The following is a 57,671-nucleotide window of genomic DNA, read 5'->3' as shown; positions in this document are numbered from 1 at the left end:
GTTGAGCGAGAACTCGGTCTGCTTGCCCTCTACGGGCGAGTTGCACACGATGCCCTCCTTGGCGTCGTAGCTCTGCTCGCTCACGTCGGCACCCTCTATCAGCGGGATGATGGGCAGCGAGAAGTGCTTGGCAAAGGCGTAGTCGCGAGAGTCGTGGGCGGGAACTGCCATGATGGCGCCGGTGCCATAGCCCGCCAGCACATACTCAGAAACCCAGATGGGCAGAGCGTCGCCTGTCAATGGGTTGATGGCATACGAACCGGTAAACACGCCAGTGACCTTGCGGTCTGACATACGCTCCAGTTCGGTGCGCTTCTTCACATAGGCGAGATACTCCTCGACCTCGGCCTGCTGCTCGGGGGTGGTCACTTGGGCCACATATTCGCTCTCGGGAGCAAGCACCATAAAGGTGACGCCAAACATGGTGTCGGCACGGGTGGTGAAGATGGTGAAGCGTACATTGCTGTCCTTGACGCTGAACTGGACTTCGGTTCCTTCCGAACGGCCTATCCAGTTGCGCTGCGTTTCCTTCATCGAGTCGGTCCAGTCTACAGTCTCCAGACCGTCGAGCAGACGCTGGGCGTAGGCCGACACGCGCAGACACCACTGGCGCATCTTCTTCTGTACCACGGGATAGCCGCCGCGCACGCTCACACCCTCTACCACCTCGTCGTTGGCCAGCACGGTGCCCAGTCCGGCACACCAGTTGACCATAGTCTCGCCCAGGTAGGCTATGCGGTAGTTCATGAGCGTCTTCTGCTGCTCGTGCTCGTTCATGCTCTTCCAGTCGCGGGCAGAGAAGACAAGCTCTTCAGAGCAGGCCACATCCATGCCCAGTGTGCCGTTGTCCTCGAAGTGCTCGATGAGCTTGCTGATGGGCTGGGCCTTCTGCAGGGTGTTGGAGTAGTAAGAGTTGAACATCTTCTCAAAGGCCCACTGGGTCCAGTGGTAATATCCGGGGTCGCAGGTGCGCACCTCGCGGTCCCAGTCGAAGCAGAAACCTATCTTGTCGAGCTGCTGGCGGTAGCGGGCAATATTGTTGACGGTCGTGATGGCAGGATGCTGACCCGTCTGGATGGCATACTGCTCGGCGGGCAGACCATAGGCGTCGTAGCCCATAGGGTTGAGCACGTTGAAGCCCTGCAGACGCTTGTAGCGGGCAAAAATGTCGGAGGCGATATAGCCCAAGGGATGACCCACGTGGAGTCCGGCGCCCGAGGGATAGGGGAACATGTTGAGTACATAGAACTTCTTGCGGTTCTCGTCCTCAGTTACCTTGTAGGTGTTCATCTCCACCCAGTTTTTCTGCCACTTCTGCTCTATTTCTCTGAAGTTATATTCCATGTCGTTATCCAGTTTGTGTTACTTGTTCAGTTTCCAGGTCACACCGTCTTTGGTGTCTTTGATTTCAAAACCGTCGGCGGCAAGCTCGTCGCGTATTTTGTCGCTCGTGGCCCAGTCCTTATCGGCCTTGGCCTTGGCGCGCAGCTCGAGCACCATGTCGACCACCTTGCCATAGGCTTCCTCGCGGGCATCGTTGTTCATACCCTTCTCGCTCTTCAGACCCAGCAGGTCGAAGGCAAACAGCTGCATCGTAGACGAGAGCTCGGCGAGGTCGTCGGCAGAGATGGTAGCCTTGTGGTCGATGAGGGTATTGATGACGTGGCAAGCCTCGAAGAGATAGCTTATCACGAGGGGAGTCATGAAGTCGTCGTTCATGGCGTCGTAGCACTTCTGGCGCAGCGCAGCCACAAACTTGTGGGTCTCGGCGTCGCTCTCCTTGCCAGCCTGGATGCGCTCCATATCGGTAATGCCGTTGATGAGTCGCTCCAGACCCTTCTCCGAAGCCTTCAGAGCCTCGTTGGAGAAGTCTACAGTGCCACGATAGTGGGCAGAGAGGATAAAGAAGCGGATGGTCATGGGCGAGTAGGCCTGGTCGAGCGAAGCGTGGTCGCCGGTGAAGAACTGCTCGAGGGTGATGAAGTTGCCCAGCGACTTGCCCATCTTCTGGCCATTGATGGTAATCATGTTGTTGTGCATCCAGTAGTGCACCATCTGGTCGCCCTGACTGGCCACAGCCTGGGCTATCTCACACTCGTGGTGGGGGAAGATGAGGTCCATGCCGCCACCGTGGATGTCGAAGTGGTCGCCCAGATACTTGCGGCCCATGGCGGTACACTCGCAGTGCCAGCCGGGGAAACCGTCGCTCCAGGGACTGGGCCAGCGCATGATATGCTCGGGCTGGGCCTTCTTCCACAGGGCAAAGTCCACCTGGTTGTGCTTCTCGTCGGTGCCGGCGAGGTCGCGCGAGTGGTTGATGACATCCTCCAGATTGCGGCCCGAGAGGATGCCGTATTTATGGTCTTTGTTGTATTTCTCTACATCGAAGTACACAGAGCCGTTGCTCACGTAGGCATAGCCGTTGTCAAGAATCTGCTGCACCAGCTGCTCCTGCTCGATGATATGGCCCGTGGCGTGGGGCTCGATCGAGGGGGGAAGCACGTTGAGCATATCCATAGCCTGGTGGTAGCGGTTGGTATAGTGCTGGGCTATCTCCATAGGCTCGAGCTGCTCCAGTCGGGCCTTCTTCTCTATCTTGTCGTCGCCCTCATCGGCGTCGTGCTCCAGATGGCCCACGTCGGTGATGTTGCGCACATAGCGCACCTTGTAGCCCAGATGCTTCAGGTATCTGAAGAGGATATCAAACGTGATGGCGGGGCGGGCGTGGCCCAGATGGGGGTCGCCATATACGGTGGGGCCGCACACATACATGCCCACGTTGGGGGCATGCAAAGGCTTGAAGGCCTCCTTCTTGCGCGTCAGCGTGTTATAAATCAATAATGTTTGTTCCATTTTAGCTAAAATATTGTTGACTGCAAAGTTACTGATAAATGCCGATAAATACGAATAAACTCCCCTATAATTTAATAAGGTGTACCGCATAAGCGCAATTCCCCTACCCCACAGCCGCCCTCATAGCCATCCCGCTGCGCACCACATCCCTCACGCCTGCCGTGCCCACCACTCCGCTGCGCACCACATATCTCCCGCTGCGCACCACATATCCCTCGCTGCGCATCCCCATCGTGCCCCTGTCGTGCCCATCCGCTCTGCTTGCCATGCTCTTCATTCAACTTACTGTGCCAATCATCCAGCTGCGCGCACCGACCCTGCCACTATCCATTCCATTCCCTCCACTATGCGCACTGACCGTACCTCCATCCATCCCATCCGTACCGCTGCTCGCACCGAACTTGTCCGTCGTTATGATATCAGTACCACTGCACATACCAACCATCCCCGTAGGTGTGCCCACCACTCCGCAGCGCACCCCATCCCTCACGCCTGCAGTGCCCACCACCCCGCTGCGCACCTCTTTAATCTTGTTTCCGCGCTTTATTTTCACTAATTAAGGGCATGATATCATCATAGCGAACACAGATATCCATATTTCGCGCCCCGATTTCCCCACCAAGCAGCTCTCCACCTCTCCCGAAACAAGGGAAAAAACGAAAAAAGTGGCGATAACGTGCGAAAAGGGTACTTTTTAGCTGCCTTTTCGCACACTATCGCCACTTTTTAGACCATTTCAGTCGTTGTCAAACATATCGTTCATATCCAGTTTCACCGTCATTTGGTCGCTGTAAGCTCCTTGCGTCATGCCAAACGTGGTTATCATAGTGGGTATAATCGACTTGTGGGTTTCGGTCTCTGCACGGAAAGTGTCGCGGCGGTGCATGATTCGCAGATATTCGTCCTTGTCCAGAGTGTATAGTGCCTCACTGTATTTGACTTCACACAGATTAATCATGCTGTCGGCCCTGTCGATGATGATATCTATCTGTGCTGCATCTTTACTCTTTCTGCTGCGCCATGAGTAGTATTCGGTGGCTACGCTTGCGATGCCCAGTGCCCTCTTTATCTGTGGTATATGGGCTTTGCATATACGCTCATAGGCGAGCCCGTACCATGTATTCACTTCGGGCGTGCCCACATGCTGGCTCCAGTAGTGCTGGTTGGTGTGGCCTTTGGTCACAAAAGTATTGTAGAAGATGGTGTAGAAGTCTGTGAGCTGATAGAGGGCCGAGTTGGTGTTGATCTTCTTCTCTCTGACATTGTTTTTGGAAATGAAGTCACAGTACACCAGGTCGTTGAGCATATCCCCTAACCTTCCGTTGTTGCTTTGCTTCAGTTCTTTGGCCATCTGAGCGCGCGTCATGCCCTGCGGATGCTTGGCGAGGATATTGATGATTTCCACATAGGGTGTGCTGTTGCGAAACAACGAGGCAAAGAGGCGTCTGTATTCTTTGGCCAGCTCTGCATTCTCCCCGAAGAAGAGTCTGTCGATGCCTATTGCCGGACTCTCGTTCTTCTCAAAGAGGCTCATGTAGTAAGGCACACCGCCCACAGCCATGTAAGCCTGCATGATGCTCAGTCGCTGCCATGGAAATCCATTGGTATGGAAGTATTCTTCGGTTTCGGCAAGGGTGAAGGGATGCAAGGGCATCTCATGGGTAATCCGGTCGTGCAGGCCGCCATGATTGTCTATCACATTGCGCACCATCCACGATGTGGCGCTGCCACATATAATCAGCATAATCTCTGATTGCCAGTTGGCCCAACTGTTCCAGAAATGCCCAAGGGCGTTTACAAAACCGGCTTTGGGCGTGTCGAGACACGGGAGTTCGTCGATAAATATCAGGCAGCGCCTTCCGGGCGTTATCTTCTCGGCAAGCAGCTGGCGCAGAGCCACAAAGGCATCCATCCAGTTGGTGTTCTTCCTTCCTTTATATCCATTCAACTTCATTGCAGCATGAAAAGCGGTCATCTGTTCGGCCTTGCTGCCTTCCAGCACGCCCGTCATGTCAAAGTCAAACTGTCCATTGAAGCGCTGACGGATAAGAAAAGTCTTTCCCACACGTCTTCTGCCATAGAGAGCCACAAACTCGGCTTTGCCCGAATGGTAGTATCTATCCAGCAGGGCAAGCTCCTTTTTTCTACCGATAATCTTGACTGTCGCCATATTACTCGTTTTAGGTTAAAACTATGTTTCTGACGGTGCTAAGTTACGTAAAAAAAACGAAAAAAGTGGCGATAGTGTGCGAAAAGGGTACTTTTTTGATGTCTTTTCGCACACTATCGCCACTTTTTTGCCATTTCCATCCTATTTTGGGCATATTCCCCACCCCCCTCCTTTAGCTTTGCGTTGAGCCGGGAAGCAGAGGGCTTGCGCCAGAGAAAGGTCGGGATAATTCGGGCTGACCATATCAACTCCGGGGGTGACAAAAGAGAAAAGGTGTATCTGCCTGATGGTTGCAGATACACCTCCAGTATCGATGAGAGATGACTCTTACTTCACAGTGACAAGATAGTAGTTTTTCTTGCCGCGCTGTACGAGGAGGTACTTGCCGTTGATGACCTAATGAGGGCAAATCAATAATATCCAGCATCAAATCATAGCTGTCTTTCATACCATGATAATTAATGTAATTGCACATATTTCTCCTAAAAAAACCTCCAAAAATGTTATGTTTCTATCTAAAAGACAAGAAATCGTTATTGGAAAGTTTTTTTCTCGACTTAATGCTTGCACAATTCATATTATCTTTCTATATTTGCAGTGCTAGAACCCGCCAAGCCTCTCAACGATGCTCAAATGTGCGGGTCGTTTTTTTATTAACCATATGTCAAATACTATACCGTTCACCAAGGGCTATTCATCGCCACATGACCTCGTCTCGTTGCTGCAATCAAGAGGTCTTTCCATTTCCGACACATCGAAGGCGGAACATTACTTGGAGCATATCGGCTATTACCGACTCTCTGCTTATATGCATCCATTGCTCAAGATGCCGAAAGAGCGTCATATATATAAACCCGATGCGACATTCAGCAAGGTAATGATGTTGTATCGATTTGATAAAAAGCTGCGTCTATTATTGTTTAATGATCTTGAGAAGATTGAAATTGCTGTGCGTAGTGCGATAGTCAACATCGGTAGTTCAATGACAGGTGCCCCCTTCTGGATAACAGATTCCGCTAACTTTGTCAGCTCCCCAAAGTTTCAAAAGACAATAGATTTGATAGACCATGAGCTTCGCAAATCAAAAGAGGAATTCATTATCCATTTCAAGGAGACATATTCTGACCCATATCCACCAGCATGGATTGTTTCAGAAATACTTCCTTTCGGTATCATCACAAACATATACAGCAACATCAAGGATAAAAAGATAAAGAAAAGAATCTCTCAATCATTTGGGCTGCAAATAGCGCCATTTGAATCTTGGCTGACTATTGTGACACTGACAAGGAATGCATGTTGCCATCACTCGAGAGTTTGGAACAAGCACAATACTATCCGTCCAATGGTACCTAATAGGATGGTCTATCCTTGGATTACGCTTCAGACGGATTCGCTTCGCATCTACTATAATATATGTATCATTAAGTATTTCTTGGATGTCATATCTCCAAACAATGATATGCTTCAGAAGATGAAGACGTTATTTGCAGATTATCCAGAGGTAGATTTGAATGCACTTGGTTTCCCTCAAGGATGGGAAAATGAGCCACTCTGGAGATAACAATATTAGGATAAAGCCTGCTGTCTGTGATGTCTTCACCGTCAGTAGGCTTTATTTTTCATAGATTCGGCATTTACTCATCAAAAAAGCGTGGCTCGGAGACTCCGGACCACGCTTTGGGCTATCTATATTTATATTCTTACTTCACAGTGACAAGATAGTAGTTTTTCTTACCGCGCTGTACGAGGAGGTACTTGCCGTCGATGAGGTCGTCGGTGGTGATGACCTGGTCAAAGGCTGTGAGTTTCTCCTTGTTGAGCGATACGCCGCCACCCTGTACGAGCTTGCGCATCTCGCCCTTGCTGGCGAAAATCTTGACATCGTCGCGGGTGAAGAGCTCTACGGCGGGCTGACCCAGCTGGTCCTTGGCGAGGGTGAAGTGGGGCACTCCGGCGAAGACATCGAGCAGTGTGGCCTCGTCGAGCTTCTGCAGGTTCTCCTTGGTGGCTTTGCCGAAGAGGATGTTGCTGGCCTCGATAGCCATCTGCAGGTCTTCCTCTGAGTGTACCATTACGGTAACCTCTTCTGCCAGACGACGCTGCAGCACGCGGCGGCCTGGGTCCTGACGGTGCTCGTCGATGAGCGCCTCAATGGTCTCGCGGTCGAGCGAGGTGAATATCTTGATGTACTTCTCGGCTTCCTCGTCGCCCACGTTGAGCCAGAACTGGTAGAAGGCGTAAGGCGTGGTGCGGTTGCGGTCGAGCCAGATGTTGCCGCTCTCGGTCTTGCCAAACTTCTTGCCGTCGGCCTTGGTGATGAGCGGACAGGTGAGGCAGTAGGCTTCGGCTTCTGAGCCGAGGGTGCGACGTATGAGCTCGGTGCCTGTGGTCATGTTGCCCCACTGGTCGTTACCGCCGAGCTGGAGCTGCACTCCGTGTCTCTGGTAGAGGTAGAGGAAGTCGTAGCCTTGGAGCAGCTGGTAGGTGAACTCGGTGAATGAGAGTCCGTCGCGAGCCTCTCCGTTGAGTCGCTTCTGCACGCTGTCCTTGGCCATCATATAGTTTACGGTGATGTGCTTGCCCACTTCGCGTGCGAAGTCGAGGAAGGTGAAGTCCTTCATCCAGTCGTAGTTGTTGACCATCTCTGCCTTGTTGGGCTCGTTGCCGTCGAAGTCGAGGAATTTGGATACCTGCTTCTTGATGCACTCCTGGTTGTGGTAGAGGGTGTCGGCGTCGAGCAGATTGCGCTCCTGGCTCTTGCCCGATGGGTCTCCAATCATACCCGTGGCACCTCCCACGAGCAGGTAGGGCTTGTGGCCGCAGCGCTGCAAGTGTCGCAGCATCATGATGCCACAGAGGTGGCCTATATGGAGTGAGTCGGCGGTGGGGTCGGTGCCCAGGTATGCCGATACCATCTGCTTCTGCAGAAACTCTTCGGTACCTGGCATTATCTGCGCCAGCATACCGCGCCATTTCAGTTCTTCTACAAAGTTTTTCATTCTGTTTATGTTTTTGTTCGTTGTTTCTGTCTTGGTCTCTAAGGCACGGGGTCGTAGCCCGAACCGCCCCAGGGATGGCATCTCAGTATGCGACGCACGGCGAGCCAGAGTCCGCGTATGGGCCCGTGCTTGACGATGGCTTGTCGCGCATATTCAGAGCATGTGGGGGTAAATCGGCATGATGCCGGAGTGAATGGGGTGATACATTTCTGGTAGAAAAGTATGGGTAAAAGCAGGAGCCATGTCAGCGCCTTTACCATCCAGCAGCCTATAGACTTGAGGGTGTTCATAGACATTCGCTGATACGGGTCAGGAGTCTGACCATACGGTTTTCTACCTCAGAGGAAGGGAATTTCTCGTCGGTGAGCCACACGAAGGCCATGGCTACGGCGTCGTGGTCGTCGGTGAGGTTCTGGGTAATAATCGACTTGTTGCGTCGGAAAGCCTCGCGCACCTGTCTCTTCACCCTGTTGCGGTCTACGGCATGCTTGAAGTAGCGCTTTGGAACGCTCACGAGCATCGCGGCACGGGGCTGGTCGTCGACGATGGTGCGCTTCATAAACACAACTCTCAGCGGAAACGCCGTCATCGAACGTCCGTTTCCTGTAAAGAGCTCGTTTATCAGCTTCTTGCTGCATATACGCTCTTCCTTGGATAGCGTGAATCTTTCAGCAGCCGACATGGGTATGGTTGTGCTTATTTGCTGTTGCTGAGATATGCCTTGAGGGCGCTGGTCATTGACGGATGTTCCTTGCTGGGGGCTGCCAGATCGAGGCGCAGACCCTCATCGGTGATGGTCTTGGCGGTGGCAGGACCGAAGGCGGCTATCTTGATGTCGCCCTGCTCGAAGTCGGGGAAATTGCTCTTGAGCGCCTTGACGCCGGTAGGACTGAAGAACACCAGCATGTCGAAGTCAAACTTCTTCTTCTCCTCCTCGCTGAAGTCGTTGCTCACGGTGCGATACATCACACACTCCTGGTGGTGCAGCTTCTTCTCGTTGAGCATCTTCTCGACGTCGTCGTTGTGTACGTCGCTCATCGGCACGAGATACTTCTCGGTCTTGTGCTTTACCATGAGAGGGATGAGGTCCTTGATTTTACCAGTATTGGTGAAGAATACCTTGCGCTTGCGATACTGCACATATTTCTGTATGTACAGGGCTATAGTCTCGAGCACGCAGAAGTACTTCATGTCCTCGGGGATGGTGATGCGCATCTCCTTGGCCAGCTTGAAATAGTTGTCTATGGCATGGCGCGAGGTGAAGACCACAGCTGTATAATCGAGAAGGTTTATTTTCTGCTGACGAAACTCTTTTGCGGTTAATCCCTCAACCTTGAAGAATGGGCGAAAGACACACTCTACTCCATAGTCTTTCTCTATGTCGTAATAAGGGGATTTTTCACTGGATGGTTTTGGCTGTGAGATTAAAATTTTCTTCATTATTTTGTCCTAAAAATTTATTTTCAAATACCCGTTGATTATCGTCAGTCCTCCCCAAAGCATGAGTAGAGGTACTATTTCAAGGGCACAAAAGTACAAAAATATTTGGAAACTAAGGGAATTCTTACTGAAAAAAATGATAAACTGCTTGCAAAGAGTCAGTATTTTGGCAGATGCGATGGTCAAGCCTACATAAAAGAGCGTGAAATAGACGGGCATTTCAAAGAAAGTCTGCAGCATGACTACAGGGAATAACACCACGCCTTCGGTGGCTGCCACGAAGAGGTTGGACTTCTGAATCTGTAAATTTTCTTTACTACCGAAGAACGTCCAGTTGACCACCCACGACAGGGCGGTTTTGACCAGAAAATAGGCCATGATTACTGCCACATAAATGGCTATCACCTGATAGGTTTCTATCATGAATGTTTCGCCTATTCGGGTGCGGGTATAGAAGAAGAAGCTCAGTGCCAGCATCAGGCAGGTCTGTATCATCAGCGCCACCTGGAATCTTATCTCGCTGGAGGTCTCGGGGATGACGGTGGTGTTGTCGCTGTGATTGGTGTAGAAGAATTTCTTTACCTGGCGCATAAAGAAACCCTTGCTCTGGGTGAAGGCTACCATGATGAGTACGAATCCACCCAGGAGGATGCTCACGAAGAAGTCGTCGTTGGCGATGGTATAGGGCACAGGCGTGCCTGCCACTCCCAGTCGGCCTCCCCGCAGCTCGGGATGAAAAAGGGAATCCTTCGCGAAGAAGGATTCCTTATAATATTGTGGCAGACTGAATTTCTTGTAGCTCTTCCCCGCAGGCCAGCCAGGCAGATGGAGCGTGTCGGGACACTGGCTCCATGTGATTTTGCATGGCTTGATGTTGGCCCTGATGGCAGAGTCCATCTGGGCGGGCGTAGCCGTGCGCGGCAGCCAGCTCAGCACCTCGGCGGGGGTGAGCTCGTGATGGGCCGCGGGCTGCTGTGTGGCAGCCGTGTCCATCGTGTGGGTCAGCGTGTCAGTCTGCTGTTGCATCATTTCAGGTCGAACGCTTTACGGATGTTGTCCACGCTGTCGAGCTTTTCCCATGTGAAGAGCTCTACATCGATGGTACGTGTCTCGTGATAGTGGCTGGTGAAGGTCTTGGTCACCACCTCGTTCTTGCGACCCATGTGTCCGTAGGCTGCAGTCTCCAGATACATGGGCTGGCGCAGCTTGAACTTGCGCTCGATGGCCTTGGGGCGCAGGTCAAACATCTCCTTGATTTTGGCGGCAATCTCGCCGTCGCTCATAGCCACGTGGCTGCGTCCGTAGGTGTTTACATATACGCTCACGGGCTCTGCCACGCCGATGGCGTAAGCCAGCTGCACGAGCATCTCATCGGCCACTCCGGCAGCCACCATGTTCTTGGCGATGTAGCGGGCGGCATAGGCAGCCGAGCGGTCTACCTTGCTCGAGTCTTTGCCAGAGAATGCGCCACCGCCGTGGCCGCCCTTGCCACCATAGGTGTCGACGATAATCTTGCGGCCGGTAAGACCGGTGTCGCCGTGGGGACCTCCGATGACAAACTTGCCTGTGGGGTTGACGTAGTACTTGATGTCGTCGCCGAAGAGCGCCAGCACCTTCTCGCTGTGTATCTGGGCCTTGACGCGGGGCATGAGTATATGGAGTACATCTTCCTTGATGCGGGCCAGCATGCGGTCGTCGTCGTCGTCAAACTCGTCGTGCTGGGTGCTCACCACGATGGTGTCGATGCGCTGGGGCACGTTGTCGTCGCTGTATTCCACGGTGACCTGACTCTTGGAGTCGGGGCGCAGATAGGTCATCTCCTTGCCTTCCTTGCGTATGTCGGCGAGAGTGGTCATGATGAGGTGGGCCAGGTCGAGCGAAACGGGCATGTAGTTTTCGGTCTCGTTGCAAGCGTAGCCGAACATCATGCCCTGGTCGCCGGCACCCTGGTTGTCTTCCTCCTCACGGCTCACGCCGCGGTTGATGTCGGCGCTCTGCTCGTGGATGGCGCTCAGTATGCCGCATGAGTTGCCGTCAAACTGGTATTCGGCTTTGGTGTAGCCGATATTCTTGATGGTCTTGCGGGCGATGGCCTGCAGGTCGATGTAAGCCTCAGAGGTCACCTCGCCCATGATGACCACCTGTCCGGTGGTCACAAAGGTCTCGATGGCGCAGTGTGCCTTGTCGTCGTAAGCCAGGAACTGGTCGAGCAAAGCGTCTGATATCTGGTCGGAAACCTTGTCGGGATGTCCTTCGGATACCGACTCAGATGAAAATAGATATGACATGTCTTTTTTCTTTGTATTTAGTTTATTCCTTAAAGTCGGCAGGGAGCATAACCACCTCGATGCGGTTGCCCTGCTTTACAAATTCCTTCATGAAGTTGCAGATGTCCTCGGGCTTGATGCTCTTGAGCACATCGGCATAGCGTGTGTGCCATTCCACACCATACTTGTTGTAGGTGTTGATGGTGTTCATCCAGTAGCCATTGGTCTTGACGGCGAGTTCAAACTGCTTGCCCATCTGCTCCTTGACCTTGTTCAGCTTCTCGGCGTCGCAGGTCTTGGTCAGAGCCTCTACCTCGCCCAGCAGGATGGTGCGGGCGGTGTCGGCCTTGGCGGGCTTCACGGGGCACTGAGCCATAATCTGTGCCAGGGTATAGCCGTCTTCTTCGTGGCTCTGTCCGCCGTAGGCACCTACAGAGTAGGCAGCGCTGGCTTCCTCGCGTATCTTCTCCAGATAAATCATGGAGAGCACCTGACCTACCACCTGGCTGTTGATGCTGTTTTCGAGTGTCCAGGGCATCTGGTCGTTGTACCACATGGTGACGTTCATGGCCTTGGGAGTCTCCATCTTGCGTGTGAAGTTGTTGACTACCTCGCCCTTGACCAGCTGGCCCAGACGGTGACCCTTCTTGGCCTTCTTCTTAGAGGGCAGCGAGCCGAGATACTGGCACACCAGCTGGCGCAGAGCCGCCTCGTCGAAGTTGCCCACGAAGGTGAAGGTGAAGTTGCCTGTGTTGGCGGTCATCTCTTTGGCTATCTGCAGGATGCGGTCATAGTTCACGTGCTGCAGGTCGCTCTCCTTGACGGCGCGATGGCGTGGGTTGTGGCCATAGAGTGTGGCGGTGAGCGAGTCAGAGTATGCCGACATGGGGTCCGAGGCGCGGTTCTTGAGCGTCAGAGCCATGGTGGTCATCAGGTTCTGGTATGCGTCCTGGTCCTTGTTGATGTGGGTGAGATAGAGGTATGTGAGCTGCAGCATGGTCTCCACGTCCTGAGGTGTGGAGCTGCCGTTCACGTTGACCGAGGTCTGTCCCAGACTCAGGTCAGCATTGGCTATCTTGCCTGCCAGAGCCTTGTCGAGCTCGGTACTGCTGAAGTTGCCCAGTCCGCTTACGCCGATGACCTCGTCGAAGAGCTGCAGATTGGCCCAGTCGTCCATGCCGTAGAGCGAGCTGCCGCCTGCACATTCACCGGTCATGCGTACCTCGTCCTTCTTGTAGTCGGTCTTCTTCAGCACCACCTTGATGCCGTTGCTCAGAGTGAGCTCCTTGAAGCCCAGAGTCTTGTTTTCGGTCTCTTTCTTTATCTTTCCTGCCTTGGGGAGCTTCTGGATGAGAGGCTCGTTCTTCACGTTGTCCACGTAGGCAGTCACTTCAGCCTTGCGGGCAGCCTCGACGGCGGCGAGCAGAGACTCCTGGGTGGGATAGGCAGCGCCTTCCTTTTCCACGTTGAAGTTCATGATGACCATATTGCTGTCGTTCATGGTGATATACTCCTTGAACATGGCGTTGATCATGTCTACGTTGAGTGTGGGCAGCACCTGTTTCATCACCGCATAGCTGAAGTCGATAGAGGGCAGACAGTCGTTGTTGAGGAAGTTGCCCAGTATCTGGTTGAAGAGTTGGGTGTTGGTGCGCTTGTCGCGGTTGGTATACTGCTTTTCGAGCATGCTCAGCGCGTCTTTGCGTGCGCGGTCAAACTCGGAGGCTGTAAATCCGAACTCTGCCACGCGTCGTGCCTCTACGAGAGCGGCTGTCAGAGCGGCTTCTGTCTGTCCCTCCTTGGGAATGATGCCAATGGTGAAGGCGTCCTTGGTCTTGGCAAAGATGTAGTTGCCATCGTTGCCCGAAGCGGCTACGTAGGGGCAGTCAGCCTTCTGCACCGCCTCGTTGTAGCGGGTTGCCAGCATAGCCTCTCCCAGTGCCTGGGCCTCGCGGCTTATCATGTACATGAGTGTAGAGCGCAGACTGTCGGGGGTGGCGTCGTGCTTGAACATCACCTGGACCACGTTGCTGTTCTGTTCCTTGTCCTTGTCTATCACTACGATTGGTTTCGCGTTGTCGGGCACGGGCTCCTCTGTCACCTTACCGGCTTCGGGGCTGGCCTGGATGCCGCTGAAGAGCTTCTTGATGAGTGCTTCGGTGTGGGCCACATCCACGTCGCCCACCACGATGATGCCCTGGTTCTCGGGGTTGTACCACTTCTCATAGTAGTCGCGCAGCTCCTGATACTTGAAATTGTCTATCACGCTCATCAGACCGATGGGCATGCGCTGGCCATACTTGCTGCCAGGATAGAGGGCTGGCAGGGCGCGCTCAAACATGCGCTGCGAAGCGCTCGAGCGCAGTCGCCACTCCTCGTGTATCACTCCGCGCTCCTTGTCTATCTCCTTGGGAGCCAGAGTCAGGGCGTTGGCCCAGTCGTAGAGTATCAGCATGCACGAGTCGAGTGCAGACTGGCGCGCGGTGGGCACGTTGTCGATGTTGTACACCGTCTGGTCAATGCTGGTATAGGCGTTGAGGTCGGCTCCAAATCTTACACCCAGAGTCTCCAGATAGCGTATCAGTCCATTGTCGGGGAAGTGCTCGGTGCCATTGAAGCACATGTGCTCGAGGAAGTGGGCCAGACCGCGCTGGCTCTCATTTTCCTGCAGCGAGCCTACCTTCTGGGCGATGTAGAAGTTGGCGCGATGTTCGGGCCATCCGTTGTGGCGGATGTAGTAAGTCAGACCGTTATCCAGCTTACCCATGCGTACTGCGGTATCCATAGGTACCGTCATGTTCATTTGGGCTTGCGCCATTACTACTGTCAAGAGTAGCAGCGCCAGCGTAAGAGACTTTTTCATCATAGTCGTGTTATTGTTATAATTACGTGTTATCTATATAAATAATGTGCAAAGTTACGTATTATTTCCGACACGAGGCTTATCCCGAGGTTAAAATCTCTTGTAAAAGAGAGAAATTAGCCTTTCCCGCCATCACTTCAGCCACTCTCGGGGCGCAGCTCGCCCGGCGCCCTACCCTCTCCACGACCGCTGCGATGACTTCCGGCGGTCGTGGAGAGCCATTAGCATCAGTGGGATGGACCTCGGCTGGCTCGTGCCTTCCGATACGTGGTCACGTGCCTTATGATACGCGGTCACGTAACTTACGATACGAACCCTCGTGACTATTGATACGAGCCAGCAAGGGCGGTCACGGTGTGGTTGTAGCTGTCTTCCTGTGCGCTTGGGTTAGACTGTGGGCTGACGAGGATGGTCGGGGGATGGCGTATAAAGAAACATAAGTTTTTCCTTTGCATTGTTTTCACCTTGCACTACCTCTACGGCTTTCGCCGTGAAGGTAGGCGGCGGTTCGGAAATAAAAATAAAAGATTTTATTTTGTATTTCTCTCACCTTTTAGCCTACCTTTGAATAAGGTAGGCTGCGTCTCAACAATGCCAGTAAAAAACATTCGTTTTTCCTTTGCATTGTCTTCGACTTGCACTACCTCTACGGCTTTCGCCGTGAAGGTAGGCGGCGGTTCGGAAATAAAAATAAATGATTTTATTTTGTATTTCTCTCACCTTGCACTACCTTTGTACCATGAAAGAAATGATGTGTGTATGTGTGGGAAGCTGCTTCGGCGGCTGTCTGCGTTATCTCGTGGGCCGATGGATGGAGCTCTGGGTGCCGGCAGCGTCGTTTCCCTATGCCACATTGGCGGTCAATGTGGTGGGGTGCTTCCTGATAGGCGTGTTGGCGGCGATGGCCAATGTCGGCGGAATATCGCCTATGGCCAAGCTCCTGCTGGTGACGGGGTTCTGTGGAGCCTTCACCACCTTCTCTACATTCATGAACGACAACCTGCTGATGGCCCGCGACGGACAGATGCTGGCGGCGCTGCTCTACACCGTGCTGAGCATGGTGCTGGGCATGGCGGCGGTGGTGGCTGGCTATCAGGTAGTAAAATAATGATCTATAACGCGCCCCAGGGCGACAACAACCGACAGGTATGAACCAAATCTGCTGCATAGGACATATCACTCACGACCGTATCATCACTCCTCAGCGTACTGTGGAGATGGCTGGAGGTACGGCACTTTACTTCTCATGGGCGCTCCACGCCATAGACCCTACATTCGACTTCAGTCTGGTCACCAAGGTGGGCGACGAGTCGATGGACGAGGTACGGAGGCTCCGCGAGGCTGGTGTCGATGTGACCCGATACGGCTGCCCCCACTCCGTGTTCTTCGAGAATGTCTACGGCTCCAACCTCGACGACCGCCGGCAGCGCGTGCTCGCCAAGGCAGAGCCATTCACCATCGACGAGCTGATGCACACCTCTGCCCGTGTCTATCATCTCGGCACGCTGCTTCCCGATGATTTCTCGCTCGACACCATTGCCTGGCTCCGCCAACGTGGCATCGTGTCTATCGACGTCCAGGGCTATCTGCGCCAGGTGGTGGGCGAGGACGTGGTGCCCATAGACTGGGACCAGAGCCGCTCGCTGCTTTCTCAGGTCGATGTGGTGAAGCTCAACGAGATGGAGATGCAGGTGGTGACGGGCATGACAGATGCCCACGAGGCGGCCCGGTTTATCGCATCGATGGGCGTGAGCGAGGTGGTGCTCACCTTTGGCAGCATGGGCTCTATGATTTATGCCGGCGGCAGCTTCTACGATGTTCCGGCTTACGCTCCACGAGAGGTGGTCGATGTCACGGGCTGTGGCGACACCTACTCGGCGGGTTATCTCTATGGTCGCTCTATGGGCATGGATTATGGCGAGGCGGGCCGGTTGGCTGCCGCCATGTGCACACTCAAGATAGAGCGTGCCGGAGTCTTCACGGGCAGTCGTGAAGATGTAGACAGAATATTGCAGGGTTAGCCGCGCAACAGCCGTCCGATGATGCGGCTCACCTCATCGGCGGTGATTTTTCGGATATGCTTGTTCTCTATTTCCATCAGTTCGTCGCCCAGTTGTGCGGCGAGCTCCAGGTCGTGTGTGCTCATGAGTATGGTCTTGCCCTCGTCGTGGGCGAGTCGGGCGAGGGTCTTCATCACGGCCACCTTGCTGGGATAATCGAGAAAGGCGGTGGGCTCGTCGAGCACGATGACGGGCGTATGCTGTGCCAGGGCTTTGGCTATCATCACCTTCTGGAGCTCGCCGTCGCTCAGCTGGCCCATGCGTCGGGTAGCGAGCGGGGCTATGCCTACCGTCTGCATTGCCTCGCTGACGAGGCGGCGGTCGTCATCGCTCAGCCTGCCCCAGAACCCGGTGTAGGGGGCTCGGCCCATGCCCACCATCTCTGCGGCGGTGAGCGAGGGGGTGAGCGGACGGTCGGTGAGCACCACGCTCACGAGGTGTGCCACCTCGGCGGCGCTCATGGTGGTGATGTCGCTGCCCGAGATGGTCACCGTGCCCTCTATGGGTGGCTGAAATCCGCACAGCGTGCGCAGGAGGGTCGACTTGCCTGCACCATTGGGACCGAGCAGACATACCAGACGGCCACAGGGCAGCGAGAGGCTGATGTCCTCGACTACTCTGTGGCCGCGATATCCTACGGTGAGACGGTTGGTCGTGATGGCTGTCATGGCGGGGGTCACTTCCGGTGGCGTATGTCGCGCTCGGCGTTTCTCGACTCTATCACCTTGGCGATGGTGATAAACCGATAATAGGCGTCGAGCGACGCATTGATGAAACCGGGCACGCCTTTGCATATCTGTCCTTTGAAGAAATAGGCCTTGACGAAGCGGAACAGGGGGTCAAAGACCAGCTTGAAGGCGCCATAGTGCTTGCCGCGCTTCTTCTCGACCTCGTTGTCGGTATACTCATTGGTCTTGTAGACTCGTGTGCGTATCGAGTCGTCGGCCAGATGTATCAACGCCAGTTCGCGGCGACGCCTCGGGATATACTCTATGCGGCCCTGGACGGTGGGGAATGTGTGTACATAAGGCGGCCAGACGGTTCCCTCGCGGATGAAGAAGCGCAACTGGTAGTCGGGATAGGCAAAGAGGCGGTGCATGAAGTATCCCTTTCGCGGTATATACAGTCCTTGCGGGCAGTCGGGTTGGCTGATGCGCTGGTAGAGATAGTCGCGCAACTCGGCGGTAATAATCTCGTCGGCATCGACGACCAGCACCCAAGGGTATAGAGCTGACTGTATGGCAAAGGTTCGGGCTGGTTCGGCACTCTTATGGTCAGCTTTAGGGAATGTAACCACGCGTGCTCCCAGTCTCTCGGCTATGGCCACGGTGTCGTCGGTGCTCTCCATGTCGCACACCAGCACCTCGTCAAATCCCTCTGCGGCTCGGATGACCTCTTCGAGCATGGCGGCGGCGTTGTAGGTGTTGATGACCACCGAAATCTTGTGTTCGTTATTCTCCATGACGTGCTGTGTTATTTTCGGGTGATACGGCGCCACAGTTTCTGCAGTTTCTCCTTGACCGAGGGATGCCAGCTGTGGGCGCAGTAGTGTATGCAGTAAGATGCGGGGGTGACCTCGTGGCGGTTGCCGGCGAATATCTCTGAGCGGTAGATCATGATGTTGTCGCTGAGCTGCTGGTCGCGGTCGGCATAGATAAATCCGTATTTCTCGGCGACACGGGCATAGATCTGCGGCGATACCACGTCGGTGGCGAGGGTACCGTCGGGCTTGATGAATGGCTTGTCCTTATACCAGTCGAGCACATCCTTGATGAAGGGAGAGCCTGGCTCGGCGCCCATCACGGCTGCCTGTATCTGGATACCCGACACAAATCCCTCCTTGATGCGTTTGCCCTCGCTGTCTATCATCGCCATCGCTCCATCGCGCTCTATCTGGATGGGGTGATACTCCAATGACGACATGAAAGAGTGGTTGAGCAGGTCGTCGAAGGGCTTCAGAACCAGCACATCGGAGTCAAGATAGATGCCACCCTCATGGTAGAGGGCGTACATGCGTATGTAGTCGGCGGCGAAGGCCCACTTGCGCTGGCGGATGGCCTCGCGCACATAGTCGGGAGCACCCTCGACATCAAAGTTCTGGGCGTTCCACAGCTTTATCTCGTAATCGGGCATCACCCGACGCCATGTCTTCATGCACCGTTTAATCTTGGCTGGGTACGGGTCGCCGCTCATCCAGCAGAAATGTATCTTCTTAGGTATCATAGTAATACAGTATGTGTCTATATATAAACTTGGTAATTACAAAGTTAAGCCAAATAATCAATTCCCACAAGCATTTTGATGCTTATTTTCATGAGAGTTGTCTTTATTCTCATTCCAGATTTCTTCAGCCAGGTATTTGTCACTGCGGCAGTGCAAATCGGCAACTCCATCTTCAAGGAGCGTCAGCATATCAGAGTCATAAAACATATCCATCGCCTCCTTCAGCGTGATGTCGTGCATCTCGCTTATCTCCTTGATGATTCGCGCATACTTGGCCTCAAGTATAGCATGAAAGGAATCGTCGTGTACGTTCATAATCGGATACTGCTTTTATAAGTAAGACATCTGTCAATAACGCTTGATGCATGATATACTTCCATTAGCCAATTACTCCTTTTTCTTTCATATAGTCAATCAGGTCTTCGACAAGGTAATCTTTGCCGAAGGTATGGAGGACGTCGTAACTTGGAATGATGTAACCGCTCAATATGCCAGAAGACTTCAGCCGATGATAGACTTCTTTGGGGCATAGGTTCAGCTTGCGCGAGAGGTTACCTATGCAGTAAGTGATAAAGTCTACGGTGTCGATATTCATACTCTTGCTGTTTATTTCCAGTTCCAAAGTTAAGCCATTATTTTCTATTAGCCAAGCAATTTCCATGATTATTTCGCTGCTTATGTTGTATTTATTGTGTAACTTTGTTCCTATATTTATTAATAATGTATATACGAATAACGTATTTAGTCTTGGCGGCGCTGGTGATGATGGCCTGCGAGAGGCCAGCCAACCCGGCAGCCGACAGTCAATTCACCGACGAGCTGCGGCTTGCCATCACACCTGTCAAGAACCAGGGGGCGAGCAGCGTGTGCTGGATGTATGCCATGCTCTCGACCATTGAGACCGACCGGCTCAGCCAGGGCGACTCCGTCAATCTCTCTGTGGCGTTCCCATTGCGCCGCTATATCGAGGAAGGGGCTGCCGAGGCCATGCTCGGTGGCAGGCGCCACGCCATCACGATGCGCGGCACAGCCTGTATGGCTCTGAGTCTGCTCGACACCTATGGCGCCGCGCCTTACGACAGCTATCCCGCCGAGGGAGTGAACTATGACGCCTTGGCACGTGGTGTCAACGCGATGGCACGCCGTTCACAGTCTCTCAGCCACTTGCGCCGGCAGGTGGGCGATATGCTCGACAGCCGTATGGGTGCTCTCCCCCAACGCGTCTATATGCTTCATGCCCAATACAGCTTCGGCGAGTTTGCCCGAAGCGTATATGCACAAGACTACCAGGCTCTCACCAGCTTCACCCATCATCCCTTCGGACGCAGGGTGGTGCTCGAGCTGCCCGACAACCACCGCCGCGACAGCTTCCTCAATGTGCCCCTCGACACGCTGATGCACGCCATAGACCGGGCACTCGACCAGGGCTACGCCGTGTGTTGGGAGGGCGACATCTCTGAGCCCGGTTTCTCCTTCAGCCGTGGTGTTGCCACCCTACCCCACTCTCCACGCTACGACCAGCAGTTGCGACAGCGCTGGTTTGAGCGCCGACAGACCACCGACGACCACTGCATGTGCATCATAGGCCGTGCCCACGACCGCCAGGGCCATCCCTACTACATCGCCAAGAACTCTTGGGGCACGGACAATCCGTTCGGAGGCATGATGTACATCTCCCGCGACTATATCAGAATGAAAACCATAGCAATAGTAATCAACAATGAAACTTGTCATATTCGACTTTGACGGCACCTTAGCCGACACCGAGACACTCATCACCCAGACGATGATGAAGACCATCGAGGCCATGCACCTCGAGCCCCGCAGCCGCGAGGAGATAAGGGCTATGATAGGGCTGCCGCTCAAGGAGACCTTCACGCGGCTTATTCCTATGACCGACGCCACCGGAGATGCCTGCGCCCAACTCTACCAGGAGATATTCGCACGCGACAACCAGCCCGGAGTGGTCCAGCTCTTCCCCCACGTGAGGGAGACGTTGCAGAAGCTCTATGACGCCGGACTCACGCTGACCATCGCCACCTCGCGCCAGCGCTTCTCGCTCATGGTCTTCCTCAGAGATATGCAGATAGAGCATCTCTTCAGCCACATCGTCACCGTCAACGATGTGGAGCATGCCAAGCCCGCACCCGACATGGTCGTCCAGACTATGGAGCGCATGGGAGCGACGCCCGACGAGACCATGATGGTGGGCGACGCCGTCTACGACATACAGATGGGAGTCAACGCCGGAGTACACACCACCGCCGTGACCTACGGCAACGGTTCGCGCGAGGAGATGGAGGCGTGCGGTGCGCAGCACGTCATCGACGACTTCGCCGACCTGTATCAAGTAATCGTATAAATGTAGCAAGATATGAGAAAACTCTTAGTTATCATCGCGCTGCTGTCGCTGACAGTGTGCGCAGAGGCGCAGAACGCGCGTCAGGAAATCAAGAAGAACCCCCGCGTATCGGCCAGTGGCTATCTGGCTTACCCCGGGCCGCAACACCGGCTTACCCCCGCGCCCAAGGGATACAAGCCTTTCTATCTGAGTCATTATGGACGCCACGGCTCGCGTTACCTTATCGGTACTGCCGACTACGACCGTGCCTATCTTACCCTCATGCGCGCCGACAGTCTGGGTCAGCTCACCGCCAAGGGACGTGAGGTGCTTGGCAAGGTGGCACAGATACGTCAGGAAGCCATGCACCGCGATGCCGAGCTCACCCAGCGCGGAGCCGAGCAGCACCGACAGATAGCCCGAAGGATGTGGGAGAGGTTCCCCGAGGTATTTGAGGGCAAGACCAATGTAGACGCCAAGAGCACCGTGGTGATACGCTGCATCCTGTCGATGGAGAACGCGCTGCAGGAACTCGTGAGACTCAATCCCCAGCTCAACATCACCCACGACGCCAGCCAGCACGACATGTACTACATGAACCAGGACGACAAGGTGCTCTACAAGCAGAAGATGGCGGGTGGCACCAAGGAGCTGCTCGACAGCTTCAAGCGCCGCCACCGTGACGACAGCCACATGCTGGGCCTCATCTTCCGCGACCCCAACTGGCTCGGCAAGGCTAAAGCTGACAAACTGGCCGACCGACTCTTCAAGCTGGCAAGCAATGTACAGAGTACCGAGCTGCGCCACCAACTCTCGCTCTACGACATCTTCACCGACGAGGAACTCTACCAGCACTGGCTCTGCAACAATGCCTTCTGGTATCTCACCTATGGCCCCAGCACCATCAATGGCGGCAACCAGCCCTTCTCTCAGCGCAATCTGCTCCACAAGATTATATCCCAGGCCGACAGCTGCATAGCTCTGCCCCACCCCGGTGCCACGCTGCGCTACGGCCACGACACGATGGTGATGCCGCTGGTATGTCTGCTCGACCTCAATGGCTACGGACGACCCGTGAGCGACATCGAGCAGCTGCCCGCAGTGGGATGGTGCGACTACCGCATATTCCCCATGGCATGCAATGTGCAGTGGATATTCTACCGACGCTCTGTAGACGACAAGGACGTGCTGGTCAAGATACTGCTCAATGAAGACGAGGCGCGCCTGCCTATCTCTACCGACTGCGCACCTTATTACCACTGGAGCGATGTGCGCCGCTACTATCTCGACAAGCTCGCTTCCTACAAGCCGCAGCCACTGCGGAAGTAACCCCCGACCCCACCCCGATAACGCCAATCGCCGCCATGTCTCTGCTGACATGGCGGCGATTGCTGTCTATGGCCCCGGCCTACTGCGCCGTGGGCTTGGCGGTCCACGCCGTGGGACTTACGCCCGTCACCGTGCGGAACACCTTGGCAAAGTGTGAGTAGTCGGTGAAGCCGCATGCCAGCGCCACGCTCTTGAGCGGCATCTCGGGCTTGGCAGCCATGATGGTCTTGGCGCAGTTGATGCGCGTGATGCGTATGAGTGCCGCCGGCGACTGGTTGATGAGCCCCGTCACCTTGCGGTGCAGCTGTCGGGCGGTGATGTTGAGGTCGTCGGCCACCATGGTCACGGTGATGTCTTCGCCCTTGTTGATATGGGCCACTATGACCTGCTCCACGCGGGCGAGGAAGTGGTCTTCGATGGTGTCGTCGGTCACGGGAGCCTGGGTGATGGTCTGCGCATACTTGTCTCTGAGCATGATGCGCTGTTCGAGCAGCTTGGCCACGCGGGTAAGCAGCTCTTCGGTGTTGAAGGGCTTGACCAGATAGGCGTCGGCACCTGCCTTGATACCCTCGATGCGGTCTTGCTCGGTCACGCGGGCAGTCACCATGATGATGGGTATGTGGGCGGTGAGGTCGTTGGCGCGTATGGCGCGCGCGAGGGCCATGCCGTCCATGTTGGGCATCATTACGTCGGTGATTACGAGGTCGGGAATTATCTCTCCGGCGCGCTTGAGTGCCTCGACGCCGTCGCGCGCAGCCACCACTTCATAGAAGGGCTCGAGCTGGGTGCAGAGCAGATCGGCCACATCGGCATTGTCTTCGGCCACCACGATGATGGGCTTGCCCGAGTTGCCTATCTCGGTCTCGGTCACCGGGTCGGCAGAGCGGTTCTGTATCGGCATGACGATGTGGAACGTGGTGCCCTTGCCCACCTGGCTCTCGGCGGTGATGGTACCGTTGAGGTGGGATATTATCTCTTGTGTCAGCGCCAGTCCTATGCCCGTTCCCTTGGCTTCGCCCATGTCGCCGGTGGTGTAGAACGGCTCGAAGATATGGGCGAGCTTGTCGCTGCTGATGCCATGACCCGTGTCGCTCACGTCGATGTGCAGCCGGTCGCCGCGCTGATAGAGATTGACGCTGATAGTGCCCCCGTTGGGTGTGAATTTCAGTGCATTCGACACCAGGTTGCTCATCACCTTGTTCACGTAATCGGGCACAAAGTCCATCTCGATGGCCTGGTCGTAATGATACTTGAGCGTCACGCCGCGGTTGGCGGCATAGTCTATATAGGTCTCGAGCAGCATGGCGACCTGGGCGCAGATGTTGCCGTGCTGCCAGTTGGGCTCGCCGATTACCGACTTGACCTTGCTGATGTCCAGCAGTTGGGTGACGAGCGTGAGCAGGCGGTTGCCCTGCCGCTCTATGGTCGACGCCTTGTCGCTGACCGACTGTGGCACCTCCGTGTTTTCCCTGATTTTGCGGCTCAGTCCGAGTATCACCGTCAGAGGCGTCCGGAACTCATGGGTAATGTTGGTAAAGAAGTCTTCGCGCAGCCTGCTGGCCTCTCTCATCATCTCCATGCTGCGGTGGCGCATGCGCTGCACGTAGAGCAGTGCGCTGATGACCGCCAGGAGCAGTATCACCGTGAGCCCGAAGAGCCATGCGCTCTGCTGGCGTATGCGCTTCTCGGTCTGCAGTTCGTTCTGCGCCATGTCGACCATCTTCTGCTGTCGCGTGCGCTCGATGTTGATGCCGATATTGTGTATGCGGTCCAGCTTCTCGTTGTCCAGGATGCTGTCCTGATAGGCGGTGGCGATGAGATGGTGGTCGAGCGCCTCGTGGTAGCGGCCCTGGCGCTGCATGAGCTGGAAGTAGAGATGGTGTACCTCGACGATATGCTCCCACGAGTTGATTTGGCGAGCCGTGGCGTCGGCCCTGTCGAGCAGCGCCAGTGCCTTGGCGTCCTCGTGGGTGTGATAATAGACCGAAGCCAGTGCCAGACGCGGTTCGAGAGCGTGCCAGAGGTCTTTCAGGTCGGTCATCATGCGGTCTGACTGTTCGTATTCGCGCAGCGCGAGGTCGTACTGCTGGCGTCTCTCATAGATATTGCCGAAGTAGAGGTGGCAGAGAGCCATGCCCAGCAGATTGCTGTCCTTCTTGTTGTAGAACATGGACTGGCGGTAGTAGTCCAGCGCCTTCTCGTCATCGCCGCGGGCACTGTAGATGGAGCCCAGATTGGCATAGTTGATGGCCTGGCCCGTGGCACTGCCCAGCTGGTGCTCGCCCTCGAGCGCCTGGCGGAACACGCTGTCGGCGTCGTCGTAGCTGTAGATAGAGAGGTAGATGTTGCCCAGTCCGTTGAGCGCCTTCACGCGGTTCTTGCGCATCTGGTAGGTAGTGTCGGACGACTCGTCGCAGAGGCTGAGCGCCTGGTAGTGGTAGCTCTGCGCCACGTCGAGCATGCCCATGCGGCGGTAGTCGGTGGCAATGTTGTTGAGTGCCTGTATCCACTCGCTGCTGTCGCCCACGGCGCGGGCCATGTCGAGTCCGCGTATGTGGAGTCTGAGAGCCTCGTCGTAGCGGCTGGCGTCGCGCTCCTTCTTGCCCTGCTGGCGCAGCGTGGCAAGGCTGTCGCGTATACTTTGGGTCTCGCTCTCGCTCGGGCTGCCGTGTTGGCAGCAAGTCAGGATAAAGGCGAGTGTCGTGGCCCATAGCAGTCTGGTCAGTGTGTGTAGCATATAGGTCATGGAGTTATCAGATGACAGTATTCTCTTCCTTGCTGCAATATTCGGAAAAATTCGTGAAATGACCAAGCATTTCGTTAGATTTTTCGCAAATAGACACCGAAAAGGTGCAGATTTATTATAAATGTCCGATACATACCACTTATTGTCCGAAATATACCAGTGGTTTGGTGAATAATTGTCGACCTTTGCAGCAGAGTAATGACAGTGGTCATAGAGGTAATTGATAATCTCTTTCCTTATGTGGTTTCAACATCCGTAAATTTTTGCAGGCAATCGTGAGATAACCCTATACAAAATCCATCAGATGACGCAAAGGCCCTCTTTACCTTCGACCGAAGGTAAGGGGGGCTGATTTTTTTGCCCATCAAGGTTGGGGGAGTTGAGCTACCCTTTTGCTCGCATGGGTCTACCCTTCTGTTCGCACCGAGCATCACCCCAACAGCATGGAAATTCCCCTTGCGCGCACCGAGGGTGCCTTGATAGAGCAAGAGCTACCCTTTGAGCGCACCGAGGGTGCCTTGATAGAGCAAGAACTACCCTTTGCGCGCACCGATGGTCACCCCAACAGCATGGAAATTCCCATTTGCTCGCACCGAGGGTGCCTTGATAGAGCATAGAGCTACCCTTTTGCTCGCACCGAGGGCGTCTTGGCTGGCTCGTAACATACGATACGTGAGCTCGTGCCTTATGGTACGCAGCCTCGTGACATAAGAAACGTGGTCACGTGACTTCCGTTACGAGCCGCCCGATGCCCTCTCTCCGCTTGCCTGGCGTCTCTCCGGCTGCAGCAGCTGCTCTGCCTACACGCTGAGCGTCACTCCCGCTTTGCGGGTCGACCTTCTCCGCTTGCCTGAGCATCTCTCCGGCTTTGCCGACCGACCCTTTCCTACACGCCGGGCGTCACTCCCACCCCACCCCGCCCGTTGCGGGCGCGCGTATATATAATAAGGTGTTGTCCGGCGAGGCACCCAGACGCAACAAGCCCCTGCATGCCGTGTCGGATGGATGCAGGGGCTTGTCTTATGTCTTGTTGCTTGAGTCTACAGTAGCTCTACCGGCGCTCTGCGGTCGCCACGATGCGCGCCACGATGGTTTCGGGCTCTATCTGCTTCATGCAGGGATAGTTGCCGTGTATGCAGGGCTTGTTGCCGTAGATGCTGCACGGACGGCAGTCCATGTCGAACTGCACGGCGTTGTCCTCGCTCTGCCTCCAGCCCATGAAGCCGGCGTAGGGATGGGTGGCGCCCCAGACGCTCACCACAGGGGTGGCTACGAGCGAAGCCAGGTGCATGTTGGCAGAGTCCATCGAAACCATCACATCGAGCATGCTCATCAGCGCGAGCTCCTGGCGGAGTCCCTTGACCACGGCCGATGCCACGGTGCAGCCGGGAGTCTGCTCGGCGATGTGGTTGAGCTGTTCGGTCTCCGTCTTTCCGCCTCCGAAGAGGAATATGCGGTAGTCGGGGTGCTGCTCGGTGAGCAGGGCGACCACCTGCTTCATCAGTCCCAGTGGATATACCTTGCCCTGATGGGCTGCAAAGGGCGCTATGCCTATCCAGCGCTGGTTCTCGGGCTTGTCGCCTACCCTCTCAGAACGGTCTGCCGCCGGCGCTTTGCCGTCGGGATAGAGGGAGGTGAAGTCGGGCTTGATGGGATAGCCCAACTCGGCGAGCACATCGGCGTAGTTCTGGAACGACGTGGGCTGCTGCACGCGCTGTTTCCCCTCCTGCTGAGTGAGCAGACGCTTGCCGCGGCGGTGCTTGTCTATATGCGCCACGTGGAAACGCCCCATGCAGAAGCGCAGACGCAGATACTTGGTGCGCAAGACGTCGTGGAAATCGGCGACAGCGGTGAAGTGCTTGGCTACAAGTCGGCGGTAGAGGCTATTGAGGCCATGCAGATTGTGCAGCTCTTCGGTCGAGGCTTCCATGAACCCGACATTGGGCGCGAGGTCGTCAAAGAAGGCGCGCGCAAAAGGTCGGCTCAGCACCGTGATGTGGGTGTGAGGGTACTGGGTGGCGAGCGAATAGACTATAGGCACGGTCATCGCCACGTCGCCCATCGCTGAGAGACGTATGATGAGTATGTGGTCGGTCTTCACTTCTTGCCGTAGAGTATCGGATTGGTTGATGGGTCGTTGTACATCTTCATCTGGCGATATACCTTCATATACTTGCGGCCGGCGGCGATGTCGTCGAGCAGCTGGTTGATGGCAGTGCCGAGGTCTACCTGCTGTTCGAGCAGCACGTTGAGCTTGGCCTGACACTTGGCGCGGTGCTCGGCGTCGGCGTCGGTACGCTCGGCCTGCTCGCGCATATGGTAAATCTTGAGGGCGAGGATGCTCAGACGGTCGATGGCCCATGCGGGGCTCTCGGTGTTGATGGTAGCGTCGGGGGCTATGGTCACGTCGGAGTACTGCTGACGGAAATAAGAGTCAATCTGCTCTACCAGGTCCGTGCGGTCCTGGTTGCTGCGGTCAATGCGGCGCTTCAGCTGCAGGGCTTCCATCGGGTCAATGTGGGGGTCACGGATAATGTCTTCCAGATGCCACTGTACTGTGTCTATCCAGCACTTCAGATAGAGCCGGTTGTCGATAGACTCGCGGTCGTAAGGGTTATTAATGGGTGTATCTACATCGTTCTTAATGTGGTAATCACTAATCGCTTGATTGAAGATGTGATTGCACTGCTCAGTAAATGATGCCATGTTTTTAGTTGTTTATATTATTATACTTGTATCGTTGTTTAGGGGCGTAAACCTTAATTTTGCAAAGATAATGTAAAATGAAGACAGCGCCAAGCAAAACCCCGACTTTTTATATTTTTCCCCCGTTTTTGCCCAAGCCCCCACCTCAATGCTGGCGTCCATCACGCCATAAGTATCGCTATATATGCTTTATGTGTCAATGGATATCTGCCGTCTGTCCACCCATGATGCGCTGCCCGACAGCCCATCTACTATGCCCGTCTGCCTTTATATTCTATCCATGCACCTATATATTATTTCCACAGCCATAAATATTCCATCCATCCACCTATATATTATATATAAGGTGTAATAGTCTGCCGCCCAGGGTAAGGCCGCTTGGGGTAGGGGTGCTTCCGCCCCACGCGAAGGCCTTAGATATTGGTTATAAAGGGCTATGGCTTGGTAATGAAGATGAAAGTTGCCGTTTTGGAACTTGTCTGCGTTCTTCTGGAGGTCATCTCCCCGCGTTTTTAACAAATTCATTTTGCGCGATTTGTGTCATCAAAAGGTGGTTAATTATCAAAAGAATAGCCATTTTATTGCACAAACATAGGGGTAGTGTGCATGCGAATGTCGTTTTTATACGAAAAAATTTGCCAGAATGATAAAAAATGTGTTCCTTTGCAGCCAGAATTTTTAATAATACGTATTTTTAACAATTTAAATTTTACAATTATGTCAGAAATTGAAAGCAAAGTTAAAGAGATTATCGTTGACAAACTCGGTGTTGAGGAAGAGAATGTAACTCCAGAAGCAAGCTTCACCAACGACCTGGGTGCCGACTCTCTGGATACCGTTGAGTTGATTATGGAATTTGAAAAGGAGTTCGGTATCAATATCCCCGACGACAAGGCTGAGACCATCCAGACTGTAGGCGACGCCATCAAGTACATCGAGGAGAACGCAAAATAAATGGAGCTTAAGAGAGTAGTAGTAACAGGTCTTGGTGCCGTTACCCCATTGGGCAACTCCCCCGAAGAGACATGGGCTGCCATGCTCGAGGGTAAAAGCGGCGCCGCACCTATTACACAGTTTGACGCGTCTCTGTTCAAAACCCAGTTTGCTTGCGAGGTAAAGAACCTTAACGTCAATGATTGGATTGACCGCAAGGAGGCCCGCAAGCTCGACCGTTACACCCAGCTGGCACTTATCGCCGCCATGCAGGGTGTAAAGGATTGTGGTCTTGACCTTGAGACTGCCAACAAGAACCGCATCGGAGTAGTATTTGGTGTGGGTATCGGTGGTATCAAGACTTTTGAAGAAGAGGTGACTTACTATGGTAAGCACCCTGAGAATGGACCTAAGTTCAATCCTTTCTTCATCCCCAAGATGATAGCCGATATCGCATCAGGACATATCTCTATCCACTTCGGTTTCCACGGTCCCAACTACACCACAACATCAGCGTGCGCTTCTTCGACCAACGCGTTGGCTGATGCGTTCAACCTTATCCGTCTGGGTAAGGCCGATATGATAGTAAGCGGCGGCGCCGAGAGCGCCATCTGCGCTTGCGGTGTAGGCGGTTTCAACGCCATGAAGGCGCTGTCAACCCGCAACGACGACCCTGAACACGCTTCGCGTCCGTTCAGTGCCAGCCGTGATGGATTTGTGATGGGCGAGGGCGCCGGCTGTCTCATACTCGAGGAGCTGGAGCATGCCAAGGCCCGTGGTGCCAAGATATATGCTGAGATGGTAGGCGAGGGCGAAAGCGCCGACGCATATCATATCACCGCATCGCACCCCGAGGGACTGGGCGCCAAGCTCGTTATGGAAGCCGCTCTTGAAGATGCGGGTCTGAAGCCCGAGGATATCGACTACATCAATGTACACGGTACATCGACCCACGTGGGAGATATCTCTGAAGCCAAAGCCATCAAGGAAGTGTTCGGCGATGCAGCCTTCAAGCTCAACATCTCATCGACCAAGTCGATGACTGGTCACTTGCTGGGTGCTGCCGGTGCTGTAGAGGCTATGGCATGTGTACTGAGTGTCATGAACGACATCGTGCCTCCTACCATCAATCACGAGGAGGGCGACGAAGATCCTGAACTCGATTATTCGCTGAACTTTACGTTCAACAAGGCACAGAAGCGTGAGGTACGTGCTGCTCTGAGCAATACGTTCGGATTTGGCGGCCACAACGCTTGTGTTATCTTCAAGAAATATGCTGAATAATTTAATTGACCGAATAAAGCTCTCTTTCCGCAAGGACAAGGAGCTTTATTCGTCTTTATACGCCATTCTCGGCTTTTATCCCCGCCACATCGACAACTACAAGATGGCGCTCATGCACAAGAGTATCATGCACCGCAACAGCAAAGGCAAGCCCGTCAACAACGAGCGGCTCGAGTTTCTCGGCGATGCCATTCTCGATGCCATTGTGGGCGACATCGTGTACCATCATTTCCCCGGCAAGCGCGAGGGATTTCTTACCAATACCCGTTCCAAACTCGTTCAGCGTGACACCCTCAACAAGCTGTCGCAAGAGATGGGCATCGACCAGCTCATCCTCTCCAACGGTCATAGTGCCTCGCACAACAGCTATCTGGGCGGCAACGCTTTTGAAGCACTCGTCGGTGCCATCTATCTCGACAAGGGTTACAAGGGATGTATGGACTTCATGCAACAGCGTATCCTCGGCAAGATGATTAACATCGACAAGCTGGCTTATAAAGAGGTGAACTTCAAGAGCAAGCTCCTCGAATGGAGTCAGAAGAACAGGGTCAACGTGAGTTTCGAACTGCTCAGCCAGAAGGTTGACAGCAACGGCAGCCCTATGTTTGACTACCGCGTGGTTATCGAGGGCGTCAACGGATGCAACGGCCAGGGCTATAGCAAGAAGGAGAGCCAGCAGCTCGCCTCCAAGCTCACGCTCGAGAAGCTGCGCCGCGAGCCTCAGTTTATCGACCAGATATTTGCGGCCAAGACTAATCGCACCAAGATGGAAGAGGAGCCTGTAGAGACTGTGCCCGACACCGCCGAGAAGCAGGATTTCATCATTGCCGTCGAGTCGGCCCCCGCCGAGTCTCGTCAGCGAAAGTCCAGAAAGCCATCCGTTTCCAAGGAGCAGCCCGCCAAGGAGGCTGCCGATGACTCCGACGAGTTTGACTTGAGCGACATCTCTGCGCGAGCCATGAGCCGCGAGGAGATAATAGCCGCCGCCGAAGCCGAAGCCTTCGGAGGAGAGTAGGGGAGTGCCCGCTCCACTTCTGCCATCAGTTACAGGGTGGAAAACGATTACTTATAGAGGAGAGTTGATTACCATAAGGTTGAAATCAATTACTCACGAGGGGATGCTAATCTCCATGAGGCAGTAGCCAGCCATCCCGAGGCAGTAGATTGACCTCCCGAGGCAGTAGCCGATTGCCAAAAAAAGGATGACTGCCACCCCCAGGCAGAAGCCAATGACAATAGCCCCAGGACAGACGATAATCGTCGCTGTCCTGGGGCTATTGGCGTAGATGGAGGTGACTCCTACGCCCAAAGTCCCTCATAAAAATGTAGCAATAGCCATAAAAGTCCCTCATAAAAGTGTGCCAAAACATCAAAAAGTCCCTCATAAAAGTGTGGTGATGCGCTCCAAAGTCCCTCATAAAAGTGCGAGCAGCCCCCAGACTATCCAGTCTCTCTTCATGATACTCACGGCACTTGTCCTGTTCACTTCCCCACGTTTATTTTATATTAAAAATGGTAAATAATTGTGCTATGTGAAAGAAATCGGTTAACTTTGTATGATTAATTGGCAATTACATACACATGAGTTTAACCCGTATAGCAAGCATGGCTTTTTTGCCGCGACAGAAGAGTCTTGAGAAGCATTTTACCACTCCTGACGAGCTGCAGGAACGTGTACTCAGATATCTTATCTCCAAGGGAAAGAATACCGAATATGGCGCCAGCCATCACTTTGATGAGATAAGAACTTATACAGATTTTGCCGCCAATATTCCCGTCAATACTTACGAAGAGCTGAAAGGCGATATAGACCGTATGCGTCATGGTGAGAAGAACGTGCTGTGGCCCGGTACCGTCAAGTGGTATGCCAAGTCATCCGGAACCACCAACGACAAGAGCAAGTTCATCCCCGTCTCTGCCGACGGACTCAAGAACATCCATTATCAGGGCGGCACTGACGTCGTGGCCATGTATCTCCAGAACAACCCCAACTCCCGCCTCTTCGACGGCAAGGGCCTGATACTCGGAGGCAGCCACTCACCCAACTACAATCTCAGCGGCTCGCTCGTGGGCGACCTCTCCGCCATACTGATTGAGAATATCAATCCTCTGGTCAACCTCGTGCGAGTGCCCCAGAAGAAGACGGCGCTGCTGTCCGACTTCGAGGTGAAGCGCGACCTCATCGCCCGCGAGACGATGCACAAGAACGTCACCAACCTTTCGGGCGTGCCCAGCTGGATGATGTCTGTGCTGGTGCGCGTGCTCGAGCTCACCGGCAAGCAGCACATCAACGAAGTCTGGCCCAACCTTGAGGTCTTTTTCCATGGCGGCATAGCCTTTACCCCTTACCGCAAGCAGTACGAGCAGATTATCACATCGCCCGGCATGCACTATATGGAGACCTACAACGCCAGTGAGGGATTTTTTGGCATCCAGAACGACCCCTCCGACCCATCGATGCTGCTCATGCTCGACTATGGCGTCTATTACGAGTTTATCCCCATGGACGAGTTTGGCACCGACCGCCCCACCGTCCTGCCATTGAGTGGGGTAGAGGTAGGCCGCAACTACGCCATGCTTATCTCCACCTCCTGCGGACTGTGGCGTTATCTCATCGGCGATACCGTCCAGTTCACCTCCACACGCCCTTACAAGTTTGTCATCACCGGCCGCACCAAGTATTTCATCAATGCCTTCGGCGAGGAGCTCATCATGGACAATGCCGAGAAGGGCCTCCAGTATGCCTGCGAGCAGACTGGCGCTCAGGTGAGCGAGTATACCGCCGCCCCAGTCTATATGGACGCCCGTGCCAAGTGCCGCCACCAGTGGCTCATCGAGTTCAGCCGTCAGCCCGACAGCCTCGACCATTTCGCCCATGCCCTCGACGAGCGTCTGCAGCAGCTCAACAGCGACTATGAGGCCAAGCGCTTCCACGACATCACCCTCCAGCATCTCGAGGTCATCGAGGCGCGCCAGGGACTCTTCAACGACTGGCTCAAGGCCAAAGGCAAGCTGGGCGGACAGCACAAGGTGCCCCGTCTGAGCAACAGCCGCAAAAATCTCGACGAACTGCTCCAACTTAACGGTAACAACAAGTCAAACGACAATGATAAATAAGAGGTTTACGCCTGTCAGCCGCTGCGCCTTTGCCGCGGTTGTCGCCATAGTGCTTCTGACGGTCATGGCGGCGTGTGCCCGCATGGGCCAGCCCGACGGCGGATGGTACGACGAGACCCCGCCCCGCATACTCTCTGCCAGCCCCGCCGACAAGTCGGTCAATGTCAGCAGCAAGAAGATATACATCAACTTCGACGAGTATATCCAGATAGAGAACGCACAGGAGAAGGTCATCGTGTCGCCGCCCCAGATGGAGCAGCCCGACATCAAGAGCCAGGGCAAGCGCATCATGGTACAGCTCCGCGACACGCTCCAGCCCAATGTCACCTATACCGTAGACTTCTCTGATGCCATCACCGACATTACCGAGAACAATCCTCTGGGCAACTACACCTACAGCTTCTCCACCGGCGAGGCCATCGACACCATGGAGGTCGCTGGCTATGTGGTCGATGCCCAGAACCTCGAGCCCGTCAAGGGCATCCTCGTGGGCCTCTATGCCAACCTTGCCGACAGCGCCTTCACCACGCTGCCTATGGCGCGCGTGGCCCGCACCGACGCCACCGGACGCTTTGTCGTCAAGGGTGTAGCCCCCGGCAGCTACCGTGTTTACGCCCTCGAAGACGCCGACGGCAACTTCCTTTACAACCAGAAGAGCGAGAAGATGGCCTTCGACACCGCAGTTGTGGTGCCCACCTTCAAGCAGGACATCCGCCAGGATACCATCTGGCGCGACTCGCTCCACATCGACTCCATCATCCAGGTCGGCTACACCCATTTCCTCCCCGACGACCTGGTGCTCCGGGCCTTCACCACCACCCTTACCGACCGCTATCTGGTCAAGACCGACCGTACCCAGGCCGACCGTTTCACCCTCTTCTTCAGCTACGGCGACAGCCTGCTGCCCCGCGTGCGTGGCCTCAATTTCGATGCCACCCACTCGCTCATAACCGAGGCCAGCGAGCGCCGCGACACCATCACCTACTGGCTACGCGACACGGCTCTCGTCAATCAGGACACCCTGCGCATGGAGCTCCAGTACCAGATGACCGACACCACCGGCGTGCTCACCCTCCAGACCGATACCCTCGAGCTGCTCGCCAAGACCCCCTATGCCCAGCGCGTCAAGGACAAGCAGAAGAAGCGCGACGACTGGCAGAAGGTGCAGGACAAGGCCAAGAAGCGGGGCAAGCCCTATCTCGAGGTGATGCCCCCCGAGGCCCTCGAGGTCAAGTATGAAAGCGTATCGCAGACCGACCCCGACCGCAACATCCGCTTCACCCTCGCCGCGCCTGTAGCCCGCATCGATACCAGCCTCATCCATCTCTACGCCAAGGTCGACACCGCCTGGTATCAGTCGCGCTTCATGCTCAGAGAGGTTCAGGGCGAGCCCCGTACCTACGAGATAGTGGGCGAGTGGCGCCCCGACCGCGAGTACAGCCTCGAGGTCGACAGCATCGCCTTCACCGACATCTACGGGCGTGTCTCCACGTCCAAGAAGATAGGCTTCAAGGTCCATTCGCTCGACGACTACGGCTCGCTCTTCGTCAACATCGCAGGCATGGAGGGCCGCAGCGTCATCTGCCAGCTCCTCAACATGCAGGACGCTCCCGTCAAGGAGGTCACCACCACCACTGGCACCGCCGAGTTCTTCTATGTCAAGCCCGATACCTACTATCTGCGCATGATAGTCGATGCCAACGCCAACGGGCGCTGGGACACCGGCGACTACGCCACCCTCCAGCAGCCCGACGAGGTCTACTACTATCCCGAAGAGATAGTCTGCAAGGCTAAGTGGGACATCACCCAAGCCTGGAACCCCACTGCGCGCGAGCTCTATCGCCAGAAGCCCGCCAAGCTCATCAAGCAGCGCAGCGAGACCCGCCGCAAGACTGTAGGCCGCAATGCCCAGCGTGCCAAGAATATGGGCATACCCTATAATCCCAATATGTGATAACGATATGAAAAAGTATAGAATTCTTATGGCATCACTGATGATGGTCATGGCTGTAGCAGCCCATGCCCAGTGTGCCTTCCACAACGACGCCTTCAAGTCGGGTGAGTTCCTCACCTACAACCTCTACTACAACTGGCAGTTTGTATGGGTCAAGGCCGGCAACGCCTCGATGTCTACCGTCCAGAGCCGCTACAACGGCCACCCCGCCTATCGTGCCAGCCTCACTACGCGTGGCAACAACCGTGTCGACCAGATGTTTGTGCTCCGCGACACGCTTCTCTGCTACAGTTCGCTCGACATGGAGCCCCTCTACTTCCGCAAGGGAGCCCGCGAGGGCAAGCGCTATGGCGTCGATGAGGTCTTCTACTCCTACCACGACGGAAAGGTCAAGCTGCGCCAGCACCAGCTCACCAGCAGTGGCGAGCACCTCTGGGCCCACCGCACCGTCTCCCACTGTGTCTACGATATGCTCAATATCTTCCTGCGTGCCCGCTCGTTCAATCCCGAGGGCTGGAAGTCTGGCCACGAGATAGATTTCCCCATTGCCGACGGCAAGAACATCAGCCCCGCGCGTCTGCGCTATTCGGGCAAGGTCAAGATCAAGGCCGACAACGGTGTCAAATACCGCTGCCTCAAGCTCTCTTACCTCGAGAAGGAAGACGGCAAGTACAAGCGCATCGTAGACTTCTATGTTTCCGATGACAAGAACCACATCCCCGTGCGCCTCGACATGTTTCTCAAGTTCGGTGCAGCCAAGGCGTTCCTCGTGAGCATGAAGGGACTGCGCAATCCGGTCACCTCAGCCGTAAGATAACCGCTATGGCAAAAGACGACAAGGGGCTCACCCCGATGATGAAGCAGTTCTTCTCCCTCAAGGCCAAGCACCCTGAGGCGCTGATGCTCTTCCGCTGCGGCGATTTCTACGAGACCTACTGCGAAGACGCCGTCACCGCCTCGCGCATACTGGGCATCACCCTCACGCGCCGCAACAACGGCGGCCAGGCAGGCAGCATGGAGATGGCAGGCTTCCCCCATCATGCCCTCGATACCTATCTGCCCAAACTCATCCGAGCCGGCAAGCGCGTGGCCATCTGCGACCAGCTCGAAGACCCCAAGAAGAAGCGCGAACAGCTCAAGGGAAAGAAGGGGCTCACCGAGATGGACAAGATGGTGAAGCGTGGCATCACCGAGCTCGTCACCCCAGGGGTGGCGATGGGCGACAACGTGCTCAACTATCGCGAAAACAACTTCCTGGCTGCAGTCCACTTCGGCAAGACATCATGTGGAGTCAGCTTTCTCGACATCTCTACCGGCGAGTTCCTTACCGGCGAGGGCAATTATGACTATGTAGAGAAGCTCTTGGGCAACTTCCAGCCCAAGGAGGTGCTCTACGACCGCGCCCGCAAGACCGACTTCGAGACCCGGTTTGGCAACCGCTACTGCGTCTTCGAGCTCGACGACTGGGTGTTTACCGAGCAGACCGCCCGGCAGAAGCTCCTGGGCCATTTTGCCACCAAGTCGCTCAAGGGATTTGGCGTAGACCATCTCCACAACGGCGTCATAGCCGCCGGAGCCATCATGCAGTATCTCGAGATTACCCAGCACACCCATATCGGCCACATCACCTCTCTGGCCCGCCTCGAGGAAGAGAAGTATGTGCGCCTCGACGGCTTCACCATACGCTCGCTCGAACTGCTCCAGCCCATGCAGGAAGACGGGCGTTCGCTGCTCGATGTCATCGACCGCACCGTCACCCCTATGGGCAGCCGCATGCTGCGACGCTGGCTGGTCTTCCCGCTCCGCAATATCGACCCCATACGCAAGCGGCTCGACATGGTCGACTGCTTCTTCCGTTCCCCCGACTTCCGCATGCTGGTCAATGACCAGCTCCATCGCATAGGCGACCTAGAGCGCATCGTCTCCAAGGTGGCAGTGGGCCGCGTGTCGCCCCGCGAGGTGGTCCAGCTCAAGCACGCCCTCGTGGCGATAGAGCCCATCAAGGACGCCTGCTCTCACTCCGACAATGTCACCCTGCAGCGCATCGGCGAGCAGCTCAATCTCTGCGAGAGCCTGCGACAGCGCATAGAGAGCGAGATACAGCCCGACCCGCCACAGCTCGTGGCCAAGGGCGACGTGATAGCCACTGGCTACAGCGCCGAGCTCGACGACCTGCGCAACATATCGCACAACGGCAAGGAGTATCTCATGCAGATTCAGGAGCGCGAGATTGAGCAGACGGGCATCACCTCGCTCAAGGTGGGTTACAACAATGTGTTCGGCTACTACCTCGAGGTGCGCAACACCTTCAAGGACCGCGTGCCTGCCGAGTGGGTGCGCAAGCAGACGCTGGCACAGGCAGAGCGCTACATTACCCAGGAGCTCAAGGAGTACGAAGAGAAAATTCTGGGCGCCGATGAGAAGATTCTCGCCCTCGAGCAACAGCTCTTCGCCGAGCTCATCTCGGCCATGCAGGAGTTCATCCCCCAGATACAGATTAACGCCAACCTCATCGCCCAGCTCGACTGCCTCATGGGCTTTGCCAAGGTGGCCGAAGACAATCACTACGTGCGCCCGGTGGTCGACGACAGCCTGGAGCTCGACATACGCCAGGGCCGACACCCCGTGATAGAGCAGCAACTGCCCGTGGGCGAGCGCTTCGTGCCCAACGATATCTATCTCGACGACGACAAGCAGCAGATAATCATCATCACCGGACCCAATATGGCCGGAAAAAGCGCTCTGCTGCGTCAAACCGCCCTCATAGTACTGTTGGCCCAGGTGGGATGCTACGTGCCCGCAGAGAGCGCGAAAATAGGCTTGGTGGACAAAATTTTCACCCGAGTGGGTGCGTCAGACAATATTTCGCTCGGCGAGTCCACTTTTATGGTCGAAATGACCGAGGCTGCCAACATACTCAACAATGTCACCGAGCGCTCGCTGGTGCTCTTCGACGAACTGGGGCGTGGCACCTCTACCTACGACGGCATCAGCATAGCCTGGGCCATCGTCGAGTACCTCAACCAGAATGCCAAGGGACGCCCACGCACGCTCTTTGCCACCCACTATCATGAGCTCAACGAGATGGAGCGCCAGCTCCCCGCCATACGCAACTACAATGTAAGCGTCAAGGAGGTCGGCGACAAGGTTATCTTCCTGCGCAAGCTCGTGCCCGGTGGCAGCGAGCACTCCTTCGGTATCCATGTGGCAGAGATAGCTGGTATGCCCAAGAGCATCGTGCGCCGCGCCAAGGTTATCCTCAAGCAGCTCGAAGCCGACGGGGCAAGCGTGGGCAACGCCGATGCCGCCGCCATCAAGCACATAGGCGACGACCGCGAGGGCATGCAGCTCAGCTTCTTCCAGCTCGACGACCCGGTGCTCTCGCAAATCCGCGACGAGATACTGGGGCTCGACATCAACAACCTTACGCCCGTCGAGGCGCTCAACAAGCTCAACGAAATCAAGAAGATACTCAAGGGCAAGTAGATTTGCCCCATCCAGAAAGGCAGTGCTTACAGGCGCTGCCTTTTTTCTGCCCCTCTCCCGATGGCTCGCTGTCTCCGCAGCTCTGCCCACCATCGCCCCATCCCTTCTCTCTATATCCACCACTGCTCTGCCCGCCATCGCCACATTCCCTTCTCTCTATCTCCACAGCTCTGCTATCCATCTCGGTGGGCATGGGAATGGCCTCTGCTGCGCCCGAGGGCGTCTTGGCGCGGCTGGAGACCATGTCTGTCGGCTTCTGGTTAACTACCTTTTACGTTCCCGTTAACTCTATTTCACTTAATTGGTTTGGTGGTGTCGCTGTTAACCACTTACTTTGCAAATGTCATCATCTTCATCGGGTTAGTCGTTACCGATGCCGAGACGTAGATGGACTCGGCCCCTGTGCAGATGGACTCGGCTGGCTCGTGACGTATGATACGAGGCCACGTGCCTATTGATACGAGCACTCGTAACAAATGATACGAGAGCACGTGACGTAAGGCACGAGCCGCCAGCGGTGGTCAGCACGCGGGCCAAAGCCCTTACGCCGGCGCCGTCTGTCATGGCGCGCCCCGCAGACCATGAAGCGCGGGGCATGGAAGTCATTGGAAAGGTTATCCTAATATTCACCCTTAAAACTGAAACAACAATGAAAAAGTCGATTTTGTGTTTGCTGTTTGCCATTGCCGCTATGGCGTGGGCAAACGATGCTGCGGCGCAGCAGTGTAAGAAAAAGGTGACTCCCAGAGTGGAGTCGACTGTAGCCAAGGGCAAGATGCCCCCACGGTGGCTGCTCAACAAGGTGACGCCGGCGCAGTATGACACGCTTGTGGCGCTCAACCGCCTCTGCATGGTAGACTACTCGATGCTCAAGGGCTATAAGGTGACGCCCCAGATGGTGGAGAAGGTGATGGGCCAGGCACGCAAATATATACGCGAGGCTATGGACCGCCACGATGGCGTGGTGCCTCGCGTGGGGTGGACGACCCTCGTCACGAAGACGCTCACTACGTGGAGCGACAAGACGGAAAAGGGCACCCGCACGGTGGAATATCTGCTCTGTTCGTCGGCCGACGGCTATGATGTCCATCTGCTGCTGCGTGCCACCCTGCAGCGCGACCGCCAGACGGGTGGTTACCGCTCTGTGGCTTACGAACTGGTGCCCTACAGCGTGCAGGGCATGCCTGTAGAGGTCAAGAGTCCTCGCGTCTATGCTGGCGGAACCGCCCCCGCCGCTCAGCTGGAGTGGGGCAAGGATGGCAAGTCTCCTTACTATGCCGTTAACGCTACTCTGGACTTTACCGACCCTCTCGGAGCCAAACACCGCGAGCAGATAAACGTAAGCGTCGCTCTCTGTCTTGGCAGATAGGCTGCTGCGACGAGCCACGGGGGCTCGACATCAACAACCTCACGCCCGTCGAGGCGCTCAACAAGCTCAACGAAATCAAGAAGATACTCAAGGGGAAGTAACTATCGGCTCCCCCATATACGCCAAAATCCCATACCTTGGAAGTAAGGTATGGGATTTTTGGCATATATTGCGCGGCCCGTCATCGCTGTATATGCGAGGCAGCCAGCCGCAATCCTGTCAGATTATTGGCCTGAGCGCAATAGTCACGGCCATTATACCATCTGAGACACCTGAAGTTTCCGCCACGTACTACATGCCTATGGTCGGGCTTATTGCTGACGCAGGGCGATGGATTAGGGCCCTGTGGATTAACTTGAGCCTTCTTGCTGTGCGATGTGCGCCATATATCACTGCATATCTCATCAACATTGCCCGTCATGTCGTACAGGCCCAGTACATTGGGAATGAGCTGACCCACAGCCTGTGGATGGCGCAGGTTGTCGCCCCACCAGGCAACCACCTTGGCAGAGCCGTCAACCAGTTCGTGTCCGCTATAGCGCTCTACAGGCTCGGCCCGGCCACCTATACACGCATACTCCCACTCTGCCTCGGTGGGCAAACGGAACTGCTGACCGCTAAGGGCATTGAGCTTACTGATAAACAGCTTGATGTCGCTACAGCCGACATTAGTTACAGGCTGGCTGGCATCGTCTTGGTTCTCCGAAGGGTTCACGCCCATTACGGCTTGCCACAATGCCTGGGTTACTTCGTACTTACACAGATAGTAACTGTCTAACGTTACCTGGTGGGGAGCCATCTCCTCGGGCGGTATATAGTACTGGCGCAGTTCGGGAAAGACAAAACCCATAGTAAAGGTACCTGCGGGCACCTGTATCATGTCGCTGACCAACTTAGCTATCAACTCGCTGCGGGACGATGGCTGTGGGGCAGTGTCCAGATGGATGCTGACAGGCTTAGGCAACTGACTTAGAGCCAGGCGGATGCCCGTTCCGGTAGGACGGCGGGTATCGTCCTTGATATAGAAGCCTGTGCGCTCGCCACTGCCCAAGTCTGTATTGTTGTAGGCACAGCCACGGGCCACACGGTAGCTCTTCTGCCGTTCAGCATCCAGGTATTCGGCCCCACTGTGACCTGTACAAAGCTCGCTTACATTGCCTGCCATATCGTAGAGACCCAAGGCATTGGGCCTGAGCATGCCCACGGCATGCGGACGGTGGCCGCTGTTCCAGTCGGTCCATGCCACTTCCTTACAGTCATCGCTGCCACTGTATTTATAACGGCGCGGCGATTTGCCCTCATCGTAAGCCCACTGCCATTCCTCCTCGGTAGGCAAACGGAACTTGAGTCCAGTTATCTGGTTGAGGCGATAGATGAACAGCTGGGCCTCGTCCCAATAAAAACCCTCTACGGGCCGATTGCCCACAGTATGCTGCGAGGGATTGGAGCCCATCACGGCCTGCCACAACTGCTGCGTCACCTCGTACCGACACAGATAGTAACCGGCCACCGTGGCGCTATAGGCTGCCGGACAATGGCCGGTATAACCAGGATAGAAGTTGCGGTCGTACATAGTGAACGTTCCGCCAGGGATATACACCATGTCGGCTATCAGCTTCTCTATTACCTGGGTGGGAGTCATCTCCACTGGGGGCGGGTCTTCCCTCTTTGTCACCTGGTTCTTTACTTCAACAGGCTCCTTGGGCTCGGGCTTAGGTTCCGCCTTTCGCTCTACCTGTTTCTTGGGCTTGGGGGCTGTCTTGGCTTTAGCCTTGGCGGTATGCTCAGTCTTGTCCTTTGGCTTCTTCACCTGAGTCTGCTGTCGGATAATGCCCTGCGCATCCATACTGATGGTCCATGCCAGTGCCAGCATGATGAGAATACATTGTTTCATACGTGTTTTAAGTTATAGGAATATAGATAGTCCAAACCGAAGGCCATAAGCTCGCTTAATGGCTGAGGTGTAGCCTATCTTATGCAAAGGTACATCTTTTTTGAATACCGACAGCCTTTTTTCCGTTTTTTCTGACATGGTGAGAGTCATTAGCTTCCATCACGTTAAAAATGAAAATCGCCGCGGCTATCCTGTTAACAAGATAACCGCGGCGACGGGGTACTGATATCAGTGGGCTGATGGCTGCCGGCTTACTGCTGTGCCTTGCGCAGAGCGCGGCGCATGCACACGATGCCTATGATGATAAATGGCACAGAGAGCAGCTGGCCCATATTGAACAGCATGTCGTGCTCGAAAGCCTCCTGCACATCCTTGGTATACTCTATCACAAAGCGGAAGCAGAAGATGAGCGTCAGACAGAGTCCGAAGAAGAAGCCCGTGCCTGCCCACTCTTTGTGCTTCTTGTAGAAATGCCATCCCACAAAGAAGAAGAGGAAGTAGGCGATGGCCTCATAGAGCTGTCCGGGGTGGCGGGGCATCTGGTCTACGCGCTCGAAGATGAACGCCCAGGGCACATCGGTAACCTTGCCGACTATCTCTGAGTTCATCAGGTTGCCCAGGCGTATGAAGCAGGCGGTGATGGGGGTGGCTATGGCTATGTCGTCGAGCACCTGCCACAGGTTCATGTGGGTGCGACGGTAGTAGCACCACAGCGCCAGCATCAGTCCCAGCGTGCCTCCGTGGGAGGCCAGTCCCTCGTAGCCCGTGAAGATGACGGTGCCGCCGGTGAGGCTGTAGAGCATGCCGCCATGGGCGAGGGGAGCGCCATCGACAAACTTGATGGGCAGCAACATCTCTATCACGTGCTGCCAAGAGGAAAGGAAATAGTGGGGTTCGTAGAAGATACAGTGACCAAGACGAGCTCCCATGATGATACCCACAAAGCAATAGAGGAAGAGTGGGTCAAAATACTCGTCCTTGACGCGCTGGTCGTGGTAGAGCCATCTCACGAGGAAGTAGGCGAGGGCCAGTCCGGTAAGCCAGCACAGTCCGTACCAGCGCACATCAAACGGCCCGAGATGCAGCGCTGTCGTATCGGGGTTCCAGAGGATAAAGTTGAGCAGACTTGTCATAGCTTGATGCGTTATACGTTGAACCGGAAGTGCATGATGTCGCCGTCCTGGACCACATACTCCTTGCCCTCGATGCCCAGCTTGCCGGCTTCGCGTACGGCAGCCTCGGAGCCATACTGGATGTAGTCGTCGTACTTGATGACCTCGGCACGGATGAATCCCTTTTCAAAGTCGGTGTGTATCACGCCGGCACACTGGGGTGCCTTCCAACCCTTGTGATAGGTCCATGCCTTGACCTCCATCTCTCCGGCGGTGATGAATGTCTCGAGGTTGAGCAGACTGTAGGCCTTCTTGATGAGACGGTTTACGCCGCTCTCCTCCAGTCCCAGCTCGTCGAGAAACATCTTCTTGTCGTCATAGGTCTCGAGCGACGCGATGTCTTCCTCGGTCTTGGCGGCTATCACCATGGCCTCGGCGCCCTCTGAAGCGGCTATCTCTTCTATCTGGCGTGAGTACTGGTTGCCCTCCTTGGCGCTGGCCTCGTCTACGTTGCACACATAGAGCACGGGCTTGGTGGTAAGCAGGAACAGGTCGTGGGCGGCCTGCTGCTCCTCCTTGCTCTCAAAGGTCACCGAGCGGGCGTTGCGGCCCTGCTCCAGCGCCTCCTTGTAGGCTTCGAGCACGGTCACCAGCACCTTGGCGTCCTTGTTGTTGCCTATGGCTGCTATCTTCTGGTTCTTGGCGAGCTGGGCCTCGATGGTGTCGAGGTCTTTGAGCTGCAGCTCGGTGTCGATAATCTCCTTGTCCTGCACGGGATTGACGGGAGCACCGCCCTCGCGCACCACATTGTCGTCGTCGAAACAGCGGATGACATGGATGATGGCGTCGCACTCACGGATGTTGCCCAAAAACTTGTTGCCCAGTCCCTCGCCCTTGGAGGCACCCTTCACCAGACCGGCTATATCTACAATCTCGCAGGTGGCGGGCACAATGCGGCCGGGGTGTACTATCTCTGCCAGACGGGTGAGTCGGTCGTCGGGGACGGTGATGACACCTAAGTTAGGTTCTATCGTACAGAAAGGGAAGTTGGCTGCCTGTGCCTTGGCACTGGACAGGCAATTGAACAGCGTAGATTTTCCCACATTAGGAAGACCTACGATACCACATTTTAATGACATATCTTATTATAAACGTTTATTTCCAGAGTACAAAGGTAGTGCAAACCGAAGACAATGCAAAGAAAAAACGCATGTTTTTTCATTTGGCATTGTTGAGGTGCAGCCTATCTTATCCAAAGGTAATGCAAACCGAAGAGATTACAAAATAAATTTATTTATTTTTAATCTTGAGGTGCCGCCTACCTTCACGGCGCAGCCGTAGTGGTAGTGCAAACCGCAGACAATGCAAAGAAAAAACGCATGTTTTTTCGTTTCGCATTGTTGAGGTGCAGCCTATGCTCTACAAGTGTAAGCTGAAATATGGGTAGGTTTGCTATGCGAGGCCAATGGGGTGACTTCTGCTACCCCATCAGTAATCCCACAGCGCGCGGCGGTCTTCAGCGTATCAGTCATATACATATACCCACTTTCCATTGCGCAGCACCCATCTTCCATTTTTCGTGTGCTGGTATTTGCCGATGATGGTCGACAGGAGGAAAGCTATCAGCGGCGAGGCGAGGGCCATGGCCATCATAATCCACAGCGAAACCTGGACCACCGTGGCCAATGCCACTACAAAGGTGTGGATGGCGACCAGCGTGACGAGGGTCATGACGACACCATAGAGGCGTAGGCGCAAACCATTGATAAGCACGGGGATGCCATAGCATACCAATAGGGCGGGCCAGATGCTTCCCGTGAAGTGGGCAGACACCAACATGGCGGGCCACTGCAGTATATAGCCTATCACGAGGGGCCATATCAGCAGCGGGGCTTTGATAAAAGTAGTCACACACAAGAGATACATGAGCGCCAAGGCCATAAACAGCGCCACGGGGATGATGCCGACGATGGCATTTTCTATGCCTACATAGTCGGGGTTGCACCACCACAGCGCATCCCAGTCTATCATCAGCGCCATATAGATGACTATGCCCACGGCGGCGAAGAAGGGCAGCGCCGAAAGCACCAGAAAGCGGGTGCGGAGGGTCATCCATACCGCCAGTAACATGAGCAGCAATGCCATGAAGGGCAGCCAACGGCTGTAGAGCATCCGCGTGGAGGCCGAGTGGACGTCCAAGTGGGGCATAGCCAGCCAGGAGGTGAGCTGTAGGCGCGGGCGGAAGTTGTCGGAAGCAAATCTGTCGGTCGCCGAGGGTGGGTTTTCGTCAGCGAACTTCAGCCAACGGGCTTCCACAAGGTATCTCCTGCCGTCGTAATGGATGATGCCTTTAATCTGTCTTACATCTACAGAGTCGCCCACATCTCCAAAATGGGAGGCGGTGCGGCCATCGGGTCCGGTAACTGTGCGCCCTACGACATCGACGAGGGTGCCGTTGGCGATGTAAAGCACTGTGCGTGAGCCGTCGTACTCGGTGGGCTTTTCGACTGGGGTGGCTTTGATTTCGGGGCCGACGAGGCAGTCGACCTCATACTTCTGCGCCATGACGAGGGTAGTCAGACTCAGGAAGAAGAGCAGTGACAGAATTCTGAAGGCTTTCATATCTACTGGGTTTAGGATTGGGAGAGTGAGGGTGTGGGTCAGGCTGTGGGGCTCTATGCGGGAGAGGATGCAGGGGTGGCGTACTCTATCCGCGTCTTACGATGATAGGAATGTAGAAATAGGCCCGGTTGTTGGTAAACTGGGTGTAGCCTATCTGTTGGGCAATGCGGTAGTAGGGGTCGTGGTCCAGCAGATTGCCGGGGTCATCATCGTACTCTACGCGGGTGATGACGGGGCGGCTGTTGCTCACCTGGCAGTAGAGGCGCAGCTGGTGCAGCTGGTCGTCGCCATAGATGGCTCGGCTGGCGATGCTTATCTCGTAGCATTCAGTATAATTCTTCTTTCCCACGTTGGCGTCGAAGTCGTCTATAAGCAGACTTATTGTGGTTCCAACCTTCCAGTTGATGTAGCCCTGCAGGTTGGCGTCGCCCTTATTGCCGTTGCCTTGGGTCGGGTTGTAGTGGCTCATGTCCTGGACCAGGTTCAGCGCGGGGTGGCTTACCCTGAAATTGGAGTAGGGCAGGGTGGGGTTGCCCTTGTCTATGAAGTCGGCAGTCTTGCCGTCGCTCTTCCGTCTGCACAGGATGCTGATGCGGTCGTCGCAGAAGTAGTCCTGTGCGGTCTTATAGCCCTTGCTGTAGTCGGCAAACGCATTGGCATCAAGCAGATTGTTGCCCTCGGGGGTGACGAAGTCGAGATAAATGCGGTGGGTGAAGATGTTGGCAGATGAGTCATTGTCATCCTTGTCGCACGAGGCGCACATGGCAAGCGTGGCGATACTTGCCACCAAGACCAAGATATTCTTCCTGAGTTTCATTTTGATGCGGGTATTAATGATGTACTGTTTGCAAATGTAGCGCATATTCATTAATCTTCCAAGGAAAAACGCAATTATTGTTGTAGCTTGGTCTATAAAAGCATTCAGCCAAGCCTATGGTCGCGCAAGAAGTGGCGCGTCTCAGCCTATGTATCCTCGGCTGCATTTCCAGCCCTCAGAGGCTGCCGTACTGCTGGTTACGACCAGGCAGAATGTTACCAATATGCGCAGCCGAATGATGCCGAAGGTCTTCGGCGAAGAGGGCAGTGCCGCCGACTTCGGTTTGCGTATCGCGGAGATATAATAGGAGGCAGCGGATGGCCAAAAGGCTTCAGCAAGGGAACGGGCAGTCTCTTGCTGAAGCCTTTTAGCTTTGTGTAGGGAGGAAGGGTGGAGTGGGGGCGACTCGCTCTGGCGCTCTGACCGTGGCAGCGAGTCGCTCAAGCAACCTTTCAGGCCTCGCTATCGCAGGGATAATCGTCGTCATCGGCTACGTGTCTCAGCCATTCATCGTATTTGGGCAGCCAGATTTCCTCAATCTTAGCCTTGTGGTGGTCGAGGAAGCCCTGTCTGTAACCTCTGATTACTGTCTGGAGCAGGTCGTCGCAGCCAAGCATAAGCCCCTTGTAGGCATACTCGTAGGCGAAGCTCTCGTCGCAGCCAGCGGGCGCGGTGGAGTCGTCCAGTATCATGCGGGTAAGGGCTGCATAACCGTGCGGACTGCGCAGACGGGCGGCGCGGCCATACCAGAGCCAAGCCTGCTGATAGTCTTGGGCGAAGCCATAGAGCCCTTTCTCGTAGTAGAAGCCGAGGTAATAGGGGCATACACTGTCGCCGAGGCACCATCCTGCCTGGAGGTCGTCGCTGAGACAGGCGCTGAGTTCGCGCTGGGCGTCGGGGTCGAGGGCATCGTAGGTGGCGTCGTCGGTGAGCATGGTGTACATGAGGTAGCAGTCGCGAGCATCGACAGCCCTGCCTTTCTGCATGATTTCGGCGAAGCCATCGCGGTCGACGACGATGCCGTCGCGGTCGCAGCAGTCGGTGACAGCCCACCAGAAGAAGGCTGCGCTGCCACCATGTTCGGTGGCCAGTTCATAGTTGGTCACGGCGTTGCCGATGCGGCCCAATTCCCTGTCGGCATCGCCCATGAGCATATAGTATTCGGGGTCATGAAAGTCCTGCTGATGGACATGGTTTTCGGCGAGTTCATAGCCTTTTAGCGCATCGCGTGGGCTGCCGTTGGTGCCATAGATGATGTCGCGGATGTGCTGCTGCATGGCTTTCTCGCTGTGGTTGTCCAATGCCTTCTGCATCAGGTCATTGTAGGCATCGTAGTCGCACTCTCCCAGGTCGCCGTCCTTGTGCATGTAGGCGAGTTGGGCATAGGCGTCGCCGATACCGTGGCTGGCAGCGAGCTTGTAGAAATCGTGCTTGATGCTGTCGGAGTCGTTGTCGTATTGGAGCACATCGTGCAGCCTGGCATAGGCGTACATCATGTATGGATTGCCCTGCCAGGCCATCATCTCGATTTTCTTCACATCATCGAAGAGCAGCGGCACGTTGTTGTTCTGGCGGAGCAGCAGCAGGAAGAGCATCTGCGCTTCGCTGTCGTAGGCCACGGTTTCTGCGGTGGTCCAGAATGCTTCCTGCACCCTGAACTCCCTGAAAAGTTGTCTGGTTAGGGCTGTCATACACATTAATATTCAAGTTGTTTGGCGTATCTCTGTCGCCGTGGCGGCGGTGGCGTCAATGGGCTTCGAGCCAGTTGGCGCCCCAGCCTGCATCGGCGGTAAGCGGGATGCTGAGTCGGCAGGCGTTTTCCATCTCCTCGATGACGATACGCTCTACCTGCTCGCGCTCCTCGGGATAGACGCTGAAGTTGAGTTCATCGTGTACCTGCAGTATCATCCTCGAGCGCAGTCCTTCGGTGGCGAACCGCTTGAATATGTGTATCATTGCCACCTTGATGATGTCGGCCTCCGAGCCCTGGATGGGCGCGTTGATGGCGTTGCGTTCGGCGAAGCCTCTCACGGTGGCGTTGCGCGATGCTATATCGGGCAGATAGCGTCGGCGGTGGTAGATGGTTTCGGCGTACCCCTTCTCGCGGCAGGTGGCGATGGCCTCGTCCATGTATGCCTTGACGCGTGGGAAGGTGGCGAAATAGTCGTCGATGAGCTGGCGCGCCTCTGAGTTGCTGATATTCATACGCTGCGCCAGTCCGTAGGTGCTGATGCCATAGATGATGCCGAAGTTGGCTTGCTTGGCTTTCTTGCGCTGCTCGGGCGTGACCTCTTCGACCGGCACGTGCCATATCTTGGCGGCTGTGGCGGCATGGATGTCGGTGCCGCTGCGGAAGGCGTCGAGCATGTGTTCGTCCTGCGAGAGATGGGCCATGATGCGGAGCTCTATCTGCGAGTAGTCGGCAGAGAAGAAGAGGCATCCCGGCTCGGGCACGAAGCTCTTGCGTATCTCCTTGCCGTCGTCGTCGCGGATGGGGATATTCTGCAGGTTGGGGTCAGACGAACTGAGGCGCCCCGTGGCGGTGATGGCCTGGTTGAAGCAGGTGTGGATGTGGCCTGTGCGGGGGTTGATGAGTCGGGGAAGCGCCTCGATATAGGTGCCGAGCAACTTCTTCAACCCTCTGTAACTCAGTATGTCGTCGACGATGGGCGCGCGGCTGCGCAACTGGGTCAGCACCTCTTCCGAGGTGACATACTGGCCTGTCTTGGTCTTCTTTGGCTTGTCTACAATCTTCATCTTGCCAAAGAGAATATCTCCCACCTGCTTGGGACTGGATATATTGAATGTCTCGCCGGCCTCGGCATATATCTTCTGTTCGTATTCGGCGAGTCGGCGGTTGAATTTCTTGCCTGTCTCTGCCAGTGCGGCGGTGTCCAAGCATACTCCGGTGAGCTCCATCTCGGCCAGTACGGGCACCAGTGGCATCTCGATGTCGTAGAAGAGGCGTTCGCCGTCGACCTCCTTGAGCTTCTGCTCGAGCACGTTCTTCAGTCTGAGCGTCACGTCGGCATCTTCGGCAGCATACTCATATACTTCCTGGGGCTGGAGGTCACGCATAGACCGCTGACCTTTACCTCGGGGTCCGATGAGCTGGTCGATGTGTATCGTCTGGTAGCCCAGCAGCGTCTCGGCCATGTAGTCCATGTTGTGGTGAAGCTCGGGCTGCACGATGTAGTGGGCGAGCATGGTGTCGAACATTGGTCCGCGCACCTCTATCCCATAACGACGCAACACCTCGTAGTCGTACTTGATGTTCTGTCCTACCTTCATGATGTGCTCGTCTTCGTAGAGCGGACGGAAAATGTCGACCATGCGCTGCGCCGCTTCCCTCTCTGCGGGCACGGCGACATAGATGGCCTTGAATTCTTCGACCGCGAAGCTCAGACCGACCAATTCGGCGTCGATGGCGTTGGTCGATGTCGTTTCTGTATCAAAACTCAAGATTTCTTTTGTCAAGAAATAATCACGTATTTTTCGTGCTTCTTCTTCTGATTCAATAAGTTTGTAATCGTGGGGGGTCTCTTTGAGGCCCAAAATACTCGCATTTTTTGGCTCGCCTTGGCTCTCGGCCGCAAATTCGCCAAACAAATCGAGCTGCAAATCGTCGTTTTTCGGCGTATTTTTAACTTTTTTAATAATTTTGTCGGTCAGGGCTCTGAACTCGAGTTCCTGGAAGATTTTCTCGAGTCGCTCCTCGTCGGGCGAGGTCATCTTCATTTTTTCCAAATCGAGCGCTATGGGCACGTCGGTCCTTATGGTCGCCAGGAACAGGCTCATGCGTATGTCGTCGACGGCACCTTCAACTTTCTCTCTCAACTTGCCTTTGATCTCGTCGGTATGTGCGAGCATGTTGTCGATACTCCCAAATTGTGTGATGAGTTTCGCGGCAGTCTTCTCGCCCACTCCCGGACATCCCGGGAAGTTGTCGGCCGAGTCGCCCATAAGCGCCAGCAGGTCGATGACCTGTGCGGTGGTCGCTATACCATACTTCTGCGTCACCTCGCTTTCGCCCAGCGTGTCGTAACCGCCACCATGACGGGGTCGGTAGATATAGACATTGCCCCCCACGAGCTGTCCGTAGTCCTTGTCGGGGGTGAGCATGTAGGTCTCGATGCCCTCGCGTCCGGCAGCGGTGGCAAGGGTGCCTATCACATCGTCGGCCTCGAAGCCGTCGGCCTGGAGCACGGGTATATGGTAAGCCTCGAGGATGTCCTTGATGATGGGCACGCTCGCCCGGATGTCCTCGGGCGTCTCCTCGCGCTGTGCCTTGTAGGCGGGGAAAGCCTCGTGACGGAAGGTCTTGCCGTGGTCGAAAGCCACAGCCATGTATGTGGGCTGCTCCTTGGTTATCACCTCGTTGAGGGTATTGACGAACCCCATTATAGCCGATGTATTGAGTCCCTTGGAGTTGATGCGTGGGTTTTTGAGGAATGCGTAGTACGACCTATATATAAGTGCATAGGCGTCCAATAGAAAGAGTCTGTCCATAGTTCTAATTGCTTTAGGTGTGTAAAATTACGAAAATAAATTAGATAATGACAGAAAATATCTGTAATTTTGCAACAAAATACTCATAGTCATGGATTATCAAACAGTTATCAAGGCGCCGATATCTGCAGAATTGGCCGATTTCATCGAGATGTTCAACCGCTCGCTCGACCACGAGGATGGCATGCTGGCGCAAGCCCTGAACCATATCCGCCAGCGCGGCGGCAAGCGTATGCGACCCATTCTCATCCTGCTGATAGCCAAAAGTTTCGGAGCCGTAACCGAGGTAACCCAGCATGCAGCCATAGGACTGGAGTTGCTGCACACAGCGTCGCTGGTGCACGACGATGTGGTCGATGAAAGCGCCGAAAGACGCGGCCAGGCTTCTGTCAACGCCATCTATGACAACAAGGTGAGTGTGCTTGTGGGCGACTACATTCTCTCTACCGCTCTGCTCCATGTCTCTTACACTCATCGTGAGCGCATTATCCGTTATCTGGCGCAGTTGGGGCGTACACTCTCAGACGGTGAAATCCTGCAGCTTTCCAACATATCCAACCGTGACATCTCGGAGGACGTCTACTATAATATAATAAAAGGTAAGACCGCTGCACTCTTCGAGGCGTGTGCCTCCATTGGTGCGCTGGCGTCGGGAGCCACCGACGAGGAGATTGAGGCTGCTGCCCGCTTCGGCCAGAACCTTGGTATCGTCTTCCAGATACGCGACGACATCTTCGACTATTACGACAGTGCCGACATAGGCAAACCCACCGGCAACGACATGGCTGAAGGCAAGCTCACGCTGCCCGCCATCTACGCTGTGAACCACGATGCGCCCGCCGAAATCAGAGAGCTGGCTTACAAGGTGAAAGACCGCAGCATCAGCACCGATGAAATCGGCAAACTTGTCGCCTATACCAAGGCCAACGGCGGTATAGAATATGCCGAGCGCCGCATGTGGGAGTTTCACGATGAAGCCTGCCACTTCATCGATACGTATATCCATCAGGACGATATACGCCAGGCACTTAGAGCTTATCTCGACTACGTCATCAAGCGCAACAAATAATCCCCAATTCATCGCGATTTTCCCCTCGTCAGTGCATCATTTAGCCATCAACGTGTAATATGATGCACTGATTGTTTTCGGCCGTATTGCGAGGCGTGAAACCGAGGATGCGGGGCGTGATAAAAGTAATGCAAACCATGAAAACAGCGTTTCACACCATGCACTCAGCGTTTCGCACCATGAAATTATCGCCAACGTGACCTCCGCCGAGTTGTCGGGATGGTCGAAATGACTCTGGATGAACGGGGAACGCGCGCGGAGGTGGATGCAAAAAGGGCGATGCAGACTGCGCGGTCTGCATCGCCCTTAGGCGTTATGCCATCCCTTGTGGGGAAGGCTGTGGGGTTAGAAGTATTTTACCTCTTTGCCCTCGATTGTGCTGATAAGCAGGTTGGTAAGACGGCTGGTGCCCAAGCGGAACCACTTGTTGGTGAGCCACTTCTCGCCCAGCACCTCCTTGACGATGGTGTAGTAGGTCACAGCGTCCATCACGGTATTGATACCGCCTGCGGGCTTCAAGCCAATCTGGATGCCGGTCTCGTCGTAGTACTCCTTGATGGCCTGGCACATCACGTAGACAGCCTCGGGAGTGGCCGAAACCTTCTCCTTGCCGGTAGATGTCTTGATATAGTCGGCTCCGGCATACATGGCGATGATAGAGGCACGTTTCACGTCGGCCATCGATGGCAGGTCGCCTGTCTCGAGGATTACCTTGAGTGGCACTTCGCCGCAAATATCCTTGATTTCGCTGATTTCATCGGCCACAGTCTCATAGTCGCCCGACAGATACTTGCCCACCGACTGCACGATGTCAATCTCGGTGGCGCCATCCTTGACTGCGAGCGCAGTCTCGGCAATCTTGACCTCGATGAAGGTCTGAGAAGAGGGGAACGAGGCACATACGTTGGTTATCTCTACACCGTCTACCTCCAGGCTCTCGCTCACCAGTTTGGCGAAGCAGGGATAGGTGCATACGGCAGCCACGTGGGGCAGTTCCTTGTAGTCCTTGGAAAAGTTGTTAACACGCTCTACCATAGCCAGAATCTCTTCTTCGGTGTCGGTGGTACGGAGCGAGGTCAGCTCGATGCTGCCCAGAAGGAAGCGGTGAACCTCGTCGGTATTGTTCTCAGCTGCTTTTTCTACGATTTTCTTTACTTCTTCGGCAACTTCAGCATCGGTGATGTTGAGGTTGTACTTGTTCAGCGCCTGCTGATACTTGTCAACGTTCTTAATGTCTGTCATATTGTTTGGGTTATTAATGATTGTCCTAAAGTTACAGTTTGCTGTTGTTGATATGGCGCGTGGCGTCGCGGCGGGTCTTCTTTTCAAAGCTCTTTTCGAGCTCGGCGGTGAGGTCTATGCCCGTCTGGTTGGCGAGGCAGATGAGCACCCACAGCACATCGGCCATCTCTTCGCCCAGGTTGGGCTTTTCGCCCGCCTTGAAGCTCTGGTCACCATAGGTGCGCGCCATGACGCGTGCCAGTTCGCCCACCTCTTCGGTGAGGCAAGCCATATTGGTGAGCTCAGAGAAGTAGCGCACTCCATACTGCCTTATCCATTCGTCTACTCGTTGTTGTGCTTCTTGTATAGTCATAATCAGTGGGTTAGGAGGTATGCTGCGATTATGCCCAAGAGCGTCAGGGCCATGATGAGGTAGACCACGGCGCTTCGGCGCTTGTCCTTCCAGTTGCGCAGGGCGGTGATGGTGTAGTAGATGGTACACATGATGCCGCCTATGATGAGCCACGTGGCGCTCTTCATCAAGATTCCGCCCACCACGATGGCGAGCATGCCCAGGATGTTGATGAGCCAGATGGCCGTTTCCTTGATTTCGTTCATATCTATCACTTAGTTGAAGGCTGCTGTGGTTCAGGCTATTACGCCGTCTATCATAGCCCGCATGGCGAGCATCACGGTCAAGAAGGCGAAGATGAGGGTAATCACCGCATAGTAGGCGAGCATGCCCTTGTGCCACACGCCCGTTGCGATGCCGGTGCGGAGAATCTGGATGAGCGTCTGGAGCAATATGCCGAACATGATGGCGGCGCCCACCCACGCCACGGCTGCTGCCGAGAGGTGGAGCAGGCGCTCCAGAGTCTTGCTGAGCAGTATGATGGCAAGCGCCACAATTTTTGCGATAGTCTTGATATTCATGTTGTTCATTGCTATAGTTTACTCTTTGTTCTTGGTGTCCATACAGATGGTCACAGGGCCGTCGTTGACCAGTTCTACCTTCATGTCGGCGCCAAACTCGCCCGTGCCTACCTGCTTGCCGAGCGCCTCGCTCATTCGGGTGCAGAAGTAGTTGTACAGGGGCACCGATACGTCGTGCGTAGCGGCTCGGAACCATGCCGGGCGGTTGCCCTTCTTGTAACTCGCGAAGAGCGTGAACTGTGATACCACGAGTATCTCGCCCTGTACCGACAGGATATCACGGTTCATGACTCCCTGTTCGTCCTCAAAGACGCGCAGACCTATAACCTTGTGTACCAGCCAGTCGGCATCCTCGTGCGTGTCGGCGCCTTCTATGCCTACAAGGATAAGGTAGCCTTTGCCGATGGATGATTTGACCTCGCTGTCTATGGTGACCGATGCGCGCGAAACGCGCTGTATGACAATTCTCATAGTGACTATCGTTGTGCTATAATCTGCAAATATACTAAATTTGCCATAATTTAACCCATCATTTGTTTTATTTTTACTCGCGAGGGTCGAAATATCGTCTGCAACAGCCATTCAGAGCCCTCTGAGAGCCTCTGTAGCGGCGTTTTGGTCTGCCGTGGGTGTAGAGATACCCTCCAGCCTCGCAGAGGGGCTCTCCAGCCTCGCAGAGGTACCCTCCAGCTTTGCAGAGGTACCCTCCATGATTGTAGATGCAAACTGCATGCTTTCAGATCTAAACTGCATGGTTGGCGATGTAATCGCTATGATTGCTGTGAAGGTCGGAAAGGTGGTCGTGGTGGGCTGTTGTTATATGTAATACAGTACCGCTGATGCTGTCACTGACGGCGGGACATAAAAAGACTATCAGCGCAGCGGCGGAGGCTACTGCGCTGATAGTCAATGGGTTAACGAGTGGAGTGGGAGAGAGCTACTCGCTTGCGGGGTGGAAATGGTCGTAAATCACCTTGGCCTTGGCGTTACCCACTGAGGCGGAGAGGGTTGGGAGCGAAGCCTCGCGGATGGCCTTGACCGTCTTGAACTGTTTCAGGAGCGCCTCGCGCGTCTTGGGGCCTATGCCTCGGATGTCGTCGAGCTGAGAGTGGAGCGCGTGCTTGGACCGCTTGTCGCGGTGGAAGGTGATGGCGTAGCGGTGAACCTCGTCCTGGATGCGCGTGAGGGCATGGAAAAGCTCGCTCTTGACATCGAGCGCCACCGTGCAAATGGGGTCGCCGAAGAGCAGTTCATTGGTGCGGTGGCGGTCGTCCTTGGCGAGTCCAGCCACGGCAATATTGAGTCCCATCTCGCCATTGACGACAGCCGATACGACATCCATCTGGCCCTTGCCGCCATCGGTGATAATCAGGTCGGGCAACGGCTGATGCTCGTCGGTCATGCGCTGATAGCGGCGGCGCACTACCTCCTGCATAGACGCATAATCGTCGGGTCCGACGACGGTCTTGATGTTGTATTTGCGGTATTCCTTCTTGGCGGGGCGCATGCCCTTGAACACCACGCAACCCGCCACGGCGTCGGAGCCAGAGATATTGGAGTTGTCGAAACACTCGATGTGGTAGGGGAGCTTGGGCAGCTTCAGTTTGGCCTGCAGCTCCTTCATCAGGCGCGTCTGCTTCTGCTCAGGGTTGAGCTTTTCGGCCTGTTTGAGCCTGTCAAACTTGTACTGCCGGCTGTTCATTTCAGACAACTCCAGCAGATGGCGCTTGTCGCCCCGTTGCGGCACCGTGAAGGTGACGTTGCTGAGCTGCCACGACAGTTCGAACGGCACTATTACTTCGCGCGCTGTGCTCTGGAAGCGGTCGCGAATCTCGGGAATGGCGTCAATGAGCAGTTCTTCGCATGTTTCATTGAGCTTACGCTTATATTCAAAGGTGAAACTCTGGTTGATGGTGCCGTTTTTCACGTGAATATAGTTGATATATGCATTCCGCGACGCCTCGTCGTCAATAATGCTGAATACATCGACGTCGGTAATGGTGTGGCTCACCACCTCGCTGCGGCTCACGAAGCCCTGGAGCAGCATATAGCGCTGCTTGACCTGCTCGGCCTCCTCGAACTTGAGCGCTGCAGACAGCTGCTGCATCTGCTGATACAGCAACTCGCTCAACTCGCGCGTATTGCCCTTGAGGATTTCGCGTGCCTGGCGGATACATTCCATATAATCCTCGTAGCTCTGACGACCACAACACGGCGCACCACAATTATGAATGTGGTATTCGAGGCAAGGCTTGTACTTACCGGCAGCGATGCCTTCGGCGGAAATAGGGAAATGGCACTTGCGCGGCTTGTAAATTTTGCCGATTAGGTCGAGAATGTTGTACATGCTACTGATGTGGCTGTAGGGGCCAAAGTATTGTCCGCCCTTGCGGTTGATGGTACGCGTCTTGAAAATTCGAGGCAGATACTCCTTGGTGATACAGATGCTGGGGTAGGTCTTTCCGTCTTTGAGCAGCACATTATAGCGCGGGTTGTAACGCTTGATCAGGCTGTTTTCGAGCAGCAGCGCGTCTTCTTCGGTGTTGACCACCGTGTAGGTGATGTCGCAGATTTTGGACACCAGCACCTTGGTCTTGAACCTATCGACCTCGGTATGGAAGTAAGACGAAACACGGCTCTTCAGCCTCTTGGCTTTTCCCACGTAAATGATGGTGTGGTCCTTGTCATAGAACTGATAACTGCCCGGTTTCTCCGGCATATTGAGGACAATGTTTTTGAGTCTTGCCAATAGTTCCTCTTTCTCTTTCTTCATGCTTAAACCTATTGGAAACAAATGAAATAGCCGCTTAAAGTTTCACGTGAAACTTTAAGCGGCCTTTAATCTTTACCGTCATTGTTTCATGCCCGCCAGCGATGGTTCCGACAGTTGTCAGGATGGTGGAGTGGGGCACGGGAATGACGCAAAGCCTAAAGGCCGCTCTTGCTAAAATATTAAACCTGTATGAGAGATGTCACTTCGATATCGTCGTCGAAAGCATCTCGGCCATTGAGGCCCTCATTGACAAGTTCGATGATGAAGTTGCAGTACACCTTTTTGGGGTTGAACTTCTTGACCAGGTCACAGGCAGCCTTCATGGTTCCGCCGGTAGCGAGCAGGTCGTCGTGGAGCAACACCACATCGTTCTCGTTGATGGCGTCCTTGTGGATTTCGATGGTGTCGATGCCATACTCCTTGGCGTAGCTCTCCTGTACGGTCTCGCAGGGCAGCTTGCCAGGCTTGCGGCAGAGAACGATGCCTGCGTTGAGCTGGAGTGCCACTGCCGACGACATCACAAAGCCTCGGCTCTCGATACCCACAATCTTGGTAATGCCCTTGTCCTTGTAGAGGTC

The 57,671-nt window shown here is 55.1% G+C and carries 52 protein-coding genes (2 of these 52 cut by a window edge); 17 read left to right on the top strand and 35 right to left on the bottom strand.

Annotated elements, in window-relative coordinates; genetic code table 11:
- The 5 genes from leuS to CIK94_RS01430 form a co-directional block, all read right to left on the bottom strand.
- A protein-coding gene (gene leuS, locus CIK94_RS01445) for a leucine--tRNA ligase (RefSeq protein ID WP_094420893.1) crosses the window boundary here: on the bottom strand, positions 1-1,344 show its 5' end (the start). The gene continues 1,506 nt to the left of window position 1, outside the view; the window shows 1,344 of its 2,850 coding nt (coding positions 1-1,344); its start codon is at positions 1,342-1,344; the stop codon falls past the left edge of the window.
- 18 nt (positions 1,345-1,362) lie between these two features.
- The gene (cysS, locus tag CIK94_RS01440) at positions 1,363-2,853 is read right to left on the bottom strand and encodes a cysteine--tRNA ligase (RefSeq protein ID WP_094389264.1); all 1,491 of its coding nucleotides are present in this window, start codon (positions 2,851-2,853) and stop codon (positions 1,363-1,365) included.
- A gap of 103 nt (positions 2,854-2,956) precedes the next feature.
- Entirely contained in the window at positions 2,957-3,121 is a 165-nt protein-coding gene (locus tag CIK94_RS14275) for a hypothetical protein (protein ID WP_158216491.1), read from the bottom strand.
- Positions 3,122-3,130: 9 nt separating this feature from the next.
- Entirely contained in the window at positions 3,131-3,406 is a 276-nt protein-coding gene (locus CIK94_RS01435; RefSeq protein WP_094420890.1) for a hypothetical protein, read from the bottom strand.
- Positions 3,407-3,589: 183 nt separating this feature from the next.
- Complete coding sequence (locus CIK94_RS01430) at positions 3,590-5,023, bottom strand: ATP-binding protein (RefSeq protein WP_094420888.1); 1,434 nt, start codon at positions 5,021-5,023, stop codon at positions 3,590-3,592.
- Positions 5,024-5,684: 661 nt separating this feature from the next.
- On the opposite strand from CIK94_RS01430, the gene CIK94_RS01425 reads away from it, so the two are divergent.
- Complete coding sequence (locus tag CIK94_RS01425; protein ID WP_094387648.1) at positions 5,685-6,587, top strand: Abi family protein; 903 nt, start codon at positions 5,685-5,687, stop codon at positions 6,585-6,587.
- Positions 6,588-6,726: 139 nt separating this feature from the next.
- Here CIK94_RS01425 and tyrS read toward each other — a convergent pair whose 3' ends face one another.
- The 7 genes from tyrS to CIK94_RS01390 are packed head-to-tail and all read right to left on the bottom strand — an operon-like array spanning position 6,727 to position 14,598.
- A complete protein-coding gene (gene tyrS / locus CIK94_RS01420) occupies positions 6,727-8,025 on the bottom strand; it encodes a tyrosine--tRNA ligase (RefSeq protein WP_094420886.1) in 1,299 nt (432 codons plus the stop codon).
- A gap of 38 nt (positions 8,026-8,063) precedes the next feature.
- Positions 8,064-8,315, bottom strand: a complete 252-nt coding sequence (gene yidD, locus CIK94_RS01415) for a membrane protein insertion efficiency factor YidD (protein WP_094420883.1) — start codon at positions 8,313-8,315, stop codon at positions 8,064-8,066.
- Entirely contained in the window at positions 8,312-8,707 is a 396-nt protein-coding gene (locus CIK94_RS01410) for a ribonuclease P protein component (RefSeq protein ID WP_094420881.1), read from the bottom strand. Before CIK94_RS01410 ends, yidD begins: the two co-directional genes overlap by 4 nt.
- Positions 8,708-8,721: 14 nt before the next feature.
- Positions 8,722-9,468: a uroporphyrinogen-III synthase gene (locus CIK94_RS01405; RefSeq protein WP_094387551.1), complete on the bottom strand. Its 747-nt coding sequence runs from the start codon at positions 9,466-9,468 to the stop codon at positions 8,722-8,724.
- 6 nt (positions 9,469-9,474) lie between these two features.
- Positions 9,475-10,494 (bottom strand): DUF4271 domain-containing protein, encoded by a 1,020-nt coding sequence (locus CIK94_RS01400; RefSeq protein ID WP_254046116.1) that lies wholly within the window; start codon positions 10,492-10,494, stop codon positions 9,475-9,477.
- Positions 10,491-11,753, bottom strand: a complete 1,263-nt coding sequence (gene metK, locus CIK94_RS01395; RefSeq protein WP_022310936.1) for a methionine adenosyltransferase — start codon at positions 11,751-11,753, stop codon at positions 10,491-10,493. Before metK ends, CIK94_RS01400 begins: the two co-directional genes overlap by 4 nt.
- A 22-nt stretch (positions 11,754-11,775) precedes the next feature.
- Positions 11,776-14,598, bottom strand: coding sequence for a pitrilysin family protein (locus CIK94_RS01390; protein ID WP_094420878.1), 2,823 nt, complete (start codon positions 14,596-14,598; stop codon positions 11,776-11,778).
- Positions 14,599-15,343: 745 nt separating this feature from the next.
- Here CIK94_RS01390 and crcB point away from each other — a divergent pair.
- Positions 15,344-15,703 (top strand): fluoride efflux transporter CrcB, encoded by a 360-nt coding sequence (gene crcB / locus CIK94_RS01385; RefSeq protein ID WP_254046091.1) that lies wholly within the window; start codon positions 15,344-15,346, stop codon positions 15,701-15,703.
- 40 nt (positions 15,704-15,743) lie between these two features.
- Positions 15,744-16,616: a PfkB family carbohydrate kinase gene (locus CIK94_RS01380; protein ID WP_094420876.1), complete on the top strand. Its 873-nt coding sequence runs from the start codon at positions 15,744-15,746 to the stop codon at positions 16,614-16,616.
- Here the strand turns inward: CIK94_RS01380 and CIK94_RS01375 are convergent.
- From CIK94_RS01375 to CIK94_RS01355, 5 genes are all read right to left on the bottom strand, one after another.
- The gene (locus CIK94_RS01375) at positions 16,613-17,323 is read right to left on the bottom strand and encodes an ABC transporter ATP-binding protein (protein ID WP_094420874.1); all 711 of its coding nucleotides are present in this window, start codon (positions 17,321-17,323) and stop codon (positions 16,613-16,615) included. The two genes, CIK94_RS01380 and CIK94_RS01375, sit on opposite strands and share 4 nt — an antisense overlap.
- Positions 17,324-17,331: 8 nt before the next feature.
- A complete protein-coding gene (locus tag CIK94_RS01370) occupies positions 17,332-18,117 on the bottom strand; it encodes a glycosyltransferase family 2 protein (protein WP_094387556.1) in 786 nt (261 codons plus the stop codon).
- Between the two features lie 11 nt (positions 18,118-18,128).
- A complete protein-coding gene (locus tag CIK94_RS01365; RefSeq protein WP_022310942.1) occupies positions 18,129-18,878 on the bottom strand; it encodes a glycosyltransferase family 32 protein in 750 nt (249 codons plus the stop codon).
- 57 nt (positions 18,879-18,935) lie between these two features.
- Positions 18,936-19,193 (bottom strand): DUF3791 domain-containing protein, encoded by a 258-nt coding sequence (locus tag CIK94_RS01360; RefSeq protein WP_022310943.1) that lies wholly within the window; start codon positions 19,191-19,193, stop codon positions 18,936-18,938.
- A 64-nt stretch (positions 19,194-19,257) separates the two neighbouring features.
- The gene (locus tag CIK94_RS01355) at positions 19,258-19,500 is read right to left on the bottom strand and encodes a DUF3791 domain-containing protein (RefSeq protein ID WP_254046090.1); all 243 of its coding nucleotides are present in this window, start codon (positions 19,498-19,500) and stop codon (positions 19,258-19,260) included.
- Positions 19,501-19,598: 98 nt separating this feature from the next.
- On the opposite strand from CIK94_RS01355, the gene CIK94_RS01350 reads away from it, so the two are divergent.
- The 3 genes from CIK94_RS01350 to CIK94_RS01340 are packed head-to-tail and all read left to right on the top strand — an operon-like array spanning position 19,599 to position 22,548.
- Positions 19,599-20,624 (top strand): C1 family peptidase, encoded by a 1,026-nt coding sequence (locus tag CIK94_RS01350; protein ID WP_254046115.1) that lies wholly within the window; start codon positions 19,599-19,601, stop codon positions 20,622-20,624.
- Positions 20,599-21,240 (top strand): HAD family hydrolase, encoded by a 642-nt coding sequence (locus CIK94_RS01345; RefSeq protein ID WP_022310947.1) that lies wholly within the window; start codon positions 20,599-20,601, stop codon positions 21,238-21,240. The genes CIK94_RS01350 and CIK94_RS01345 overlap by 26 nt, the downstream gene beginning before the upstream one ends.
- A 12-nt stretch (positions 21,241-21,252) precedes the next feature.
- Positions 21,253-22,548, top strand: coding sequence for a histidine-type phosphatase (locus tag CIK94_RS01340; protein ID WP_094420872.1), 1,296 nt, complete (start codon positions 21,253-21,255; stop codon positions 22,546-22,548).
- Between the two features lie 79 nt (positions 22,549-22,627).
- Here the strand turns inward: CIK94_RS01340 and CIK94_RS01335 are convergent, their stop codons facing one another.
- Positions 22,628-25,285 carry an ATP-binding protein gene (locus tag CIK94_RS01335; RefSeq protein WP_158216490.1) on the bottom strand — a complete coding sequence of 886 codons (2,658 nt, stop codon included), beginning with the start codon at positions 25,283-25,285 and terminating at the stop codon, positions 22,628-22,630.
- Between the two features lie 452 nt (positions 25,286-25,737).
- Here CIK94_RS01335 and CIK94_RS14270 point away from each other — a divergent pair, with 452 nt between their 5' ends.
- Positions 25,738-25,911: a hypothetical protein gene (locus CIK94_RS14270; protein WP_158214794.1), complete on the top strand. Its 174-nt coding sequence runs from the start codon at positions 25,738-25,740 to the stop codon at positions 25,909-25,911.
- Positions 25,912-26,345: 434 nt separating this feature from the next.
- On the opposite strand, the gene CIK94_RS01330 is transcribed toward CIK94_RS14270, so the two are convergent.
- Entirely contained in the window at positions 26,346-27,395 is a 1,050-nt protein-coding gene (locus CIK94_RS01330) for a glycosyltransferase family 9 protein (protein WP_094420867.1), read from the bottom strand.
- Positions 27,392-28,000 (bottom strand): DUF4254 domain-containing protein, encoded by a 609-nt coding sequence (locus tag CIK94_RS01325; protein WP_022310953.1) that lies wholly within the window; start codon positions 27,998-28,000, stop codon positions 27,392-27,394. Before CIK94_RS01325 ends, CIK94_RS01330 begins: the two co-directional genes overlap by 4 nt.
- Positions 28,001-28,717: 717 nt before the next feature.
- On the opposite strand from CIK94_RS01325, the gene CIK94_RS01315 reads away from it, so the two are divergent.
- From CIK94_RS01315 to mutS, 7 genes are all read left to right on the top strand, one after another.
- Positions 28,718-28,954, top strand: a complete 237-nt coding sequence (locus CIK94_RS01315; protein ID WP_022310954.1) for an acyl carrier protein — start codon at positions 28,718-28,720, stop codon at positions 28,952-28,954.
- A complete protein-coding gene (gene fabF, locus CIK94_RS01310) occupies positions 28,955-30,217 on the top strand; it encodes a beta-ketoacyl-ACP synthase II (protein WP_094420863.1) in 1,263 nt (420 codons plus the stop codon).
- The gene (rnc, locus tag CIK94_RS01305) at positions 30,207-31,232 is read left to right on the top strand and encodes a ribonuclease III (protein WP_094420861.1); all 1,026 of its coding nucleotides are present in this window, start codon (positions 30,207-30,209) and stop codon (positions 31,230-31,232) included. The genes fabF and rnc overlap by 11 nt, the downstream gene beginning before the upstream one ends.
- 566 nt (positions 31,233-31,798) lie before the next feature.
- Positions 31,799-33,334 carry a GH3 auxin-responsive promoter family protein gene (locus tag CIK94_RS01300; protein ID WP_022310957.1) on the top strand — a complete coding sequence of 512 codons (1,536 nt, stop codon included), beginning with the start codon at positions 31,799-31,801 and terminating at the stop codon, positions 33,332-33,334.
- Positions 33,324-35,288 carry an Ig-like domain-containing protein gene (locus tag CIK94_RS01295; protein WP_094420859.1) on the top strand — a complete coding sequence of 655 codons (1,965 nt, stop codon included), beginning with the start codon at positions 33,324-33,326 and terminating at the stop codon, positions 35,286-35,288. Before CIK94_RS01300 ends, CIK94_RS01295 begins: the two co-directional genes overlap by 11 nt.
- A 7-nt stretch (positions 35,289-35,295) precedes the next feature.
- Entirely contained in the window at positions 35,296-36,105 is an 810-nt protein-coding gene (locus CIK94_RS01290) for a DUF3108 domain-containing protein (RefSeq protein ID WP_094420857.1), read from the top strand.
- A gap of 5 nt (positions 36,106-36,110) precedes the next feature.
- Positions 36,111-38,774 carry a DNA mismatch repair protein MutS gene (gene mutS / locus CIK94_RS01285; protein ID WP_022310960.1) on the top strand — a complete coding sequence of 888 codons (2,664 nt, stop codon included), beginning with the start codon at positions 36,111-36,113 and terminating at the stop codon, positions 38,772-38,774.
- Here the strand turns inward: mutS and CIK94_RS13910 are convergent.
- Positions 38,761-39,018, bottom strand: coding sequence for a hypothetical protein (locus CIK94_RS13910; protein WP_144008259.1), 258 nt, complete (start codon positions 39,016-39,018; stop codon positions 38,761-38,763). The genes mutS and CIK94_RS13910 overlap by 14 nt on opposite strands.
- Before the next feature lie 405 nt (positions 39,019-39,423).
- Between CIK94_RS13910 and CIK94_RS01280 the strand changes: the two genes are divergently transcribed.
- Complete coding sequence (locus tag CIK94_RS01280; protein ID WP_022310961.1) at positions 39,424-40,143, top strand: hypothetical protein; 720 nt, start codon at positions 39,424-39,426, stop codon at positions 40,141-40,143.
- A 181-nt stretch (positions 40,144-40,324) separates the two neighbouring features.
- Here the strand turns inward: CIK94_RS01280 and CIK94_RS01275 are convergent, their stop codons facing one another.
- The 5 genes from CIK94_RS01275 to CIK94_RS01255 form a co-directional block, all read right to left on the bottom strand.
- Positions 40,325-42,037 (bottom strand): SUMF1/EgtB/PvdO family nonheme iron enzyme, encoded by a 1,713-nt coding sequence (locus tag CIK94_RS01275; RefSeq protein WP_094420852.1) that lies wholly within the window; start codon positions 42,035-42,037, stop codon positions 40,325-40,327.
- Between the two features lie 251 nt (positions 42,038-42,288).
- On the bottom strand, positions 42,289-43,170 hold the full coding sequence (gene lgt / locus CIK94_RS01270; protein WP_022311235.1) for a prolipoprotein diacylglyceryl transferase: 882 nt from the start codon (positions 43,168-43,170) through the stop codon (positions 42,289-42,291).
- A gap of 11 nt (positions 43,171-43,181) precedes the next feature.
- Positions 43,182-44,288 carry a redox-regulated ATPase YchF gene (gene ychF, locus CIK94_RS01265; protein WP_022311234.1) on the bottom strand — a complete coding sequence of 369 codons (1,107 nt, stop codon included), beginning with the start codon at positions 44,286-44,288 and terminating at the stop codon, positions 43,182-43,184.
- 385 nt (positions 44,289-44,673) lie between these two features.
- Complete coding sequence (locus tag CIK94_RS01260) at positions 44,674-45,771, bottom strand: hypothetical protein (protein WP_094420850.1); 1,098 nt, start codon at positions 45,769-45,771, stop codon at positions 44,674-44,676.
- Between the two features lie 85 nt (positions 45,772-45,856).
- On the bottom strand, positions 45,857-46,588 hold the full coding sequence (locus tag CIK94_RS01255; protein ID WP_144008258.1) for a hypothetical protein: 732 nt from the start codon (positions 46,586-46,588) through the stop codon (positions 45,857-45,859).
- Between the two features lie 148 nt (positions 46,589-46,736).
- Between CIK94_RS01255 and CIK94_RS14265 the strand changes: the two genes are divergently transcribed.
- On the top strand, positions 46,737-46,892 hold the full coding sequence (locus CIK94_RS14265) for a hypothetical protein (protein WP_158214793.1): 156 nt from the start codon (positions 46,737-46,739) through the stop codon (positions 46,890-46,892).
- A gap of 148 nt (positions 46,893-47,040) precedes the next feature.
- Here CIK94_RS14265 and CIK94_RS01250 read toward each other — a convergent pair whose 3' ends face one another.
- A complete protein-coding gene (locus tag CIK94_RS01250) occupies positions 47,041-48,279 on the bottom strand; it encodes a sel1 repeat family protein (protein ID WP_144008257.1) in 1,239 nt (412 codons plus the stop codon).
- 55 nt (positions 48,280-48,334) lie between these two features.
- The gene (polA, locus tag CIK94_RS01245) at positions 48,335-51,097 is read right to left on the bottom strand and encodes a DNA polymerase I (RefSeq protein WP_094420844.1); all 2,763 of its coding nucleotides are present in this window, start codon (positions 51,095-51,097) and stop codon (positions 48,335-48,337) included.
- Between the two features lie 91 nt (positions 51,098-51,188).
- On the opposite strand from polA, the gene CIK94_RS01240 reads away from it, so the two are divergent.
- Entirely contained in the window at positions 51,189-52,166 is a 978-nt protein-coding gene (locus CIK94_RS01240; protein WP_022311229.1) for a polyprenyl synthetase family protein, read from the top strand.
- A 345-nt stretch (positions 52,167-52,511) separates the two neighbouring features.
- On the opposite strand, the gene deoC is transcribed toward CIK94_RS01240, so the two are convergent.
- The 7 genes from deoC to CIK94_RS01205 form a co-directional block, all read right to left on the bottom strand.
- Positions 52,512-53,408: a deoxyribose-phosphate aldolase gene (deoC, locus tag CIK94_RS01235; protein ID WP_094420842.1), complete on the bottom strand. Its 897-nt coding sequence runs from the start codon at positions 53,406-53,408 to the stop codon at positions 52,512-52,514.
- 31 nt (positions 53,409-53,439) lie between these two features.
- Complete coding sequence (locus CIK94_RS01230; RefSeq protein WP_022311227.1) at positions 53,440-53,760, bottom strand: nucleotide pyrophosphohydrolase; 321 nt, start codon at positions 53,758-53,760, stop codon at positions 53,440-53,442.
- A 2-nt stretch (positions 53,761-53,762) separates the two neighbouring features.
- Positions 53,763-54,005: a hypothetical protein gene (locus CIK94_RS01225; protein ID WP_094420840.1), complete on the bottom strand. Its 243-nt coding sequence runs from the start codon at positions 54,003-54,005 to the stop codon at positions 53,763-53,765.
- Positions 54,006-54,035: 30 nt separating this feature from the next.
- Positions 54,036-54,329, bottom strand: coding sequence for a hypothetical protein (locus tag CIK94_RS01220; RefSeq protein WP_094420838.1), 294 nt, complete (start codon positions 54,327-54,329; stop codon positions 54,036-54,038).
- Positions 54,330-54,338: 9 nt separating this feature from the next.
- Positions 54,339-54,791 (bottom strand): D-aminoacyl-tRNA deacylase, encoded by a 453-nt coding sequence (gene dtd, locus CIK94_RS01215; RefSeq protein ID WP_094387583.1) that lies wholly within the window; start codon positions 54,789-54,791, stop codon positions 54,339-54,341.
- A 466-nt stretch (positions 54,792-55,257) separates the two neighbouring features.
- Positions 55,258-57,093, bottom strand: coding sequence for an excinuclease ABC subunit UvrC (uvrC, locus tag CIK94_RS01210; protein ID WP_094420836.1), 1,836 nt, complete (start codon positions 57,091-57,093; stop codon positions 55,258-55,260).
- 179 nt (positions 57,094-57,272) lie between these two features.
- Positions 57,273-57,671 carry the 3' portion of an adenine phosphoribosyltransferase gene (locus CIK94_RS01205; protein WP_094389232.1) on the bottom strand. Its footprint extends 132 nt past the window's final position, so only the last 399 of its 531 coding nucleotides appear in the window; its start codon lies off the right edge, out of view; it ends in the stop codon at positions 57,273-57,275.

The sequence above is a fragment of the Prevotella sp. P4-51 genome, assembly GCF_002251455.1.
Taxonomy (GTDB): Bacteria; Bacteroidota; Bacteroidia; order Bacteroidales; family Bacteroidaceae; genus Prevotella.
This window is presented reverse-complemented; position numbering and strand designations above follow the sequence as displayed.

Excerpts from the sequence above, each read along its gene's own strand:
- cysS (WP_094389264.1), bottom strand. The coding sequence starts at position 2,853 with ATGGAACAAACATTATTGATTTATAACACGCTGACGCGCAAGAAGGAG.
- CIK94_RS14275 (WP_158216491.1), bottom strand. The coding sequence starts at position 3,121 with ATGGCAAGCAGAGCGGATGGGCACGACAGGGGCACGATGGGGATGCGC.
- CIK94_RS01430 (WP_094420888.1), bottom strand. The coding sequence starts at position 5,023 with ATGGCGACAGTCAAGATTATCGGTAGAAAAAAGGAGCTTGCCCTGCTG.
- CIK94_RS01425 (WP_094387648.1), top strand. The coding sequence starts at position 5,685 with ATGTCAAATACTATACCGTTCACCAAGGGCTATTCATCGCCACATGAC.
- tyrS (WP_094420886.1), bottom strand. The coding sequence starts at position 8,025 with ATGAAAAACTTTGTAGAAGAACTGAAATGGCGCGGTATGCTGGCGCAG.
- yidD (WP_094420883.1), bottom strand. The coding sequence starts at position 8,315 with ATGAACACCCTCAAGTCTATAGGCTGCTGGATGGTAAAGGCGCTGACA.
- CIK94_RS01410 (WP_094420881.1), bottom strand. The coding sequence starts at position 8,707 with ATGTCGGCTGCTGAAAGATTCACGCTATCCAAGGAAGAGCGTATATGC.
- CIK94_RS01400 (WP_254046116.1), bottom strand. The coding sequence starts at position 10,494 with ATGATGCAACAGCAGACTGACACGCTGACCCACACGATGGACACGGCT.
- metK (WP_022310936.1), bottom strand. The coding sequence starts at position 11,753 with ATGTCATATCTATTTTCATCTGAGTCGGTATCCGAAGGACATCCCGAC.
- CIK94_RS01390 (WP_094420878.1), bottom strand. The coding sequence starts at position 14,598 with ATGATGAAAAAGTCTCTTACGCTGGCGCTGCTACTCTTGACAGTAGTA.
- crcB (WP_254046091.1), top strand. The coding sequence starts at position 15,344 with ATGATGTGTGTATGTGTGGGAAGCTGCTTCGGCGGCTGTCTGCGTTAT.
- CIK94_RS01380 (WP_094420876.1), top strand. The coding sequence starts at position 15,744 with ATGAACCAAATCTGCTGCATAGGACATATCACTCACGACCGTATCATC.
- CIK94_RS01375 (WP_094420874.1), bottom strand. The coding sequence starts at position 17,323 with ATGACAGCCATCACGACCAACCGTCTCACCGTAGGATATCGCGGCCAC.
- CIK94_RS01370 (WP_094387556.1), bottom strand. The coding sequence starts at position 18,117 with ATGGAGAATAACGAACACAAGATTTCGGTGGTCATCAACACCTACAAC.
- CIK94_RS01365 (WP_022310942.1), bottom strand. The coding sequence starts at position 18,878 with ATGATACCTAAGAAGATACATTTCTGCTGGATGAGCGGCGACCCGTAC.
- CIK94_RS01360 (WP_022310943.1), bottom strand. The coding sequence starts at position 19,193 with ATGAACGTACACGACGATTCCTTTCATGCTATACTTGAGGCCAAGTAT.
- CIK94_RS01350 (WP_254046115.1), top strand. The coding sequence starts at position 19,599 with ATGTATATACGAATAACGTATTTAGTCTTGGCGGCGCTGGTGATGATG.
- CIK94_RS01345 (WP_022310947.1), top strand. The coding sequence starts at position 20,599 with ATGAAACTTGTCATATTCGACTTTGACGGCACCTTAGCCGACACCGAG.
- CIK94_RS01340 (WP_094420872.1), top strand. The coding sequence starts at position 21,253 with ATGAGAAAACTCTTAGTTATCATCGCGCTGCTGTCGCTGACAGTGTGC.
- CIK94_RS01335 (WP_158216490.1), bottom strand. The coding sequence starts at position 25,285 with ATGCTACACACACTGACCAGACTGCTATGGGCCACGACACTCGCCTTT.
- CIK94_RS14270 (WP_158214794.1), top strand. The coding sequence starts at position 25,738 with ATGGAAATTCCCCTTGCGCGCACCGAGGGTGCCTTGATAGAGCAAGAG.
- CIK94_RS01325 (WP_022310953.1), bottom strand. The coding sequence starts at position 28,000 with ATGGCATCATTTACTGAGCAGTGCAATCACATCTTCAATCAAGCGATT.
- CIK94_RS01315 (WP_022310954.1), top strand. The coding sequence starts at position 28,718 with ATGTCAGAAATTGAAAGCAAAGTTAAAGAGATTATCGTTGACAAACTC.
- fabF (WP_094420863.1), top strand. The coding sequence starts at position 28,955 with ATGGAGCTTAAGAGAGTAGTAGTAACAGGTCTTGGTGCCGTTACCCCA.
- rnc (WP_094420861.1), top strand. The coding sequence starts at position 30,207 with ATGCTGAATAATTTAATTGACCGAATAAAGCTCTCTTTCCGCAAGGAC.
- CIK94_RS01300 (WP_022310957.1), top strand. The coding sequence starts at position 31,799 with ATGAGTTTAACCCGTATAGCAAGCATGGCTTTTTTGCCGCGACAGAAG.
- CIK94_RS01295 (WP_094420859.1), top strand. The coding sequence starts at position 33,324 with ATGATAAATAAGAGGTTTACGCCTGTCAGCCGCTGCGCCTTTGCCGCG.
- CIK94_RS01290 (WP_094420857.1), top strand. The coding sequence starts at position 35,296 with ATGAAAAAGTATAGAATTCTTATGGCATCACTGATGATGGTCATGGCT.
- mutS (WP_022310960.1), top strand. The coding sequence starts at position 36,111 with ATGGCAAAAGACGACAAGGGGCTCACCCCGATGATGAAGCAGTTCTTC.
- CIK94_RS13910 (WP_144008259.1), bottom strand. The coding sequence starts at position 39,018 with ATGGTCTCCAGCCGCGCCAAGACGCCCTCGGGCGCAGCAGAGGCCATT.
- CIK94_RS01280 (WP_022310961.1), top strand. The coding sequence starts at position 39,424 with ATGAAAAAGTCGATTTTGTGTTTGCTGTTTGCCATTGCCGCTATGGCG.
- CIK94_RS01275 (WP_094420852.1), bottom strand. The coding sequence starts at position 42,037 with ATGAAACAATGTATTCTCATCATGCTGGCACTGGCATGGACCATCAGT.
- lgt (WP_022311235.1), bottom strand. The coding sequence starts at position 43,170 with ATGACAAGTCTGCTCAACTTTATCCTCTGGAACCCCGATACGACAGCG.
- ychF (WP_022311234.1), bottom strand. The coding sequence starts at position 44,288 with ATGTCATTAAAATGTGGTATCGTAGGTCTTCCTAATGTGGGAAAATCT.
- CIK94_RS01260 (WP_094420850.1), bottom strand. The coding sequence starts at position 45,771 with ATGAAAGCCTTCAGAATTCTGTCACTGCTCTTCTTCCTGAGTCTGACT.
- CIK94_RS01255 (WP_144008258.1), bottom strand. The coding sequence starts at position 46,588 with ATGAAACTCAGGAAGAATATCTTGGTCTTGGTGGCAAGTATCGCCACG.
- CIK94_RS14265 (WP_158214793.1), top strand. The coding sequence starts at position 46,737 with ATGTATCCTCGGCTGCATTTCCAGCCCTCAGAGGCTGCCGTACTGCTG.
- CIK94_RS01250 (WP_144008257.1), bottom strand. The coding sequence starts at position 48,279 with ATGACAGCCCTAACCAGACAACTTTTCAGGGAGTTCAGGGTGCAGGAA.
- polA (WP_094420844.1), bottom strand. The coding sequence starts at position 51,097 with ATGGACAGACTCTTTCTATTGGACGCCTATGCACTTATATATAGGTCG.
- CIK94_RS01240 (WP_022311229.1), top strand. The coding sequence starts at position 51,189 with ATGGATTATCAAACAGTTATCAAGGCGCCGATATCTGCAGAATTGGCC.
- deoC (WP_094420842.1), bottom strand. The coding sequence starts at position 53,408 with ATGACAGACATTAAGAACGTTGACAAGTATCAGCAGGCGCTGAACAAG.
- CIK94_RS01230 (WP_022311227.1), bottom strand. The coding sequence starts at position 53,760 with ATGACTATACAAGAAGCACAACAACGAGTAGACGAATGGATAAGGCAG.
- CIK94_RS01225 (WP_094420840.1), bottom strand. The coding sequence starts at position 54,005 with ATGAACGAAATCAAGGAAACGGCCATCTGGCTCATCAACATCCTGGGC.
- CIK94_RS01220 (WP_094420838.1), bottom strand. The coding sequence starts at position 54,329 with ATGAACAACATGAATATCAAGACTATCGCAAAAATTGTGGCGCTTGCC.
- dtd (WP_094387583.1), bottom strand. The coding sequence starts at position 54,791 with ATGAGAATTGTCATACAGCGCGTTTCGCGCGCATCGGTCACCATAGAC.
- uvrC (WP_094420836.1), bottom strand. The coding sequence starts at position 57,093 with ATGAAGAAAGAGAAAGAGGAACTATTGGCAAGACTCAAAAACATTGTC.